The 57,671-nt window shown below is 73.1% G+C and carries 42 protein-coding genes and 1 pseudogene (1 of these 43 running past the window's edge); 18 read left to right on the plus strand and 25 right to left on the minus strand.

Annotated elements, in window-relative coordinates; translation table 11 throughout:
* The 4 genes from ACZ6C1_RS08655 to ACZ6C1_RS08670 form a co-directional block, all read right to left on the minus strand.
* The coding region (locus tag ACZ6C1_RS08655; RefSeq protein ID WP_469239113.1) for a beta-ketoacyl synthase N-terminal-like domain-containing protein at positions 1–980 on the minus strand (980 nt) is incomplete at its 3' end.
* A gap of 93 nt (positions 981–1,073) precedes the next feature.
* Complete coding sequence (locus ACZ6C1_RS08660; RefSeq protein ID WP_469239116.1) at positions 1,074–10,697, minus strand: type I polyketide synthase; 9,624 nt, start codon at positions 10,695–10,697, stop codon at positions 1,074–1,076.
* Between the two features lie 545 nt (positions 10,698–11,242).
* A complete protein-coding gene (locus tag ACZ6C1_RS08665; protein WP_469239118.1) occupies positions 11,243–11,662 on the minus strand; it encodes a hypothetical protein in 420 nt (139 codons plus the stop codon).
* Between the two features lie 128 nt (positions 11,663–11,790).
* Entirely contained in the window at positions 11,791–12,492 is a 702-nt protein-coding gene (locus ACZ6C1_RS08670; protein ID WP_469239119.1) for a TetR/AcrR family transcriptional regulator, read from the minus strand.
* A 108-nt stretch (positions 12,493–12,600) separates the two neighbouring features.
* Here ACZ6C1_RS08670 and ACZ6C1_RS08675 point away from each other — a divergent pair, with 108 nt between their 5' ends.
* The 4 genes from ACZ6C1_RS08675 (at position 12,601) to ACZ6C1_RS08690 (ending at position 17,301) form a co-directional block, all read left to right on the plus strand.
* Complete coding sequence (locus ACZ6C1_RS08675; RefSeq protein WP_469239120.1) at positions 12,601–13,113, plus strand: hypothetical protein; 513 nt, start codon at positions 12,601–12,603, stop codon at positions 13,111–13,113.
* A gap of 259 nt (positions 13,114–13,372) precedes the next feature.
* Entirely contained in the window at positions 13,373–14,176 is an 804-nt protein-coding gene (locus ACZ6C1_RS08680) for an ABC transporter ATP-binding protein (protein ID WP_469239121.1), read from the plus strand.
* 57 nt (positions 14,177–14,233) lie between these two features.
* On the plus strand, positions 14,234–15,229 hold the full coding sequence (locus tag ACZ6C1_RS08685; protein WP_469239122.1) for an ABC transporter substrate-binding protein: 996 nt from the start codon (positions 14,234–14,236) through the stop codon (positions 15,227–15,229).
* Entirely contained in the window at positions 15,229–17,301 is a 2,073-nt protein-coding gene (locus tag ACZ6C1_RS08690; protein WP_469239124.1) for an iron ABC transporter permease, read from the plus strand. Before ACZ6C1_RS08685 ends, ACZ6C1_RS08690 begins: the two co-directional genes overlap by 1 nt.
* A 10-nt stretch (positions 17,302–17,311) precedes the next feature.
* Here the strand turns inward: ACZ6C1_RS08690 and ACZ6C1_RS08695 are convergent, their stop codons facing one another.
* Positions 17,312–18,766 carry an MFS transporter gene (locus tag ACZ6C1_RS08695; RefSeq protein ID WP_469239125.1) on the minus strand — a complete coding sequence of 485 codons (1,455 nt, stop codon included), beginning with the start codon at positions 18,764–18,766 and terminating at the stop codon, positions 17,312–17,314.
* A 263-nt stretch (positions 18,767–19,029) separates the two neighbouring features.
* Between ACZ6C1_RS08695 and ACZ6C1_RS08700 the strand changes: the two genes are divergently transcribed.
* From ACZ6C1_RS08700 to ACZ6C1_RS08740, 9 genes are all read left to right on the plus strand, one after another.
* Positions 19,030–20,856 (plus strand): IucA/IucC family protein, encoded by a 1,827-nt coding sequence (locus tag ACZ6C1_RS08700; protein ID WP_469239126.1) that lies wholly within the window; start codon positions 19,030–19,032, stop codon positions 20,854–20,856.
* Positions 20,853–22,391, plus strand: a complete 1,539-nt coding sequence (locus tag ACZ6C1_RS08705) for a pyridoxal phosphate-dependent decarboxylase family protein (RefSeq protein WP_469239127.1) — start codon at positions 20,853–20,855, stop codon at positions 22,389–22,391. Before ACZ6C1_RS08700 ends, ACZ6C1_RS08705 begins: the two co-directional genes overlap by 4 nt.
* The gene (locus tag ACZ6C1_RS08710) at positions 22,388–24,175 is read left to right on the plus strand and encodes an IucA/IucC family protein (protein ID WP_469239128.1); all 1,788 of its coding nucleotides are present in this window, start codon (positions 22,388–22,390) and stop codon (positions 24,173–24,175) included. The genes ACZ6C1_RS08705 and ACZ6C1_RS08710 overlap by 4 nt, the downstream gene beginning before the upstream one ends.
* Positions 24,172–24,756: a GNAT family N-acetyltransferase gene (locus ACZ6C1_RS08715; protein ID WP_469239129.1), complete on the plus strand. Its 585-nt coding sequence runs from the start codon at positions 24,172–24,174 to the stop codon at positions 24,754–24,756. Before ACZ6C1_RS08710 ends, ACZ6C1_RS08715 begins: the two co-directional genes overlap by 4 nt.
* A complete protein-coding gene (locus ACZ6C1_RS08720) occupies positions 24,753–26,078 on the plus strand; it encodes a lysine N(6)-hydroxylase/L-ornithine N(5)-oxygenase family protein (RefSeq protein WP_469239130.1) in 1,326 nt (441 codons plus the stop codon). The genes ACZ6C1_RS08715 and ACZ6C1_RS08720 overlap by 4 nt, the downstream gene beginning before the upstream one ends.
* Positions 26,079–26,257: 179 nt before the next feature.
* Positions 26,258–26,920, plus strand: a complete 663-nt coding sequence (locus ACZ6C1_RS08725) for a DUF6000 family protein (protein ID WP_469239132.1) — start codon at positions 26,258–26,260, stop codon at positions 26,918–26,920.
* Positions 26,917–27,318, plus strand: a complete 402-nt coding sequence (locus tag ACZ6C1_RS08730; protein WP_469239134.1) for a DUF5958 family protein — start codon at positions 26,917–26,919, stop codon at positions 27,316–27,318. Before ACZ6C1_RS08725 ends, ACZ6C1_RS08730 begins: the two co-directional genes overlap by 4 nt.
* Positions 27,319–27,588: 270 nt before the next feature.
* Positions 27,589–28,116: a GNAT family N-acetyltransferase gene (locus ACZ6C1_RS08735; protein WP_469239136.1), complete on the plus strand. Its 528-nt coding sequence runs from the start codon at positions 27,589–27,591 to the stop codon at positions 28,114–28,116.
* Positions 28,117–28,251: 135 nt separating this feature from the next.
* Positions 28,252–28,902, plus strand: coding sequence for a phosphoribosyltransferase (locus ACZ6C1_RS08740; RefSeq protein ID WP_469239138.1), 651 nt, complete (start codon positions 28,252–28,254; stop codon positions 28,900–28,902).
* A 6-nt stretch (positions 28,903–28,908) separates the two neighbouring features.
* Here the strand turns inward: ACZ6C1_RS08740 and ctaD are convergent, their stop codons facing one another.
* Positions 28,909–30,651: an aa3-type cytochrome oxidase subunit I gene (ctaD, locus tag ACZ6C1_RS08745; protein WP_469239140.1), complete on the minus strand. Its 1,743-nt coding sequence runs from the start codon at positions 30,649–30,651 to the stop codon at positions 28,909–28,911.
* 283 nt (positions 30,652–30,934) lie between these two features.
* On the opposite strand from ctaD, the gene ACZ6C1_RS08750 reads away from it, so the two are divergent.
* Complete coding sequence (locus ACZ6C1_RS08750) at positions 30,935–32,587, plus strand: IclR family transcriptional regulator domain-containing protein (RefSeq protein WP_469239142.1); 1,653 nt, start codon at positions 30,935–30,937, stop codon at positions 32,585–32,587.
* Here the strand turns inward: ACZ6C1_RS08750 and ACZ6C1_RS08755 are convergent, their stop codons facing one another.
* The 14 genes from ACZ6C1_RS08755 to ACZ6C1_RS08820 form a co-directional block, all read right to left on the minus strand.
* The gene (locus tag ACZ6C1_RS08755; RefSeq protein WP_469239144.1) at positions 32,588–33,523 is read right to left on the minus strand and encodes a glutaminase; all 936 of its coding nucleotides are present in this window, start codon (positions 33,521–33,523) and stop codon (positions 32,588–32,590) included.
* Positions 33,524–33,541: 18 nt separating this feature from the next.
* Positions 33,542–35,686 (minus strand): xanthine dehydrogenase family protein molybdopterin-binding subunit, encoded by a 2,145-nt coding sequence (locus tag ACZ6C1_RS08760; protein WP_469239146.1) that lies wholly within the window; start codon positions 35,684–35,686, stop codon positions 33,542–33,544.
* 14 nt (positions 35,687–35,700) lie between these two features.
* A complete protein-coding gene (locus tag ACZ6C1_RS08765; protein WP_469239147.1) occupies positions 35,701–36,690 on the minus strand; it encodes an FAD binding domain-containing protein in 990 nt (329 codons plus the stop codon).
* Positions 36,687–37,259, minus strand: coding sequence for a 2Fe-2S iron-sulfur cluster-binding protein (locus tag ACZ6C1_RS08770; RefSeq protein ID WP_469239149.1), 573 nt, complete (start codon positions 37,257–37,259; stop codon positions 36,687–36,689). The genes ACZ6C1_RS08765 and ACZ6C1_RS08770 overlap by 4 nt, the downstream gene beginning before the upstream one ends.
* Positions 37,259–37,738, minus strand: coding sequence for a DUF5709 domain-containing protein (locus ACZ6C1_RS08775; protein WP_469239151.1), 480 nt, complete (start codon positions 37,736–37,738; stop codon positions 37,259–37,261). The genes ACZ6C1_RS08770 and ACZ6C1_RS08775 overlap by 1 nt, the downstream gene beginning before the upstream one ends.
* A 107-nt stretch (positions 37,739–37,845) precedes the next feature.
* Complete coding sequence (locus ACZ6C1_RS08780; protein WP_469239153.1) at positions 37,846–38,019, minus strand: hypothetical protein; 174 nt, start codon at positions 38,017–38,019, stop codon at positions 37,846–37,848.
* A 24-nt stretch (positions 38,020–38,043) separates the two neighbouring features.
* Entirely contained in the window at positions 38,044–38,829 is a 786-nt protein-coding gene (locus tag ACZ6C1_RS08785; RefSeq protein WP_469239155.1) for a phosphodiesterase, read from the minus strand.
* 183 nt (positions 38,830–39,012) lie between these two features.
* Positions 39,013–40,134 carry a glutamate--cysteine ligase gene (locus ACZ6C1_RS08790; protein WP_469239157.1) on the minus strand — a complete coding sequence of 374 codons (1,122 nt, stop codon included), beginning with the start codon at positions 40,132–40,134 and terminating at the stop codon, positions 39,013–39,015.
* A 161-nt stretch (positions 40,135–40,295) separates the two neighbouring features.
* Positions 40,296–41,519 (minus strand): GNAT family N-acetyltransferase, encoded by a 1,224-nt coding sequence (locus ACZ6C1_RS08795; protein ID WP_469239159.1) that lies wholly within the window; start codon positions 41,517–41,519, stop codon positions 40,296–40,298.
* 86 nt (positions 41,520–41,605) lie between these two features.
* Positions 41,606–42,745, minus strand: coding sequence for an XdhC family protein (locus ACZ6C1_RS08800; protein ID WP_469239161.1), 1,140 nt, complete (start codon positions 42,743–42,745; stop codon positions 41,606–41,608).
* A 41-nt stretch (positions 42,746–42,786) separates the two neighbouring features.
* Complete coding sequence (locus ACZ6C1_RS08805) at positions 42,787–44,229, minus strand: NCS2 family permease (protein WP_469239163.1); 1,443 nt, start codon at positions 44,227–44,229, stop codon at positions 42,787–42,789.
* Between the two features lie 239 nt (positions 44,230–44,468).
* Positions 44,469–46,877, minus strand: coding sequence for a xanthine dehydrogenase subunit D (gene pucD, locus ACZ6C1_RS08810; RefSeq protein ID WP_469239164.1), 2,409 nt, complete (start codon positions 46,875–46,877; stop codon positions 44,469–44,471).
* A 2-nt stretch (positions 46,878–46,879) separates the two neighbouring features.
* Positions 46,880–47,494, minus strand: a complete 615-nt coding sequence (locus ACZ6C1_RS08815; protein WP_469239166.1) for a (2Fe-2S)-binding protein — start codon at positions 47,492–47,494, stop codon at positions 46,880–46,882.
* Positions 47,495–47,496: 2 nt separating this feature from the next.
* Positions 47,497–48,387, minus strand: coding sequence for an FAD binding domain-containing protein (locus ACZ6C1_RS08820; protein WP_469239168.1), 891 nt, complete (start codon positions 48,385–48,387; stop codon positions 47,497–47,499).
* 356 nt (positions 48,388–48,743) lie between these two features.
* Here ACZ6C1_RS08820 and ACZ6C1_RS08825 point away from each other — a divergent pair, with 356 nt between their 5' ends.
* Both ACZ6C1_RS08825 and ACZ6C1_RS08830 read left to right on the plus strand, forming a co-directional pair.
* Positions 48,744–50,453: a PucR family transcriptional regulator gene (locus ACZ6C1_RS08825; RefSeq protein WP_469239170.1), complete on the plus strand. Its 1,710-nt coding sequence runs from the start codon at positions 48,744–48,746 to the stop codon at positions 50,451–50,453.
* Between the two features lie 41 nt (positions 50,454–50,494).
* The gene (locus ACZ6C1_RS08830) at positions 50,495–51,397 is read left to right on the plus strand and encodes a pentapeptide repeat-containing protein (protein ID WP_469239172.1); all 903 of its coding nucleotides are present in this window, start codon (positions 50,495–50,497) and stop codon (positions 51,395–51,397) included.
* Positions 51,398–51,456: 59 nt separating this feature from the next.
* Here the strand turns inward: ACZ6C1_RS08830 and ACZ6C1_RS08835 are convergent, their stop codons facing one another.
* The 4 genes and pseudogenes from ACZ6C1_RS08835 to ACZ6C1_RS08850 form a co-directional block, all read right to left on the minus strand.
* Positions 51,457–51,903 (minus strand): lasso peptide biosynthesis B2 protein, encoded by a 447-nt coding sequence (locus tag ACZ6C1_RS08835; protein WP_469239173.1) that lies wholly within the window; start codon positions 51,901–51,903, stop codon positions 51,457–51,459.
* Positions 51,900–52,154, minus strand: coding sequence for a lasso peptide biosynthesis PqqD family chaperone (locus ACZ6C1_RS08840; protein ID WP_469239175.1), 255 nt, complete (start codon positions 52,152–52,154; stop codon positions 51,900–51,902). Before ACZ6C1_RS08840 ends, ACZ6C1_RS08835 begins: the two co-directional genes overlap by 4 nt.
* A 35-nt stretch (positions 52,155–52,189) precedes the next feature.
* Positions 52,190–54,010 (minus strand): annotated as a pseudogene (locus ACZ6C1_RS08845) (lasso peptide isopeptide bond-forming cyclase); the annotation flags it as partial.
* A 25-nt stretch (positions 54,011–54,035) separates the two neighbouring features.
* Entirely contained in the window at positions 54,036–54,146 is a 111-nt protein-coding gene (locus ACZ6C1_RS08850) for a keywimysin-related RiPP (protein ID WP_469239177.1), read from the minus strand.
* Positions 54,147–54,731: 585 nt separating this feature from the next.
* Between ACZ6C1_RS08850 and ACZ6C1_RS08855 the strand changes: the two genes are divergently transcribed.
* Both ACZ6C1_RS08855 and ACZ6C1_RS08860 read left to right on the plus strand, forming a co-directional pair.
* The gene (locus tag ACZ6C1_RS08855; RefSeq protein ID WP_469239179.1) at positions 54,732–55,493 is read left to right on the plus strand and encodes a hypothetical protein; all 762 of its coding nucleotides are present in this window, start codon (positions 54,732–54,734) and stop codon (positions 55,491–55,493) included.
* Positions 55,494–55,553: 60 nt separating this feature from the next.
* The gene (locus ACZ6C1_RS08860) at positions 55,554–56,999 is read left to right on the plus strand and encodes a hypothetical protein (protein WP_469239181.1); all 1,446 of its coding nucleotides are present in this window, start codon (positions 55,554–55,556) and stop codon (positions 56,997–56,999) included.
* Positions 57,000–57,009: 10 nt separating this feature from the next.
* Here the strand turns inward: ACZ6C1_RS08860 and ACZ6C1_RS08865 are convergent, their stop codons facing one another.
* Positions 57,010–57,671, minus strand: partial view of a WD40 repeat domain-containing protein gene (locus ACZ6C1_RS08865; protein WP_469239183.1) — the 3' portion only. The gene runs 523 nt beyond the window's last position; only the last 662 of its 1,185 coding nucleotides appear in the window; its start codon lies off the right edge, out of view; the stop codon is at positions 57,010–57,012.

Below are 57,671 nucleotides of genomic sequence, written 5' to 3' on the forward strand. Positions count from 1 at the left end.
GCGTCGGCCAGGGCGAGGCGGATGACGCGTTCCTGGGAGGGTCCGTTGGGTGCGGTCAGCCCGTTGCTGGCACCGTCCTGGTTGACGGCCGTGCCCCGGACCACCGCCAGGACCCGGTGGCCCAGACGCCGGGCGTCGGACAGCCGCTCCACGGCCAGCACACCCACACCCTCGGCCCAGCCGGTGCCGTCGGCCGCGTCCGCGAACGACTTGCACCGCCCGTCACGCGCCAGCCCCCGCTGCCGCGAGAACTCGATGAACATGCCCGGCTGCGCCATGATCGTCACTCCGCCGGTCAGCGCCAGTGAGCACTCACCCCGGCGCAGGGCCTGCACGGCGTGGTGGAGCGCGACCAGGGAGGACGAGCACGCGGTGTCCACCGTGACCGCCGGCCCCTCAAGGCCCAGGGTGTACGAGATCCGCCCGGAGGCGACGCTCGCCAGGGTGCCGGTGAGCAGCTGGCCCTCCAGTCCCCGGGGCGCCCGGTGCAAGGAGCCGTACTCCTGCGCGATCGCGCCGATGAAGACGCCGGTGTCGCTGCCGCGCAGGGTGTCCGGCGCGATCCGCGCCGACTCCAACGCCTCCCACGACACCTCCAGCAACAACCGCTGCTGAGGATCCATCGCCAACGCCTCACGCGGCGAAATACCGAAGAACCCCGCATCGAACCCCGCCGCATCCGCGAGGAAACCCCCCTCACGCACATACGACCGCCCCACCACCTCCGGATCCGGATCGAACAACCCCTCCACATCCCAGCCACGATCCGACGGGAACTCCCCCACCCCGTCCCCACCCGCCACCACCAGATCCCACAAACCCCCCGGCGACGACACACCACCAGGGAACCGACACCCCATCCCCACGATCGCCACCGGCTCGCGCCGGCTCTCCTCCAGCTCGCGCAGCCGCTCGCCGGTCTTGTGCAGGTCTACCGTCAGTCGCTTGAGGTACGCGACAAGCTTCTCGTCGTTCGCCACGGAAACGGCCCCCCTGGGCAGTGAATGCGTGCAGACTCGGCCGCCCTCTCGGGGCGTGCCGGAAGGTGTGACAGCGCGGCCCTGCGGGCCTGCTTAGGTGAACGTCCGGTCGATGAGGGCGAGGAGTTCGTCCGCCGACGCGGAATCCACCCGTGTCGCCAGGTCGTCGGTGTCGGTGGCACCGCCTGCGCCGGTGGAGCCGCCGGTACCGGTGGGATCGGAGGGCCCGGCCGGGGTACGGGCCGCGCCCACCATCCCCAGCAGGACGTGCAGCCGGTCCGCGATCCGTCGGGCGGTGCCGTCGTCGCCGACGCCGCCCCGCAGCGCCGCCTCCAGGTGGTCGAGTGCGGCGAGGCCCGGGTCCGGGACGGACGGGAGGAGCTCCGTCGCCAGGTGGGCGGCCATCTCCTGGGGTGTCGGATGGTTGAAGACCACGGCGGGTGAGAGCCGCAGCCCGGTGGCCGAGTTGAGCCGGTTGCGCAGCTCGACCGAGGTGAGGGAGTCGAATCCCAGTTCCTTGAACGACCGGCCGGAGCGGAGCACCTCTCCGGCGGCGAGCCCCGAGACCGCGGCCACGTGGGCGCACACCAGATCCAGCAGCGCCCGCTCACGTTCGCCGATGGTGAGCTCCGCCAGGCGTTCCGCGAGGGAAGGCCCTCCGGTGACCGGGGCCGAGGACGCCGCGGTCGCCCCGGACGCGGTGGTCGCCGCCGTGCGCGGGCCCGCCGCCGGGACCAGTCCGCTCAGGACCCGTGGCAGCCCGGGGCCCAGGGAGCGCAGTACCGCGCGGTCCAGCGGTGTCGGCACCAGCACGGCCTCCTCCGCCCGGAGGGCACGGTCGAACAGGGCCAGACCGTCCTCAGGGGCCAGGGGCAGCAGACCGGTCCGGGCCATCCTGGCCCGGTCGGTGCCGGTGAGCGTGCCGGCCATCCCCTCCTCGTCGGCCCACAGCCCCCAGGCCAGGGCGACCGCCGGGAGCCCGGCGGACCGCCGCCGCTGGGCGAGGGCCTCCAGGTAGGCGTTGGCCGCGGCGTAGTTGCCCTGTCCGGCACCGCCGACCACGCTCATGACCGAGGAGAACAGGACGAACGCCGTGAGTTCCCGCCCGGCGGTGAGCTCGTGCAGATTGCGGGCGGCGATCGCCTTCGGCCGCAGCACGGCGTCCAGCCGCTCGGGCGTCAGCGCGGTCACCACGCCGTCGTCGAGCACTCCGGCGGCGTGCACGACCGCGGTGAGGCGGTCCACCCCGTCCAGCAGCTTCGCGAGCTCCTCGCGGTCGGCGACGTCGCAGGCGGCCACCGTGACGGTCGCGCCGAGTGCGGTCAGCTCCTCGGCCAGTCCGGCCGCGCCGGGCGCGTCACCGCCGCGCCTGCTGACCAGCAGCAGTTGACGGGCGCCGTGGGCGGTGACGAGGTGCCGGGCCAGTCGCCGCCCGATGCCTCCCGTACCGCCGGTGATCAGCACCGTGCCGGAGGGGTCGATGGCGGGCGGTACGGTCAGCACCACCTTGCCCACGTGCCGGGCCTGGCTGACGTACCGGAAGGCCTCGCCGGCCCGGCGTACGTCCCAGGTGGTCACCGGCAGCGGGCGGAGCTCTCCCCCGGTCAGCAGTCCGAGCACCTCGGTGAGCATCGTGCCGATGCGCTCCGGCTCCACCTCCAGGAGGTCGAAGAACCGGTAGTCCACGCCCCGGTGTTCGGCGGCGACCCGGGCCGGGTCGCGCAGGTCCGTCTTGCCCATCTCGATGAAGCGGCCGCCGCGGGTCAGCAGCCGCAGTGAGGCGTCGACGAACTCGCCGGCGAGGGAGTCGAGCACCACGTCCACGCCCCTGCCGCCGGTGGCGGTGCGGAACGCGGACTCGAAGTCCAGGGTCCGCGAGGAGGCCAGCCCGCGCTCGTCGAGACCGAGCGCGCGCAGCGCCTCCCACTTGCCCGGCGAGGCCGTGCCGTACACCTCGGCGCCCAGGGCCCGGGCGAGTTGTACGGCGGCCATGCCCACCCCGCCGGCGGCGGAGTGGATGAGCACCGATTCCCCGGGCCGGACCCGGGCCAGGTCGACCAGGCCGTGGTAGGCGGTCAGGAAGACCAGCGGGACGGAGGCCGCTTCCGCGTACGTCCAGTCGTCCGGTATCACCGCGACATGCCGGTGATCGGCGACGGCCACCGGGCCGAAGGCCCCGGCGAACAGGCCCGTCACCCGGTCGCCGATCGCCAGGTGCGATACTCCGGGCCCGACCTCGGTGACCACCCCGGCGCCTTCCAGGCCGAGGGGGCCCGCTTCGCCGGGGTACAGCCCGAGGGTGTTCAGTACGTCACGGAAGTTGACGCCGGCGGCCCGTACGGAGATCCGTACCCGGCCCTCCGCGAGGGGCGCGAGTGCTTCCTCGTGCGGCACGAGGGTCAGGTTGTCGAGGGTGCCCTTCTCGGTGAACGCGAGCCGCCAGGCCGGGCTTCCGGCCGGGGGGACGAGCTCTCCGGCCGCGGTGGCCGGGACGAGCCGGGGCGTCAGCGGCACGCCGTCGCGCACGGCGAGCTGCGGCTCGGCCGCCGGCAGCGTCAGCACTCCGGCGCAGTCGGCCGGTGACTCGACGTCGAGCAGCGCGACACGGTCCGGGTGCTCGGTCTGCGCCGAGCGGGCCAGGCCCCAGAGGGCGGCGTCCGCGGGGTCGGAGACGTCGGCTCCGGCGGTGGTGGCGACCGCGCCCCGGGTGACCAGGACGAGCCGGGAGCCGGCCAGCCGCTCGTCGGCGAGGAACGCGCGCAGCAGGTCGAGGCCTTCGTGAACGGCCGATTGCCGTGCCCACATGGGGACGAACACCAGGTCGGGGGCCGGTTCGCCCGCCTCCACCGCTTCGGCCAGGGCCGCGAGGCCCGGGTAGGCGCGGCCGGTGCCGAGAGCGCCGTGGGTGCCTGGAGCGGCGTCGGTGCCGAGAGCGCCGTCGGTGCCGAGAGCGCCGTCGGTACCGAGAGCGCCGTCGGTACCGAGAGCGCCGTGGGTGCCTGGAGCCCCGTCGGTGCCGCTGAGTTCGGCGAGCCGCAGCGGTCCGCCGGCCTCGACGGTCCGCGCCGGGACCCAGTCCAGTCGGTACATCGACTCGTCGACGCGTGCCGCGCCGCCGGTGGTGGCCGTGGCCGGACGCAGGGCCAGCTCGCCCACCTCGGCGACGGGGGCGCCCCGTTCGTCGGCGAGGGTCAGCGACACGGCGCCCGTGCCGCGCGGGGACACGGTCAGGCGCACCGCCCGGGCGCCCTGCTGCCACACCGACACCTCGTTCCAGGAGAACGGCAGGACCGGCCGGCCGGTCGTGGCCAGCGCGTCGGCCACGACCGGGTGGAGCGCCGCGTCGAGCAGGGCGGGGTGCACCCCGTACGCGGCGGCGTCGTCGGCGGTCCCGGGCAGCGAGAGCTCCGCGAACAGCTCGGCGCCGCGTCGCCAGAGGGCCGTCAGGCCCTGGAAGGCCGGGCCGTACCGGTAGCCCTCACCGGCCAGGCGCGGGTACCAGCCGTCCAGCGGGACCGGCTCCGCGCCGGGCGGCGGCCACGCGCCGGGAGCGTGGGCGGCCGGGGCGGTCCGCTCCCGGAGCGTGCCCTTGGCGTGCCGCGTCCAGGGCCGGTCACCGCCGTCGGGACGGGCGTGCACGGTCAGCGCCCGGCGGCCGTCGTCACCGGGTGCGGCCACCGTCACCTGGAGCTGTACCGCGCCGTGTTCGGGCAGCGGCAGGGGGGCGGTGAGCGTCAGTTCCTCGACGGCCGGGCAGCCGGTCCGCTCTCCGGCGCAGCGGGCGAGTTCGACGAACGCCGTGCCGGGGAGCAGGACCCCGTCGAGTACGTCGTGGTCGGCGAGCCAGCCGGGGGACGTTCGCGAGACCCGCCCGGTGAGGACCACCTCGGAGGACCCGGCCAGGTCGACGGCCGCCCCGAGCAGCGGATGCCCGGGGTCGCCGAGCCCGAGGCGGGACACCTCGCCGCCGGCGGGGGCGCCTGACAGCCAGAGCCGCCTGCGCCGGAACGGGTACGTCGGCAGCTCGACCGGACGGCCGCCGGGGAAGACGGCGGTCCAGTCCAGGGCCGCGCCGCGTACGTGTGCCCCGGCCAGCGCCGCCGCCAGGGTGCGTTCCTCGGGCCGGCCGCGCCTGAGCACCGGCAGGAACGCCACGGCGTCGTCGTCGAGGCATTCCTGGCCGAGTGCGGACAGGACGCCGTCGGGGCCGAGCTCGACGAAGGTCCGTACGCCCCGCGCGTGCAGGGTGTCGAGGCCGTCGGCGAGCCGGACCGCCCGCCGGACCTGCAGGGCCCAGTACTCCGGGGTGGGTTCGACCGGCCGGCCGGTCACCGTGGACACCATGGTGATCCGGGGCGCGGTGTGCTTCAGGTCCGCGGCGATGTCCGCGAACCGGTCGAGCATGGCGTCCATCCGGTGCGAGTGGAAGGCGTGGCTGACGGTCAGCCGCCGGACCTTGCGGCCCGTGCGGGCGAACCGGTCCGCGACACCGGCCACGGCCTCGGTGTCGCCGGAGATCACGACGGCGGCCGGGCCGTTGACGGCCGCGAGGCTCACCTCGTGCTCACGGCCCGCCAGCAGGGGGGCCACCTCGGCCTCGGAGGCCTGGATGGCGGTCATCGCGCCGCCTTCGGGCAGGGCCTGCATGAGTGCGGCCCGTGCCGCGACAAGCCGGCAGGCGTCGGGCAGGTCCAGCACGCCCGCGACGTGCGCGGCGGCCAGCTCGCCGATCGAGTGCCCGAGCACATGGCCGGGTGTGAGGCCGCGGTGCTCCAGGAGGCGGAAGGCGGCGACTTCGAGCGCGAACAGGGCGCTCTGGGTGTGGAGGGTCCGGTTCAGCGCTTCGGCGTCGCCGAACATCACCTCCCGCACCGAGCGGTCCAGGTGCGTGTCGAGGACGTCCGTGACGGCGTCCATCGCCGCCGCGAAGACGGGCTCCGTCTCGTACAGCTCCCGTCCCATGCCGAGGCGTTGACTGCCCTGGCCGGTGAACAGGAAGGCCAGTCCGTCCTTGGGCCGGATCCGGCCGACGACCAGCGCCGGGTCCGACTCCCCACGGGCCAGCGCGGTCAGCGCCCGGACGGCTTCCTGGCGGTCCGCGCCCAGCACGACCGCGCGGTGGTCCAGGGCTGCCCGGGTGGTGGCGAGCGAGAAGCCGAGGTCCCGGGTGCGGGCGCCGGTGGTGCCGGACCGGGGCTGCCCGTCGCCGAGGGTCTCGAGCAGCGCCGCCGCCTGGGCCCGCAGCGCCGGTTCGGTCCGGCCCGACAGCGTCCAGAACGGTGCGTCCTGCTCGTCCCCCCGCTCGGCCGGGGGTGCTTCCCCGGCCGGGGGCCCGTCCTCGGGCGGGGGCGCCGGCTCGGTGGGGGGTGCTTCCTCCAGGACCACGTGGGCGTTGGTGCCGCTGATGCCGAAGGAGGAGACCGCGGCCCGCCTCGGCCGTGGGCCGCGCGGCCAGGGCCGTGCCTCGGTCAGCAGGGCCACCGCGCCGTCGGACCAGTCGACGTGCGGGGACGGTTCGGTGACGTGCAGGGTGCGGGGCAGTGCGTCGTTCCGCAGCGCCATGACCATCTTGATGACGCCGCCGACGCCGGCCGCGGCCTGCGCGTGCCCGATGTTCGACTTCAGCGAGCCGAGCCGGAGCGGTTCACCGTCCCGGTCGCGGCCGTACGTGGCCAGCAGGGCACCGGCTTCGATGGGGTCGCCCAGCACCGTGCCGGTGCCGTGCGCCTCGACCGCGTCCACCTCCTGGGGCCGGATTCCGGCGTCGGCGAGCGCCGCCCGGATGACCCCGCGTTGCGCGGCGCCGTTCGGTGCGGTCAGGCCGTTGGACGCGCCGTCGTTGTTGACGGCGCTGCCGATGAGCGTGGCGAGCACCCGGTGTCCGTTGCGCCGTGCGTCCGAGAGGCGCTCCAGCAGCAGGACGCCGACGCCCTCCGACCACGCGGTCCCGTCGGCCGTGGCGGAGAAGGGTTTGCACCGCCCGTCGCGGGCGAGGCCGCTCTGGCGGGAGAACTCCACGAACATGCCCGGTGTGGACATCACCGCCACGCCGCCGGCCAGGGCCAGTTCGCATCCGCCGGTCCGCAGCTCGCGGGCGGCGAGGTGGAGGGCGACCAGTGAGGAGGAGCACGCGGTGTCCACGGTGACGGCCGGGCCGCGCAGTCCGAGTGCGTAGGAGATCCGGCCCGAGATCACGCTGGAGGTGGTGCCGGTCAGCCCGAAGCCGGCGGCCCCGGTTCCGGCCTGGTGCAGCCGGGGGCCGTAGTCGCTGGGCATCGCGCCGGCGAACACCCCGGTCCGGCTCTCACGGAGCGCGGTGGGGGCGAGGCCGGCACGCTCGACGGCCTCCCATGACGTCTCCAGGAGCAGACGCTGCTGAGGGTCCATGGCGAGCGCTTCCCGGGGCGAGATCCCGAACAGCTCGGCGTCGAAGTCGCCGGCGCCCGCGAGGAAGCCGCCGTGGCGGACGTACGAACTGCCCGGCCGTTCCCCGGCCGGGTCGTACAGCGCGTCGAGGTCCCAGCCGCGGTCGGCGGGGAAGGGCGAGATCGCGTCCCGTCCCTGGCTGACCAGTTCCCACAGGCCTTCGGGCGAGGACACCCCGCCCGGGAACCGGCACGCCATACCGATGATCGCGATCGGTTCGTCGTGCTGTCCGGTCACGGTGGTGACCGCGGGCGCGGGCTCCGGGGTGACGAGTGCCTCGGCCAGGCGCGCCGGGCTGGGGTGCTCGTACACGGCGGCGGTCGGCAGGCGCAGCCCGGTCGCCGCGACCAGCCGGTTGCGCAGCTCCACGGACATCAGCGAGTCGAACCCCAGGTCCTTGAAGGACAGGTGGGGTGTGACCTCGGTGGGTGAGTCGCTGCCGAGGACGACGGCGGTGTGGGCGAGGACGAGCTCCAGCGCGGCCGCCCCGGTCGGAGTCCCGGCCGGCGCGTCCGACGGTACGTCCGGCACGGTGCGGTGCCCGGCCTGGTGGTCCGGTTCCCGGCCGGTGTCCGTCCGCGCGGCCGGGGAGGCCGTGGCGCGGCGCTGTCCGTCGATCCAGTGCCGTCGCCGCTGGAAGGCGTACGTGGGGAGGTCGGCGCGGTCCCGGCCGGAGGGCAGTACCGCCGCCCAGTCCACGTCGGCGCCGTGGCAGAAGGCCTCGCCGACGGCGAGCAGGAAGCGCGCCGGGCCTCCTTCGTCGCGGCGGAGGGTGCCCAGGGCGGCCGCGTTGGGCACGCCCGCGGCCTCCGCGGTCTGCTGCACCCCGAAGGCCAGCACCGGGTGCGGGCTGATCTCGATGAACAGTTCGTGCCCCTGGGCGAGCAGGGCCGAGACGGCGGGGTCGAACTGGACGGGTTCCCTCAGGTTGCGGAACCAGTAGTGGGCGTCCAGCTCCTCGCCGGGCAGTGCGCCCGCGGTCACCGTGGAGTGGAAGGGCACATGGCCGGTGCGGGGTGCGATGCCGTCCAGGGCGGAGACGAGTTCGTCGCGGACCACGTCCACGTGTGCGCTGTGCGAGGCGTAGTCGATGGGGACGCGGCGGGTCCGGACGCCGTCGCCGTACTCGGCCACCAGGGCGTCGAGGGCTTCCGGGTCCCCCGCCACCACGGTCGTCGCGGGCGAGTTGACGGCGGCGACGCTCAGCCCCGGCCGTCGGGCGATGTCCTGCCGGACGCGCTCCACGGGCAGGGCGACGGCGAGCAGACCTCCCCGGCCGGCGAGCCGGCGCATGATCCGGCCGCGTACGGCGATCAGGCGGGCGGCGTCGGCCAGGGTCAGCGCGCCGCTCACGGTGGCCGCGGCGATCTCGCCCTGCGAGTGCCCGACGACGGCGGCCGGTTCGACGCCCACGGAGCGCCACAGGCCGGCGAGGGCGACCATCACGGCCCACAGCGCGGGCTGCACGATATCGTCGCTGTCCAGGCACGGGGCGGAGGGGTGGCGCCGCAGCACGTCGGCCACGGACCAGTCCAGGTGCGGTCGCAGTTCGCGGTCGCAGTCGTCGATCCACCGGGCGAAGACGGGTGAGGAGTCCAGGAGTTCAGCGGCCATGCCCGCCCACTGGGAGCCCTGGCCGGGGAAGACGAACACGGCCGGGCGCGCGTGCCCGGTGTGCGTGCCGGTGACGATGCCGGGGGCGGTGCCGCCGTCGGCGACGGCGGCCAGGGCGGTGGACAGCCCGGCCGGGTCGTCGCCCACCAGGACCGCCCGCTGGGCGAAGGCGGTCCGGTCGTGGGCCAGCGCCCGGGCCACCGCGGTGACGCCGGACTCCGGGTGGGTGGCGAGGTGTTCGCGCAGCCGGGACGCCTGGGCGCGGAGGGCCGTTTCGTCACGGCCGGAGAGGAGCCAGGGAACGGGGACGGAAGGGGTGTCCGTTTCCTCTGGGGCGGTGTCGGACTCGGTTTCGGCGGTGTGGGGCTCGGCCCACTCGGAGAGAATCAGGTGGCAATTGGTGCCTCCCATGCCCAGGGAGGTCACTCCGGCGATCAGGGGTTGATCGGGCCGGGGCCAGGGGCCGGAACCGGTGCGGATCTCCAGGCCTGATTCGTCCAGTCGTATGGATGGGTTCGGCGTAGCGAAATTAAGGCTCGGCACCAGTTCACGCTTACTGATGCACAGAATGGTTTTGATCAGTCCGGCGATGCCGGCCGCGCCTTCCAAATGGCCGATGTTGGTTTTTACCGAGCCGATGAGGAGGGGGCTTTTCGCTGTCCGGGATTCGCCGTACACCGTGCCGAGCGCGTGGGCCTCGACGGGGTCGCCGACTTTGGTGCCCGTGCCGTGCGCCTCCACGTATTGCACGTCGTCCGGGGTGATGCCGGTCCGGCGTAACGCCTCGCGCAGTACGCGCTGGTGGGCTTCGCCGTTCGGGGTGGGGAGCGTGACGCCGGCGCCGTCATTGTTGACGGCGCCGCCCCGGACGACGCAGAGAATGCGGTCGCCGTCGGCGATGGCGTCGGACAGGAGTTTCAGTACCACCACACCGCCGCCTTCGCCCCGGACATAGCCGTTGGCCCGGGCGTCGAAGGCGTAACACCGGCCGTCGGGAGAAAGGCTTCCGAATGCCGTCAGGGCGTCCGTGCCGGCCGGGTCCAGGTTCAGGTTCACGCCGCCGGCCAGGGCCAGCGTGGACTCCCCGCGGCGCAGGCTCTCGACGGCCAGATGCACCGCGACCAGGGCGGACGACTGTGCGGAGTCGACCACCATGCTGGGGCCGGACAGGCCGAGGGCGTAGGAGATCCGGTTGGCGATGATGCCGCGGTGCAGCCCGGTGACCGTATGCCCGCTCAGGGCGCCGGGACCGAGTCCGCGCACGAGCGCCGCGTAGTCGTCGGCGATGGCGCCGACGAATACGCCGGTGCGGCTGCCCCGGACGCGGGACGGCACAATGGCCGACTTCTCCAGCGCCTCCCAGGCGAGTTCCAGCATGAGCCGCTGTTGCGGGTCCATGGCGGCCGCCTCGCGGGGTGAAATGCCGAAGAACGCGGCATCGAATTCCGCGACGCGCTCGAGGAACCCACCGGGTAAAGGATCACCGTTCGACCGTTGCGCGTGTTCCGCACGATCGGGCGGCGGCGCCCCGACGGCGGACTCACCACGCCGTATCAACTCCCAGAACTCCTCCGGGGTGCCGCCCCCGGGGAAACGACAGGAAAGACCGATGACGGCGATTGTCTGCGCGGGATCAGCCTTTTTCAGGCATGGCTCCGCCACAACAGGACTGATCATATGTCGAGTGCTCCCCCGTGGAGATCGAACAGTCAATCTCAGTAAGTGGCCCGACCGTAACACGCAAGAGTGACGTACTCAAAGGTAAACTACCCTGAGTGACACGGCATTTCATGGTGACTTAGGGCGAGTTACACGTGGCAGCGAATATGACGCATATGCGGGACGACCAATTCCGCTCAACGGCGGAACACCTTGGGCCCCGGTCATTGAAAAATGGATGACCCGGGTCGCCGAAAACCCCGACCCCCGGAAACGCGCTGGCCGGCCCAGCCGGACGACCGGGGCGGACGGCGACGGGCCCGCCGGAACGATTGCTTCAACGCCGGGCCCTCGGCCGGGGGTTACGGGGCCCGGGTCCGGTCATGCCCATGCCTCCCGGACTTGTCAAGCTGTGCGCAAAGCCGGACACAAGACTGACATAATCGTCACGTTGCGTAGCCGTCGATGTGCGAGCAGGGTCAAACCCGCCTCTGTACAGGGCAAAGTTGCCGCAAAGCAGACGGCCGCACGGCGACCCGCGGCGGTGACCGCGGTCACCGCCGTCACCGAGAACGGACGACGTACTCGTCCACCAGCGCCTGCAGTTCGTCGGACGAGAGGTCCAGGTCGGCCACGGCCCGGGTCATGAGGAGGATCTGTATCTGCACCACCGACTCGGCGGCCGGACCCTCCGGCCGCCGGCCCCGCAGCGCCGCCTCCACCACCGCCTCCGCCTCCGCGGGGTCGATGTCGTCCGCCCCGTCACCGAGGCCGCCGAGCGCCTGTGTCACGAAGTCGGCGATCCGCGCCGGCTCGGCGCCGTCGGGCAGCCGTCGGCCGATCACCAGCCGGAAGACCCCGTCGATCGCCCGTCCGTAACCGGCGCGGGTCGGGGACAACTCCTCCGACTGCTGGGCGAAGGTCAGGAAGTCCGACCGGAACAGCGCCCGGAGCAGGTCGATTTCAGCCTGAATAGCAGTCAACGCGGTACACCGTCCGATCCACGTGCCCAGCAGAATGAGTCGGAGACTACCCACCGGCGGCACGGGACGAGGCCGCTCCGGCAAACCCCTCCCCTTCCCCGCCCCGGAGGCTTCCCACCGCGCGGCGCTCACCCCGTCCCCGTGCCGCTCCCCTCCGCCGCCCGCCCGGTGGCCCTGGCAGCCCCGGTGGCCCTGGCAACCCCGGTAGCCCTGGCAACCCCGGGAGGCAGCCCGAGCAGACCCCGGACGGCCCGCTCGGCGATGTCGACGTCGTAGGGAGCGCGTCCGGCGAGCTGGATCCCGACCGCCTCGACGATGCCGAGGTACGCCGACGCCATCTCCGCGGGCGGTGGCCCGGGCGGGATCGCACCCCCGGCGCGTCCGGCTGCGATCAGACGGGTGCAGTCGGCTTCGAGCCGGTCGACGATCTCCGCGATCGCCCGGCCGACCGGATGGTCCTGGCCGGTGAACTCGACCCTCAGGGTCATCAGGACGTCCGCCACATCGCGGCGGCAGTAGACGGCGTGTCCGCGCGCCAGCGCCAACAGGGCGTCCACCGGGTCGGCTTCGGCGGCGGCGAGGTGTCCCACCTCGGCGTTCCAGGTCTCCTCGACCCACTCCACGACCGCCAGCGCCAGCTCTTCCTTGTTGGCGAACAGGTGGTAGAGGGCGCCACGCGTATAGCCCGCCTCACCGGCCACCCGCTCCAGCACCAGATTGGCGTACCCGTACCGGGACAGTCCCCGCGCCGCGGCCTCCAGCAGGGCCCTTCTGGTCCGGGCGCGCCGGTCCGCCTGCGTCGGGCGGCCCCGCTCCGGTCTCCCCGCCATCCTCGCCTCCTACGTCATCATCCCCGGAACATACATACATGCGCGAATGTATGTATGTACTCTAGCGTCGTGCCGCCACGCGGACCGACCCCAACGGGAGGGCGACCCATGAATTTCGAGCCACGCGACCCGGACCAGAGGGCGGCCTCCGTGCCCGCTGTCCACCGGGAACAGCCGGTCCCCGAGCGGATGCGCGCTCTCGTCACCATGACGGACCCCGGTTACGCCGACGTCTTCACCATGACCGGCGGCGTTCGGGGGAGGTCTCCGGAGCAGTGGGCGAGGGCGCTGTTCGAGGAGGTCGCGGGCCGCTCGGGGCAGTTCGTCTGGCGGGTTCTCCTCGGCCTGCGGCTCCAGCCGTCACCGGACCGGGTGGCCGGCTGGGAAATCGCCGCCCGCGGCGGCGACTGGCTGGTGCTCGAGGCCCGTTCGTGGTTCATGACCGGGAACCTCGTCGTCCTGGCCGATGACGAGCGCGTGTCGCTCGGCACGTTCGTCCGGTACGACCGCCCTGTGGCGGCGCGCATATGGCCCCCGCTGGCGAGGAAGCACCGCCGGTTCGCCCCCGACCTGCTGCGCGACGCGCACAGCGCGCTGCGGGCTCCGGCGGCAGCTGGGTGACCACCGGGTCGCCCGCGCTCATCGGCGAGGGTGGCCCTGCTGACCACGGGTCAGAAGCCATCCGTCGGCCGGTGCCACTACCCCCTCAAGTGACCTGCGACAAAAGTGGCTTGAGTGTGCGCGAGGGGGGCGCGGGGTAGTGCACCAGATCTCGACATGGTCACAAGCCGGACGACCTCCACAGCATTTCTAAGGTGTGGCTTACCTAAGTTGTAGGGTGGCGCCGTCGGACCGGCAACGGGGAAGGAACGTGGTGTGCATGGGCGACGTCCGCCTGATGGCGAAGGACCTGGAGGTGGGGCACGGCGGTCGCCCGGTGCTCACACAGGTGGACCTGTCGCTGCGGGCAGGGGCGATCACCGTGCTCGTCGGCCCCAACGGCTGTGGAAAGTCCACCCTCTTGCGTACGGTGGCGGGCCTTCTGCCCCCGCTCGGCGGTGAGATACGCATCGACGAGGCCCCTCTCGGGTCCTTCTCCCGTCGCGTCCTGTCCCAGCGGCTGGCTTTCCTGCCGCAAACGTCGCAGGCACCGGCCGGAGTGACGGTCCGTGAGCTCGTGCGGCACGGGAGGTACGCCCACCGCGGCGCCCTCGCCCGGCACACGAGCGAGGACACGGAGGCGATCGACTGGGCACTCGACGTCACGGACGCGGCCCCCCTCGTCGAGCGGCGCCTCGACGAGCTGTCGGGCGGTGAGCGCCAACGCGCCTGGCTGGCCATGGTGTTGGCGCAGCGCGCCGGCGTCCTCCTGCTGGACGAGCCCACCACGTACCTCGACATGCGTCACCAGTTCGAGGTGCTCGACGTCGTACGGCGCCTCGCCCGGGAGCACCACATCGCCGTCGGTGTGGTGCTGCACGACCTGATGCAGGCCGCGGCCTACGCCGACGACGTCGTGGTGGTCGCCGACGGCGGGATCGCCGCCGCGGGCGCGGCCGACGAGGTCCTCACCCCGGAGGTCATCGAGCGGGCCTTCGGGCTGCGCGTGAACGTCGTACGCGATCCGGCCACCGGCTACCTCGCCTGCTTCCCCCAGCGGTCCCAGGCTCCCGCCGCGTCCTGAAACCCGAGGGCCGACGGCGGTCCGCCCGCATCACCAGCACACAAGGAGAGATTCACCATGCAGAGAATGCTGCGCGCCCTCGCGACGGGCGGTACCGCTGTGGCCCTGATACTGACCGTCGCGAGCTGCGGGTCCGGCACGGTCGGTGAGGCGACGGACGGCAAGACCGGTGGGGACAAGGCCACCAGCGGCAAGATCAGCGTCGACACCGCCCAGGGCAAGGTCAGCCTGGACAAGCCCGCGGCCAAGGTCGTGGCGCTGGAGTGGACGTACACCGAGGAACTGATCGCGCTCGGTGTCACCCCGGCGGGCAACGCCGACAACAAGGGCTACAGCACCTGGATCACCGCCAAGGGCGCGGGCCTGCCGGACAAGGTCACCGACGTGGGCGACCGCAACGAGCCGAGCCTGGAGAAGATCCGCGCCCTCCAGCCCGACCTCATCGTGATCGACAACGACCGGTCGAAGGCCAACCTGAAGCAGCTCCAGGCCATCGCGCCCGTGCTGTCGTTCACGTACACCACCAAGCCGCAGCTCGACACGATGAAGAAGAACTTCGGCGAGCTGGCGAAGGCGGTCGGCAAGGAGGACAAGGCCGCCGACGTCACCAAGCAGATCGACGCCAAGGCCGCCGACCTCAAGGGGCGGCTGGACAAGGCCGGCAAGGGCGGGCTGAAGTACGCGCTGGCGCAGGGCTTCACCGCCAACGGCACCGCCTCGATCCGCATGCTCACCGACGACGCGATCGCCCCGCAGGTGCTGAACCTGGCCGGGCTGAAGAACGGCTGGAAGGGCCAGTCCGACGCGTGGGGCATGACCACGGTCGGAGTCGAGGGCCTGACCAAGGTCGAGAAGGACGCGACCTTCCTGTACGTCGCCGCCGACAACGACAACCCGTTCACCGGTGACTTCGCGGGCAACCCGGTGTGGAAGGGCCTGGACTTCGTCAAGAACGACAAGGCCCTGCCGCTCGACCCGGGCACCTGGCTCTTCGGCGGCCCGCTGTCGGCGATGCACATCCTCGACGAGACCGGCAAGGCTCTGAAGGTCTGATGGCCCCGCAAGGACTGACGACGGCCGCACCCGCCGCCCGTCCGCTCGGCCGCCCACGAGCCGTGCTCGTGGGCGGCGGCCTGTCCCTGGTGCTGTGCCTGGTCGGCGTGGTCCACCTCGGTCTCGGCGCGTCCGGTGTGGGCATCGGCGACATCGTCGACCTGCTCCTCGGGCACGGCGACGCGCGCACCGAGGACGTGCTCCTCGGCAGCCGCCTGCCACGCACGCTGACCGGACTCGTCGTCGGCGTCGCGCTCGGTGTGTCCGGTGTGCTCGTCCAGGGCGCGACCCGCAATCCGCTGGCGGCGCCCGACACGCTGGGGGTGAACGCCGGGGCGTACTTCGCCGTCGTGCTCGTGGCCTTCACCGGGATCAGCCTCGGCCCGCTCCCGGCCGGGGGCGCGGCGTTCCTCGGCGGGCTCGTCGCGGTGGGGGTGGTGTACGTGCTGAGCCGCAGCGGGGTGATGACGCCCGGGCGGGTGCTGCTCGCCGGTGCGACCGTGGGGCTGGCGGGCACCTCGGCGGCCGAGTTCCTCCAGATGCTCGATGTGCAGGCGACCCGGGGGCTGTTCTTCTGGGGCAACGGCACCCTGATGCAGTCCGGGCTGGAACGGCCCCTGATGCTCGGTGCGGTCGTCGCCGTCGGCGCGGTGCTCGCGCCGTTCCTGGCCCGTCCGCTGGACCTGCTGGCGCTGGGGGACGAGACGGCCGAGGCCATGGGTGTCCGGGTGGAACGCGTCCGGCCGGCCGCCTTCCTCGTCGCCGTGCTGCTGTCCGCCGCTGCGGTGTCGCTCGCCGGGCCGATCGGCTTCGTCGGGCTCATCGGACCGGTCATCGTGCGTCAGTTGGGCATCCGCAAGCACGCGCTGCTCATCCCGATGGCGGCGTTGCTGGCGTCCGCGCTGGTCCTCGGCGCGGACGCGGCGGCGCAGCTGATCGTGACGCCGTCCGCCACCCAGCCCGCGGAGATCCCGGTCGGTGTGGTGACGGCGCTGATCGGCGGGCCGGTGTTCATGGCGCTGGCCCGCCGGGTGAGCACCGGCGACGCCGACACGGGGGCGGCCGTCGTGGTGTCCGACCAGCGGCGCGCCCCCACCTACGTGGTCGCGCTGGGCGGTGGTCTGGTCGCCCTGGTGGTGGCGATCGCCGTCTCGCTGCGTGTAGGGGACGTCGAGATCGGCTGGGGCCAGCTCGGAGCGGCGCTGTTCGGTTCCGCGGAGCAGATCACCGAAGCGGTGGTGGACTACCGGCTGCCGCGCGTCCTGGTGGCCGCGCTGGCCGGGGCGTGCCTGGCGGTCGCGGGGGCGGCGGTCCAGGCGGTGGTCCGCAACCCGCTGGCCGAGCCGGGGCTCGTGGGCGTGACCGGCGGGGCGTCGCTCGGCGCGATCGCGGTCATCGTCGCCGTGCCGTCGGCCCCGCTGGTGGCCCTGCCTGCGGCGGCGGGGGTCGGCGGCGTCGCGATGCTCGCCCTCGTGGTGCTGGTCGCGCGGGGGAGCGGCAAGGACGGGCGGACCGGGCTGGACCCGACACGGGTGGTGCTGGTGGGGCTGGGTGCCGCCGCCACCTCGATGGCTCTGGTCAACATCATGGTGGTCAGCGTCCAGATGAACGTCTCCTCCGCGCTGGGCTGGCTGGCGGGCAGCACGTACGCCCGTGACTTCTCGGCCCTGGGCTGGCTCGCCCTGCCCGCGCTGGTCGCGGTGGTCCTGGTGATCGCGGCGCGGCCGGTGAACCTGCTCTCCCTCGGTGACGAACTGCCGCGCGCCCTCGGGCTGGAGCTGGGCCGTGCCCGGCTGCTGGTCCTCGGCGCGGGCGCGGTGCTGGCGGCGGGTACGGCGGCGGCGGTGGGCGCGGTGGGGTTCGTCGGGCTGGTCGCTCCGCATCTGGCCCGGCGGATCGTCGGCAACGACACGGCCCGGATGGTGCCGATGGCCGCCGTTCTGGGTGCGGTGCTGGTGGTGTCCTCGGACGCTCTGGGCCGCTGGCTGCTGGCCCCGACCGAGATCCCGGTGGGCATTGTCACGGCGCTGCTCGGCGCTCCCTACCTGGTGTGGCTGCTGCGGCGGTTGTGACCGAGGTGGGTCAGGAGGGTTGAGCGATACGGGACCGGGGGCGCTTCGCGGTGTCGTCGACGGCCTCCGCCTCGGGTCTGAGCGTGCGTGCGGTCAGCACGCCGAGCAGGCAGACGAGTGCGGAGGCCAGGCACACGGCGGTGAACGCGCTGGAGAAGGCGGCACCGGCGAGCGGCCGGAGCGCGGGGTCGAGCAGCTCGAACCGTCCGGTCTCGACGGCTTCGCGCACCGGACCGGTGACCTCCCGGCCGGTACCGAGCCCGTCGCTGAGCCGGGCGGAGAAGACCGCTCCGAAGACGGCGACGCCGGTCGCCGTGCCGAGCGGATAACAGGCGTTGGTCAGCCCGGACGCCATGCCGGCCCGGTCGGCGGGCGCGGCGCCCACCGCGATGCCCATCAGCGGCGGGAAGATGACGGCGCCTCCGACTCCGAGGAGCGCCAGCGCGGCCACCGTGACCGCCTGGGCACCGCCCGCGCCGGCGGCGGCCAGGCCGATCAGTCCCAGTCCCTGTGCCGCGAAGCCGCCGGCGACCAGCAGGTCGGGCGGGAACACCCGCTGGAGCCGGGCGACGAAGAGCCCGGCCACCAGCAGACCGCCCGTCAGCGGCAGCAGGCGCAGCCCGACCTCCAGCGGGGAGTAGGCGTGGGTGCCCTGGAGCCAGAGTGTGACGAAGGCGAGTACGCCGAGGCTGGACAGCCGGGCGAGGAAGCCCAGGACGGCGGCTCCGGAGAAGGCCCGGATCCGCAGGAGGGTCATGTCGAGCAGCCCGTCACCACGGCGCTGGCTGGCGACGAGGGCGACGGCGAGGACGACACCGGCGGTGGCCGAGACCAGCACCTCCGGTGCCGCCCATCCGGCTTCGGGGCCGGTGACCAGCGGGTAGTGCAGCGCCAGGAGCGCCCCCACGCCGAGCGCGGCGCCCAGCGGGTCCAGCCGGCGCCGGGTGTCGCGCGGCGCCGCCGACTCGGGCATGCGGGTGAGGGCGCCGACCACCACGAGCACGCCGATGGGGACGTTGACCAGGAAGATCCAGCGCCAGCCGAGTACCTGGACGAAGAGACCTCCGAGGATGGGCCCGAGCGCCCCGGCCGCCGAGGCGATGGCGGCGAAGGCGGCTATCGCGGCCTGGCGGCGGACGCCTTCGTACACGGTGGCCATCAGGGCGAGGGTCGGCGCGAACACCATGGCCCCGCCGAGCCCTTGCGCGGCGCGGGCGGCGATGAGGGTGCCGGCGTCGGGTGCCAGGCCGCAGGCGGCCGACGCGAGGGTGAACAGGGCCATCCCGGTGGTGAACACGGCCCGGCGCCCTATGCGGTCGGAGAGGGCGCCCGCGGTGAGCAGCAGTGCGCCGAACGCCAGCGAGTAGGCCGACACCGTCCACTGGACCCTGCCGAGCCCCGCCTCCATGTCCCGGGCGATGTCGTACAGGGCGACGTTCACCACGGTCACGTCCACGGTCATCATCACACCACCGGCGCTGACCAGAGCGAACGTCCATCGCGGGGTGAATCGTGGAACGGGTGGGCGGGAAGGCACCGCTGATCACCTCCGGGGTAAGGGAGAGGGCCGGCCGGACCGACACTCCGACTGACGCGCAGTCAGTCACCAAGTGGGTTTTCACGACCGGAAGTTGACCTTGCTCATTAGGTAAGCCTAACCTAATCTGGCCTCGCTCGGACGTCCAGGCGTTCGAGCGCACCGATCCGGACAGACATCGGAGCCGCCTGATGCCCACCCCCACCGACCATCCCGTGCCCGCGCTGCCCGAAGTGACTCCCGCGGCATGGCGGGAGGCCAATCGACGCCTGCTCGCCAAAGCGATGGGTGAGTGGTGTTTCGAGGACATGCTCAAAGCGGTCGAGACCGGTGACGGCGACTACCGCGTCGACCTCGACTGCGGCACCACGTACGCGTTCCGTGCCACGCCCGGCGCCTTCGGCTGGCTCCGGGTGGATCCGGCGTCGATCACCCGGACCGCGACCAGCATGCTCGGCAACTCCCTCGCCCAACCCGCCTGGGACGCCCAGCAGTTCCTCATGGAAGCGGCATCGACGCTCGGCAGCGACCCGTCCACCATCGCCACGTACTTCACCGAACTGTCCGCCACCCTGGCCGTCGACGCCGCCCGCATCACCCACGGCGGTGAGACCGTGGCCGAGCTGCGCGCCCTGGACCACACCGAGCTGGAGTGCCGCATGACCGGGCACAACCTCCTCGTCGCCAACAAGGGCCGCATCGGCTTCTCCGCCACCGACGTACGCCGGTACGCGCCCGAGTCCGCGCAGTCGCTGAGACTCCAATGGGTGGCCGTGCACCGCGGCCTCGCCGAGTTCCGGGGCACCTCCGAGCTGTCCGAGAACGACATCCGGGCACGCGAGCTGGACGACGAGACCCGCGCCCGGTTCACCGGCGTCCTCCAGGAGGCCGGTGTCGACCCCGAGGGCTACGTCTGGATGCCGGTGCACCCCTGGCAGTGGGACCACGCCGTGCAGATCCTGCACGCCGCCGACGTGGCGCAGCGCCGCATCGTCCCGCTGGGCGAGAGCACCGACGCGTACCTGCCGGGCCAGTCCATCCGGACGATGGCCAACGTCACCACCCCCGAGCGGTACGACGTCAAACTGCCGCTGAAAATACTCAACACCCTGGTCTGGCGCGGGATCCCACCGCACTGCACCATGGGCGCGCCCGTCGTCACCCAGTGGCTGCGCGGGCTCGTGGAGCGCGACGCGTTCCTGACCGGGGAATGCCGCACGGTGTTCCTCGGCGAGGTCGCTTCGGTGACCGTCCGGCACCCCTACCTCACCACGCTGGAGGACACCCCCTACCAGCACCTGGAGACGCTCGGCTGCATCTGGCGCGACTCGGTCTCGGCACGCAAGGACCCCGGCGAGCGGGTGCGGACCTTCGCCTCGCTCCTCCACGTCGACAACAACGGGGACGCGTTCGTCGCCGAACTCGTCCGCGCCTCCGGGCTCGACCCGCAGGAGTGGCTGCGGCGCCTCTTCGACACCCTGCTCGTACCGATCATGCACGTGCTGTACCGGTACGGCGTCACCTTCAACCCGCACGGACAGAACACGCTGATCGGGTACGACGAGAACGACGTTCCGGCCCGCCTCTACCTGAAGGACTTCGTGGACGACGTGTGCGTGTCGTTCACCGACGTGCCCGAGCGGGGCCCGGAGCCCGACGGACACGACCACGTGCTGCCCCGCAAACACCCGTCGGTCATCAAGCAGCACGTCGTCGACCAGGTCTTCGTCGGTCACTTCCGCTACCTCGCGCCGCTGTGCGCCGAGCAGCTCGGCGTACCGGAGAAGACGTTCTGGCGCCTGGTCCGGCAGACGATCCTCGACTTCCAGCGGCGGTTCCCCGAGCTGTCGGAACGGTTCGCCGAGTACGACCTGCTCGCCCCCGAGATCCCCCGCTACGGACTGAACCGCGACCGGATCGTCGTCACCCGGTACACCGACCGCGCGCTGCGGCACGCGCTGTACCCGAACGGGACGCACCCCAACCCGCTGGCCGAGCACCGAGGAGACAGCGCGTGACACCGCTGACCGAGACACGACCCGCGCTGTCCCCCTTCCCCCCGGCCCTGCTCGCCGGGTCCCACGACGGGCTCGCCGAGGTCCTCGCCACCCTCACCGAGGTGGTCGACACCGCGTCGACCGCCCGCCGTCCGGACGGGCCCGTCCCGGCGGGCTCCCCCGCCGACGTCCTCGCCGCGGCCTCCCGGGCGCTGGGGCCCGCCGAACTCCCCGCCGAGGGGCTCGGCACCAAGGCCGCGCTCCAGCTCCTGACGACGGTGCTGGTCGAGCACGGCATCGACCTGTCCCACCCCCGGGCCGCCGCCCACCTCCAGCCCCCGTCGCTGGCGGTCGCGGTCGCGGCCGACGCCCTGGCGAGCGCCGGTAACGCCTCGCTGGACACCTACGACTCCGGTGCCTCCGCCCTCGCCGTCGAACGCTGGCTCATCGGCGCACTGATCCGCCTGGCCGGGCTCGGGGAGCGCGCCGACGGCGTCCTCACCCCCGGTGGGTCCCTGTCCAACCTGATGGGTCTGCTGCTCGCCCGGGACGCGGCCGCGCTGCGGCGGGGCGTCGACGCCCGCGAACAGGGGGTCACGGCGCTGCGGGGCCCGGTGGTGTTCTGCTCCGAGCTGGCCCACTTCTCCACCCACCGCGGCTGCGCGGCCCTCGGGCTGGGCGAGGCCGCCGTGCACCCCGTGCCGGTCGACGAGCAGCGCCGTATGCGGCCCGACGCGCTGGCCGCCGCCCTGGAGTCGCTCGGACCGGACAGCACGCCGATCGCGGTCGTCGCCACCGCCGGGACCACGGACTTCGGCTCCGTCGACCCGCTCCCGGAGATCGCCGGGATCGCCGCCGGGCACGGCATGTGGATGCACGTCGATGCCGCCTACGGGTTCGGCGCGCTGTTCTCCGAGCGGCTGGCCGGCCGCCTGGCGGGACTCGAGCTGGCCGACTCCGTCACGCTCGACCTCCACAAGATCGGCTGGCAGCCCGCCGCGACCAGTGTCCTGCTGGTCTCCGACACGAACGCGTTCACCTGCCTGGACCGGGAGGTCGCCTACCTCAACCCCGTCGACGACTCCGAGGCCGGGTACGACGGGCTCCTCGGCCGCAGCCTCCAGACCACCCGCCGCCCCGACGCGGTGAAGGCCGCCGCCACGCTGCTGGCCTACGGCCGCACCGGCATGGGCCGGATGGTCGACGCGTGCCACGACCTCGCCCGCCACGCCGAGCGGCGCGTCCTCGCCGAGCCCGAGCTGGAACTGGTCGCCCCCGCCGGGCTGACCACGGTGGTGTTCCGCTACCGCTCCGACGACCCGGAGGTCTCCGACGAGCTCAACGGGGCCCTGCGCCGACGGCTGCTGGAGTCCGGCACCGCCCTCATCGGGCGGACCGAGGCCACGACGGACGGCCCGGGCTCGCCCGAGCGGGTGTGCCTGAAGTTCACCCTGCTCAACCCCACCGCCACCACCGACGACATCGACGGCCTCGTGGACACCGTCCTCGCCGCCGGCCGCACCTGTGAACGACTCATCGAGGAGGGCGCCGCATGAGCACCACCACCACGGCGGCAACCACCACCCGCACGGACCCGCTGCACGCGCCGGACGCCCGCGGCGCCGCCGAGCACGCCCACATCGAGGCGCTGCTCAGGTGCTGGCTGCGGGAGACCGGCACGCCGGTCACGCCCGGCCCGCTCCGGGTCGAACTGCCCACCACCGGGCTCGCCCTCGTCACCGAGGTCACCCACTGCTCCCCCACCGGCTGGCACCGGTTCGCCCCCGCCCGCCTGGAGGGCCCCGGCGGCCCGCTCGGTCCGGCCGCCGACCCGGTGACGGCGGTCGCGCTGCTGTCCACCGAGGCGGCGGTACGCGGCGGCAACCGCCCCGGCGGGGTACCGGCCGGTGAGGTCGCCGACCTGGTGGAGCGCACCGCCGAGTCCGTACGCCGGGTCGCCACGTTCATCGCGGACCGGCGCGAACACCCACAGCCGCCGCCCGGCGTGGACGGCTTCCTCGACGCCGAACAGGCGTTGTTGCTGGGCCACTTGAACCACCCGGCGCCCAAGAGCCGTGACGGCATCTCGGACCACGAGGCCGCCGCGTTCTCGCCCGAACTGCGCGGCTCCTTCCGGCTGCACTGGTTCGCCGCCGACGAGTCGGTCGTCTCGCACGACGCCGTCGAGCAGGCGCCCTCCCTGGCGGGCCGGGACACCGTGGCCCTCCTGGCCGACCTGGCCGGACGGCGCCTGGACGACGGGCGGGTGCTGGTCCCCGCACACCCCTGGCAGGCGCGGGACCTGCTGCACCGCCCCCGCGTCAAGGCGCTGGTCGCCTCCGGGGCGCTCAAGCCGCTCGGTGAGCTGGGGCCGAAGTGGTGGCCCACGTCCAGCGTGCGGACCGTGTACCGGCCCGACGCCGACGTGATGCTGAAACTCTCCCTCGGGCTGCGGCTGACCAACTCCCGCCGCGAGTCGACCCGTACGGAGCTGCGCCGCGGACTGGAGATCAACCGGCTCCTCGACGCCGGATACGCGCGGAGCACCTTCCTGGCCCACCCGGGCTTCGCCATCACCCGTGACCCCGCCTGGCTCGCGGTGGACGAACCGGGCCGCCCGGAAGGACCCGACGTGACGGGTCTCGACGTCGCCGTGCGCGAGGTCCCGGACGGCATCGCCGACCTGCGCTGCCTGGTGGGGCTGGTCGCCCCGCGCCCCGGGCTCGGCCGCAGCGCGCTGGGCGAACTGGTCGCCGCACAAGGGCCCGGCGCGGCCGAGCAGTGGACGGCCGACTACACCGACCACGTCCTCGTGCCCATGCTGCACCTGTACGCCGCCACCGGCATCGGCCTGGAGGCCCACCAGCAGAACACCCTCGTCCGCCTCGACGCCCAGGGCCGCGTCACCGGCTCCACCTTCCGCGACAACCAGGGCTACTACCTGGCCACTTCGTACCTGCCCGGGCTGCTGGAGCGGCTCGGCACCGGCTCCTCCACGCTCGCCGTGGTCGACGACGCCCTCGTCGACGACCGCCTCTCGTACTACCTGCTGCGCAACCAGGCGCTGTCGGTGATCGGCTGCCTCGCCGTGGACGGGCTGGCGGACGAACGGGAGCTGCTCGCCGTGCTCGCCGGCCGGCTGCGGGCGGCACTGCCCGCGCTCGCCGGGGCCGGGCCGGACGGCGACCGGCTGGCGCGGCGATGGCTGGAGGCCGGCACCCTGCCGTGCAAGGGCAATCTGCTGACCCGGCTGCACGGCATCGACGAGGTCCTCGCCCCGCTGGACGCCCAGTCCGTCTACCTCGACGCCCCGAACCCGCTCCTGGAGGCCTCCGTATGACCTCGGCACAGCCGGCCGCACTCACCGTCCCGGGCCCCCCGCTGCCCTTACTGCCTGCCCCCTGGACGGCCCGGGTGGCGCGGGCCGAGGGCGCCGACCTGGACGTGGTGCACGCCTGGATGCAGTCGGCGCACATCGACGCCTTCTGGCACCAGGCGTGGCCGCGGACACGCTGGTACGAGGAGATCGCCGGGCACCTCGCGGGCGATGCGATCCTGCCGGTGCTCATCGACCTGGACGGCTCACCGTTCGCGTACGTCGAGGTGTACCGGGTGGTCCGGGACCGGCTCGCCGGCCACTACCCCGAGCTCCCGCACGACCTGGGCGTCCACATCGCCATCGGCGAGGTGGGCCGTACCGGGCAGGGCCTGGGCCGCTCCCTGTTGCGCGCCCTCGCGGAGGGCCTGCTGGCCGCCGATCCGCGGTGCACCCGGGTGGTCGCGGAGCCCGATGTGGCCAACGCGCCCTCGCTCAGGGCGTTCGAGGCGGCGGGCTTCCGCCCCGCCGGAAAGGTCACCTTCCCCGACAAGACCGCCGCGCTGCTGGTCCGCCCGCGCCGCGAGGAGGACATGCCCCGATGACCGGAACGATCCCCACCAGCGAGCACGACGTGGTGGCCATCGGCTGCGGCCCGTTCAACCTGGGCCTGGCCGCGCTGGCCTCGACCGTCGACGACGTCGACCTGGTCGTCCTGGAGGAGCGGCCCGACCTCACCTGGCACCGGGGGATGATGTTCGCCGACGCCTCGATGCAGGTGAACTTCCTCGCCGACCTCGTCACCCTCGTGGCCCCCTGGCACCCCCTGTCGTTCCTGGCGTACCTGCACGACATGGACCGGCTGTACACGTTCACCGTGCGGGAGAACTTCTTCCCCTCACGCCGCGAGTACGAGGACTACCTGCGCTGGGCGGCGGCGAGACTGCCGTCGGTGCGCTTCTCGCACCGGGCGGAGGAGGTGCGGTGGGACGCGGAGGACGAGCGCTTCACCGTGGACGCGGTACGCGGCGACGGCACACGGCTGCGGCTGCGCTCCCGTCACCTGGTGCTGGGCATCGGTACGGCTCCGTACGTCCCGGACGCCCTGGCGGGGCTGCCGGCGGACAAGCTGCTGCACACGTCCGAGTACCTCTACCGGGCGTCGGACGTGGCGGCCGCGCAGAAGGTCACGGTCGTCGGCTCGGGCCAGTCGGGAGCCGAGGTCGCGGTGGACCTGCTCGGACGGAACATCGAGGGCGGGCCGGCGGTGAGCTGGCTGACCCGCACCTCGTCGTTCGCCCCGCTCGACTACACCAGGATGAACCTCGAGCTGACGACCCCGGCGTACATGCGGTACTTCCACTCCCTGCCCGAGGAGGTGCGTGACCGCCTGGTGAAGGAGCAGTGGCAGTTCTACAAGGGCATCTCCACCGACACCCTGGACGAGATCCACGAGCTGCTCTACCGGCGCCAGTTGGAGCCCGGGCCGGCCGAGGTGGAGCTGCGCTTCGGCATCACGGTCGAGTCGGCGGCCGTCGACGCGGCCTCGGACCGCGCTGTGCTGACGTGCCGTCACCGCGACACGGGCGAGCTCTTCGAGCACACCACCGACCTGGTCGTGGCGGCGACGGGCTACCGCAACCGGACGCCCGACTTCCTGAAGCCGGTCGACGACCTGCTGCTGCGGGACGGCCGAGGTCGCCCACGGGTGCGGCTGGACCACTCGGTCGAGCTCGCCGACGGCGTCAGCGGGCGCGTCTTCGTGGCCAACGCCGAGATCCACAGCCACGGCGTCTCCGCCCCGAACCTGGACATCGGCGCGGTGCGCAACGCCACGATCCTCAACGCGGTCACCGGCCGGGAGACCTACCGCCTGCCGAAGCGCTCCGCGTTCACCCGCTTCGACGTGCCGAGGCGCGTGTCCTGAGCGCCGGAGCCCACGGAACCGGCTCCGGCGCTCGACCCATGATTCCGGTCCGCGGGCGGTTCGCGGGCGTGTCGTCCGGGGAGCGACCACGGGTCCCGTTCGGTCACCCGCCGTCACCCGGAACGCGGCCCTGGCAGCCGCCTGACGGACCGGACATCCCGGAGGCAAACCTGTGGCACATGCGTCTCGCCCTGGGCCAGGATGCGCCTGTGCGTGATATCCGGAGCGATCCCGAGTTGCAGCGTTTGGTTCGGCGGTTCGTCACGCCTGGTCGGCGATACCTCCGGTTGGGTGGGAGCCTTCAGCGGCTGAGTCCGGCCGAGCGCTCCGCGTTTGTGCGGGATCTGGCGCAGGCTGCCCACGAGATCACTCCCACGGAACTCGGCGTCCTCTTCGAAGGTGGCTGGCGCGAGCGCAAGACGGCCGCCTGGCTGGTCGCAGTGACCCGCAGAACCGAGTTCCGCGACCTCATCGGCCAGCTCCTGCTGGCCAGTCAGGGTCCGTACGCGGGCGTGGCGTACTGCGTCGCCCTTGCCAGGTTCGGCACCGCAGCGGATGCCGAGCTGCTCAGCGCCTACCTTGATCACTACTTGTCGCGTCCCGACCTGGACTACGACCAGGCCATCGCCCTGGGGACGCTCCTGTATCTCGATGACGTGCTCGGCTGCGAGTCCGCGTCGCGGTTCCTCGCCCCGGGCGGTCCCTGGGACCGGTGGCTCGAAGCCCGGGCCGTGGCGGCCCTCGACCCGCAGGACTGCCGACGGGCTGTCTGGCAGGCTTGCGCCTTCGCCGACGAGACCGCTGAGGCCTTCACCCCTCCGGACAGCGGGATCCGACCATGACCAAGCGAGACATCATCCTCAACGAACTCGCCCAAGGCCTGCGCCCGATGTCTCAGGGCGTCGAGTGGTTCGACACCCTCGGCCAGGAGGAGCAGTCCGAGGTACTCCTGTTCCTGCGCCATCACTGCGTACAGGCCCGCGCCGTCACCGAAGACGGACCGGAGAGCATCCGCCGTGCCGGGCTGCGTTCGACGCACACGCCTGCGGTTCTGATCACCCGCGGCCCGATCGATCAGCAACTGGGGAAGATCGCCGGCCTTACCCCCGTCGATGAACGCCGTAAGGCGTTCCGGCTGCTGGTCGCGGTGCTCGCGGTCGCGGACGAGCGGCGCCGCGACCGCTTCTGCTCCGGCGGATGCGGTCACTGGTGGCACCGGCTGCCCGCCGCCGGAAGATGACGACGCCTTTCGGGGAGGAACAGACCGCTGACGAGTGGTCCGGATCGGCGGCTCGCCGACGAGGAGGCCGGGCAAGGCGAAAACCGATGGGAGACGGCGTCCCGACCGACAGGCCCTCCTTGTAAGATCATCGATCAACCGGCTCCGACGAGGGAGGTTGATGAATATGGCCCGCCAGGCGCTTCATCAGCATGCCCACGTCCGGGTCGGCGTACGGCGACAGCCGGCGGGAACGCCACCCGGTCACCTCACCATGACCAGGAGTGTCGCGTGTCTGCTTTCCCCACCGGTTCCCCCACCGGTTCCTTCCCCATCGATCTGATCACCGACCGTCTCGTGCTGCGGACGTGGCCGGCCGGTGACCTCACCGCCGTGCTCGACGGCACCCGCCTCCCCCACTGGGCGGAGGACTTCCCCGCCGAGGGCGACCGCGTCATCGCCGGCTTCATCGGCGAGCGTCCCGGGAGCCTCGGCGTGTACGGCCAGCGCCTGATCATCGAGCGGGCCGGCGGCCTGGTCGTCGGCTCCATCGGCCTGTTCTGGCCGCCGAACGACGGTGTACTGGAGGTCGGTTACGGCGTCGTCGCCTCCCGGCGGGGCCGGGGCTACGCCTCGGAGGCCACCCGGGCGCTGGTGGCGCACGCCCTGACCGCTCCGGGCGTGCACACGGTGTGCGCGACGGTCGAGCCGGCGAACCGGGCGTCGGTCCGAGTCCTGGAGAAGGCGGGCCTGGAGCGCTGGAGCGAGGACGGGACGACGGCCCGCTTCCGCGTCAGGGCCGGCACTTCCAGGGCGTAATTCCGGCGGCCGGACCCCACGCCGGGACCGGACGTCCGCCTCCACGTACGGGTGTGTGCGCCGGTCGGGGGGCGGGGTACTCGGCGTGGGGGCCGGCCGGGGTCCCCGTGCACGTGACGGAAGCGAGGCAGCACGATGCGTTTCCAGGACCGCAGGGAGGCGGGCCGTGAACTGGCCGCCCGTCTTGTCGAGCGGCAGCGGCAGGGACGGCTGGACGACCCCGTCGTACTGGCGCTGCCGCGTGGGGGCGTGCCCGTGGCGGACGAGATCGCCGGGGCGCTGCACGCGCCGCTGGACGTCCTCGTCGTCCGCAAGATCGGCGCGCCCTACAACCCGGAGGTCGGGATCGGTGCGCTCGTCGGGGACCAGCCGCCGATCTACGACGAGCGGGCGCTCGCGGTGCTCGATCTCACGCCCGCGCGGCTGAGCGTCCGGGTCGAGGCGGAGCGGGCGGAGCTGCGCCGCCGGGAGGAGCTGTACCGTGGCGGCCGGCCGGCGCCGGTGCTCGGTGGGCGGACCGTCGTGGTCGTCGACGACGGTCTGGCGACGGGTGTGACCGCCCGGGCCGCGCTGCGTGCCGTGCGGGCCGCCGCCCCGGCTCATCTGCTGCTGGCCGTACCGGTGTGTTCCGGGCAGGCGGTCTCGGCCCTGCGCGGGGAGGCGGACGAGATCGTGTACCTGTACCAGCCGCCGCACTTCGAGGCCGTGGGGCAGTGGTACGACGACTTCGCCCAGCTCACCGACGACGAGGTGGTGCGGACGCTGAGCGCCGCGCACGGTGGCTGACGGCTCTCAGGCGTGGCCCTCGCCCCGCTCGTCGGGGCGGCCGGGCGGTGACGCGACGCCGCGGCCGGGTTCGACGACGTCCCGGCGGCCGCCGGTGTCCGCCTTCTGGAGGTCGGCGATGGCGGGGTGGTGCAGGTCGAAGGCGGGTGACTCGGAGCGGATGCGGGGCAGCGTCGTGAAGTTGTGGCGGGGCGGCGGGCAGGAGGTGGCCCACTCCAGGGAACGGCCGTAGCCCCATGGGTCGTCGACGTCGACGCGCTTGCCGTGCCGGGCGGTCTTCCAGACGTTGTAGAGGAACGGCAGGGTCGACAGGCCGAGCAGGAACGAGCCGAGTGACGACAGGGTGTTCAGGGCGGTGAATCCGTCGACGGCGAGGTAGTCGGCGTACCTGCGGGGCATGCCTTCGGCGCCCAGCCAGTGCTGGACGAGGAAGGTCAGGTGGAAGCCGACGAGCAGGGTCCAGAAGTGGATCTTCCCGAGGCGCTCGTCGAGCATGGTGCCGGTCATCTTGGGCCACCAGAAGTGGAATCCGGCGAACATCGCGAAGACGATGGTGCCGAAGAGTACGTAGTGGAAGTGGCCGACGACGAAGTACGAGTCGGTGACGTGGAAGTCCATCGGGGGCGAGGCCAGGATGACGCCGGTCAGGCCGCCGAAGAGGAAGGTGACGAGGAATCCGACGGCCCACAGCATCGGGGTCTCGAAGGTGAGGGAGCCTCTCCACAGCGTGCCGATCCAGTTGAAGAACTTCACACCGGTGGGCACGGCGATGAGAAAACTCAGGAGGGAGAAGAACGGCAGGAGCACCGCGCCGGTGGCGAACATGTGGTGCGCCCACACCACGACGGACAGGCCGGTGATGGCGATGGTGGCGCCGATCAGTCCGATGTAGCCGAACAGCGGCTTGCGGGAGAAGACGGGGAGGATTTCGGTCACCACTCCGAAGAACGGCAGCGCCAGGATGTACACCTCGGGGTGGCCGAAGAACCAGAAGAGGTGCTGCCACAGGAGGGCTCCGCCGTTGGCGCCGTCGAAGACGTGGGAGCCGAAGCGGCGGTCGGACTCCAGGCAGAGGAGCGCGGCGGCGAGCACCGGGAAGGCCAGCAGCACCAGAACGGAGGTGAGCAGGACGTTCCAGGTGAAGACGGGCATGCGGAACATCGTCATACCGGGTGCGCGCATACCGATGATGGTGGTGATGAAGTTGACCGCGCCGAGGATCGTGCCGAATCCGGAGAGCGCGAGCCCCATGATCCACATGTCGGCGCCGATGCTCGGGGTGCGTTCGAGCCGGTTGAGGGGCGCGTAGGCCGTCCAGCCGTAGTCGGCGCTTCCGTCGGGGGTCAGCAGGCCGGCGACGACGATGAGGCCGCCGAAGAGGAACAGCCAGTACGAGAACATGTTGAGCCGTGGGAAAGCCACGTCCGGGGAGCCGATCTGCAAGGGCATGACGGCGTTGGCGAAGCCCGCGAAGGTGGGCGTGGCGAACAGCAGCAGCATCACGGTGCCGTGCAGCGTGAACGCCTGGTTGTACTGCTCGGCGGAGATCAACTGGAGGCCCGGACGGGCGAGTTCGGCGCGCATCAGCATGGCGAGCGCGCCGGCGAAGAGGAAGAACGCGAACGACGTGACCAGGTAGAGGTGTCCGATCTTCTTGTGATCCGTCGTGGTCAGCCATTCGACCACGACGCGGCCGCGGCCGCGTCCCGCCACCGGTACCGGGGCGACCGGCTCCGTCGTTGTCACCATACGAATCCTCGTCATCGCACACGCACGGGCAGGACGCGCGGCAAAGTGCCCCCTTACCGCCCTCCGGAACGCTACGCAGTCACGCCCCGGCGCCGCCCGCTTTGCACCCGTACAGCGCTGCATACGTCACCCGTATTGGCCATTGCCGACCGGACTCCCCCCGACGGGTGGTTCGCACAGTGAAGTAACCTTCACACATGGGCGGGGTGAGTGCGCGCCGGTGCCGCACGCCGTCACGCCCGAGTTCCTCGCCGACCGACGGAGACCGACCGACGGAGACCCGATGCCTGCCCCCACTTCCGTGGACACGCCTCCCGAGGCCGTCGCCCCCCTGATGCGGGGCATCACCGTCCTGCGCGCGCTCACCGACGCCGCCGGGACGCTCAGCCCGAGCGAGCTGGAGCGGGCCACCGGCCTCGCCCGCGCCACCGTCGACCGGGTCACCGCCACGCTCGCGCGCATGGGGTACGTCCGCCTCGACGGCCGTGACGTCACCCTCGCCCCGCGCCTGATGGAGCTTGGCAACGCCTACCTGGCCGCGATCCGCCTCCCCGACCTGCTCGGCGCCCGCGCCGAGCACCTCGCCGACGAGCTGGACGAGTCGGTGTCCCTCGCGGTCCCCGACCGGGACGGCATCCGCTTCATCCACCAGGCGACCCGGCGCCGCGCCATGTCCCTCAGCTTCCGTATCGGCGACCTGCTGCCCGCCGAACGCACCGGCCCGGGGCCGCTGTTCGCCGCCCACTGGACGCAGCCGGAGTGGACGCGGTGGCACCGGCGCCGCACCGCCGACCCTGACGGCCGGGGCTTCCCCGCCGTACCGCCGCCGGCCCGGCCGTACGGCGAGGGGTTCGAGCGGCTGGCCGCCGAGGCGCGGGAGCGTGGCTGGGCGCTCGACGACCAGGGCATCGAGCCGGGCCTGGTCTCCCTCGCCGTACCGGTCCACGCGCCCGACGGGCGGGTGGCGTGCGCCGTGAGCGTGGTGAGCCACACCAGCCGCCACAGCGCGGCGTCGCTGCGGGACGCGGCGCTGCCCCGGCTGCGCGCGGCCGCCGACGACATGGAACGGGACCTGAGCGAGGCCCGGCCGCCCGCCCCGGCCGCCGCGCCCGACGGGCCGGCGGCCCGGACGGCCGCGTCCAAGCGGGAACTGGGCCGCGGCTTCATCGAGTCGCTGGCCCGGGGGCTCACCGTGCTGCCGGCGTTCGGCGAGGGGCGGGACGCCCTGACGCTCACCGCGGTCGCGGAGGCGACGGGCCTGGCCCGCGCCACCGCGCGGCGCGCACTGATCACATGGGAGCACCTCGGGTACGTCACGGCGCACGAGCGGACGTTCCGGCTCACCCCGCGCGTCCTGGACCTCGGGTATCCCCCGCTGTCCCGTGTCACCCTGTCGGCCATCGCGGCGCCCCACCTGGCGGCACTGGCCACGCGGGTGCACGACTCGGCGTCGCTGGCGGTGCTGGCGGGCAACGACATCCAGTACACCGCCCGCGTCGCGACCAGCCGCATCATGAGCGTCAACATCACCGTAGGGACGCGCTTCCCCGCCTACGCGACCTCGATGGGCCGGGTGATGCTGGCCGCGCTGTCACCGCGGGAGCGCGCCGAGCGGCTGGCCCGCACCGGGCTTCTCCCGCTCACCCCGCACACCGTCACCGACCCCGACCGGCTCGCCGGGATCCTGGAGTCGGTCGCGCGTTCCGGGTACGCCCTGGTCGACGAGGAACTGGAGGAGGGGCTGCGCTCCCTCGCCGTACCGGTCCGCGACCGCGCCGGAACGGTGGTCGCGGCGGTCAACGTCGCCATGCACCGTGTCCGCCGCACCGCCGCGCAGTGCGTGGACGAGCTGCTGCCGGAGCTGCGGTCGGCGGCCGACCGCATCGAGGCGGACCTGGCGGTCGCGGGCCGCTTCGCCCGGATCGCCGTGGGGTGATCAGAACACCGAGAGTCCGGTGAGCGTCGTGAAGCGGTCCAGGGCGGCCACTCCGGCCACCGAGTTGCCGCGCCGGTCCAGGCCCGGGCTCCATACGCACAGGGTGCAGCGGCCGGGGACGACGGCGATGATGCCGCCGCCGACGCCGCTCTTGCCGGGCAGGCCGACGCGGTAGGCGAAGTCGCCCGCCGCGTCGTACGTCCCGCACGTCAGCATCACCGCGTTGATCTGTTTGGCCTGGCTGCGGGTGAGCAGCGTGGAGCCGTCGGCCCGTATGCCGTGCCGGGCGAGGAAACCGGCGGCCAGGGCCAGGTCGGCGCAGGACGCCTCCACCGAGCACTGGCGGAAGTACTGGTCGAGCAGGGCGGGCACCGGGCTGGTGATGTTGCCGTACGAGGCCATGAAGTGGGCGAGGGCGGCGTTGCGATCGCCGTGGGCGGTCTCGGAGGCGGCGACCTTCTCGTCGAAGGCCAGGGCGGGGTTGCCGCTCTCGGCACGGAGGAAGTCCAGCAGGCTGCCGGAGGCGTCGCCGGTCAGGGCCTGGAGGCGGTCGGTGACGACGAGGGCGCCCGCGTTGATGAACGGGTTGCGGGGGATGCCGTTCTCGTACTCGAGCTGCACCAGCGAGTTGAACGGGTTGCCGGACGGCTCGCGCCCGACGCCCTCCCACAGCGCTTCGCCGTCCATCGCCAGGACGAGGGCGAGGGTGAAGACCTTGGTGATGGACTGGGCCGAGAACGGCTGCTGCCAGTCCCCCACCCCGTACACGGTGCCGTCCAGCTCGGCGACGGCCATGCCGAAGCGGTTGGGGTCGGCCTCGGCGAGCAGGGGGATGTAGTCGGCGGGGCGGCCGCGGCCGGGGGTGGCGGCGATGTCGGCGGCGATGCGGTCGAGCACGGGACGGAAGTCCGTGACGGGCTGGGAGGACGGCGGCACGGTCACCCACCCTACGGGCTACGACAGGGCCGTCAGCACCCGGTCGGGGGTCAGCGGCAGCTCCCTGAAGCGGACACCGGTGGCGTGGTGGAGGGCGTTGCCGATGGCGGCCGGGGTGCCGACGATGCCGATCTCGCCGATGCCCTTGCTGCCCATCGGGTTGAGGTGGGGATCGTCCTCGTCGACCCAGTGGGCGTCGATGTCCGGCACGTCGGCATTGCTCGGTACGTGGTACGAGGCGAGGTCCCGCTCGGCGAAGTCGCCGAAGGCCGGGTCCAGGGTGCTGTGCTCGGTCAGGGCCATGCCCAGGCCCATGGTCATGGCGCCGATGAACTGGGAGCGGGCGGTGCGCGGGTTGAGAATCCGCCCGGCGGCGTACACGCCGAGCAGCCGCCGCACCCGTACCTCTCCGGTGCCGGTGTCGACCTGGACCTCCGCGAAGTGGGCGCCGAAGGCGTGCCGGGCGAAGGGCGGCGTCCGCTGGGCCTCCTCGGTGGTGTCGGCGGAGGCGGACAGGCCCTCGACGGGCAGTGGACCCACGTGTCCGGCCAGCCGCTCGGCCAGGCGGACGGACGCCTGATGCACGGCCCAGCCCCAGGAGGCGGTGCCGGACGAGCCGCCCGCGAGGGGAGCGCGCGGGAGGCGGGTGCTGCCGATGCCGATGGTCACGGAGCCGAGGGCGACACCCAGCGTGTCGGCGGCGATCTGGGCGAGGACGGTCCGGGCGCCGGTGCCGATGTCGGTGGCGTTGACGCGTACCTCATAACCGCCGTCGTGGAGCGCGGTGACGGTGGCCGTGGACGGGGAGACCAGCACGGGGTAGGTGGCGGCGGCGACTCCGGTGCCGGTGAGGAAGTGGCCCTCGCGGCGCACGGCGGGGCGCGGGTCGCGGTCGGACCAGCCGAAGCGGCGGGCGCCCTCGCGGAGGCAGGCGACGAGGTTGCGGCTGCTGAAGGGCAGGCCGCTGTCCGGTTCGGTGGCGGGCTCGTTGCGTACGCGCAGCTCGACGGGGTCGATGCCGAGGGTGCCGGCGAGTTCGTCCATCGCCGACTCCAGCGCGTACATGCCGCTCGCCTCGCCCGGGGCGCGCATCCAGGAAGGGCTCGGGACGTCGAGGGGGACGACATGGTGGTCGGTGAGGCTGTGCGGCGAGGCGTACATGACGCGGGCGGGGACGCCGGCCTGTTCGACGAACTCCTTGACGCGTGAGGTCTGGGTGGTGACCTCGTGGCAGACGCTGATGAGGGTGCCGTCCGGCTCGGCGCCGAGCCGGACGCGCTGGATGGTCGGCGCGCGGTGCCCGACGACGGCCGCGAGGTGGCCCCGGGGCAGGGCGAGTTTCACGGGGCGGCCGGTGTGGCGGGCGGCCATCGCGGCGAGCACGACGTGCGGGCGGGGTGTGCCCTTGGCGCCGAACCCGCCGCCGACGTGCTCGGAGACCACCGTGACCCGGTCCTTGGGGAGGCGGAAGAGGGCGGCGAGGACGGCGCGCACCGGATTCGCGCCCTGGCTGGAGTCGTACACCGTCAGGTGGGCCCCGGCGCCTTCGCCGTCCCACCGGGCGTAGGCGGCGTGCGGCTCCATCGGGTGGTTGTGCAGTGGTGGGAGCCGGTACGTGGCGTCCACGCGTACGGGCGCGGCGGCGAAGGCCGCCTCGGCGTCACCGCGCTCGCGGCGGGCGGGCTCGCCGCCGTTGGCGGTGTCGGGGCGGTAGGCGCCGGGGGCGTCCTCGGTGAGGGTGACGTCGTGCGGTTCGCCGGCGTAGGTGACGCGGACGGCCGCCGCCGCGGCCCGGGCGTCCTCCAGCGTCTCCGCCACGGCGAGGGCGACGTACCAGCCGCGGTGCGGCACGGCGTCGTTCTGCAGTACGGCCAGCGTCGGGTCGTCGGCCTCACCGAGGCGGGGTGCCGTGTCCGGGGTGAGGACGGCGAGGGTGCCCGGGAGGGCGAGGGCGGCGGCCGTGTCGACGGCGGTGACCCGGCCCCGGGCGATGGTCGCGGGGACGGGCCAGGCGTAGGCGCAGTCGGGCGGGGTGTGGGCCAGCTCGGTGGCGTAGTGGGCGGCTCCGGTCACCTTGTCGCGCCCTTCGAGGCGCTCGGCGGCGGCGCCCAGGGCGGGGGCGGGCGCGGGCGGGATACGGGTCCGGGTCCGGGTGGAGTGCATCGTGGTCTTCCGGTTCAGGGGCGGGCGGCCAGTTCGGTCAGGACGCGGCAGGCCAGGTTGTGGGCGAGCGGCACCTTGAAGGCGTTGTCCCGCAGCGGTTGCGCCAGTCCGAGTTCGGCGTCCACCGCGTGGGTGATGTGGTGCTCGGTGGGTGCGGTGCCGAGCAGCGCGGTCTCGGTGAGCCGGGCCCGCCACGGCCGGTGGGCGAGGCCGCCGAACGCCAGGCCCACGTGGCGTACGGTCCCGTCCTCGGCCACGTCGAGGACGGCGGCGACGGAGGCGAGGGCGAAGGCGTACGAGGCGCGGTCGCGGGCCTTGCGGTACGCGGACGGCAGGCCCGCAGCGGTGGACGGCACGACGACCGCGGTGATCAGCTCGCCGGGCCGGATCACGGTGTCCCGCTCCGGGTGGTCGCCGGGCAGCCGGTGGAACTCGGTCACCGGCACGGTCCGTTCGCCGTCCGGGCCGTGCAGCTCGACGGTGGCGTCGAGGGCGGAGAGGGCCACGGCCATGTCGGAGGGGTGCGTGGCGATGCAGTGCGGGGAGTGGCCGAGCACGGCGTGGTCGCGGTGGATCCCGTCGCGGGCGCCGCAGCCGGTGCCGGGCTCGCGCTTGTTGCAGGGCTTGGCGGTGTCCTGGAAGTAGGGGCACCGGGTTCGCTGGAGCAGGTTGCCGCCGGTGGTGGCGATGTTGCGGAGCTGGCCGGACGCCCCGGCGAGCAGTGCCTCCGACAGGACGGGATACCGGTCGCGTACGAGGGGGTGGGCGGCGAGGTCGCTGTTGCGTACGGTCGCGCCGATGCGCAGGCCCCCGTCGGGCAGTTCCTCGACGGTGTCGAGTGGCAGGCGGCTGACGTCGACGAGGACGTCGGGGGTCTCGACCCCGTGCTTCATCAGGTCGACGAGGTTGGTGCCGCCGGCGAGGTAGCGGGCGCCGGGGCGGGCCGCGTGGGCGGCGGCGGCCTCCTCGACGCTTGCGGCGCGTACGTAGGCGTAGGGCTTCACCGGGTCACGTCCTCCACGGCGGCGACGACGTTCGGGTAGGCACCGCAGCGGCAGAGGTTGCCGCTCAGCCGTTCGCGGATCTCGGCGGGCGTGAGTTCCACGGGGCCCTGGCCGGACGGCCGGGCGGGGTCGGTGACGTGGGAGGGGTGCCCGGCGGCGGCCTCGGCGAACACACCGACGGCCGAACAGAGCTGGCCGGGGGTGCAGTAGCCGCACTGGAAGGCGTCCCGGTCGAGGAATGCCTGCTGGAGGGGGTGCAGCTCACCGCCCGCCGCCAGGCCCTCCACGGTGATGACCTCGGCTCCGTCCTGGGCGACAGCGAGGAGCAGGCAGCTGTTGGCGCGCCGCCCGTCCACGAGCACGGTGCACGCCCCGCACTGCCCGTGGTCGCAGCCCTTCTTGGCCCCGGTCAGGCCGAGACGCTCACGCAGGACGTCCAGCAGGGTGGTCCGGTGGTCGACGGTGAGATCGTGGGACTCCCCGTTCACCCGGAGGGCGATGCGCGACCGGGTGTCGGCGGCGTGGCGGGGGTGCGGGGGCGGCTCCGGTGGCTGGTGCGCGGCGCTCATCAGAGGGTCTCGTCGGCCTCGTCGGGCACCGTGTGCATGGCGGCCTCCTCGGCGGACGCCGCGGCTCCGGCGATTCCGACGTCCCGGGCGACGACGTCCTTCTCGTCGTCCGTCCGCACCCCTTCGTCGGGGGCGACGAGCCGGCCGGAGCGGTCACGGCCGACCTGGTCGTCGATGGGCTCGCCGTCGCCGCCCGGGAGGTCGCCGATGCCGTTGGAGTCGTCGGGCTCCCCCAGGGCCGGGTCGGGCACCTCCTCGGCGAGCCGCTGGTCGAGGGTCTCGCCCTCGTGCTGCTCACGTGCCGTGGTGCCGACGTGGTTGACGGCGAGCGGCCGTTCGGGTGGGGACCACCCTTCGTCGTAGGGGTCGGCCTCCCGGTCGGAGAGGGTGTCCTCGGGGTCGAGGATGCCGTCATCCTCCCGGCCTTCGGCGTCGTCCGGCTGGTAGACGTTGTCGCCCATCGCGTCTTCGGTTCCCATGGCGTGGCTCCCGTGTGCTGCTCCTGCTCTCGTATGCCTGATCGCGTATCCAGCCTGGATCAGGTCACACATCCCGGCATTCCGGGCGGTTCGGCACCGGGCGGCGGTCAGGGCTGTTCCGGCTGGTCCGCCCCGAAGGCGGCCAGGTCCCAGGCCAGGACCCGCTCGGCCTCCTGGTGGGTGCGTTCGGCGAGCCTTCTCGCCTCGTCGAGCACGTCTCCGTGCTCCTCGACGAGCTGGTCGTATATCGGCGAGCCGGGCAGGGTGTGGCGCGGGAACACGGGTTACTCCTGGGGCGCGGGTGACTACGGGGCGCCGGGGCGGTCCCGGCGCCCCGGCACCTTCCCACGGACCGGCGATTCATGCGGAACCATAGGTACCGCTTGGCGGCCGTGGCGGGATCCGCTGTAGGCGGCGGCGCGCAGGCCGTGCAGCCGGTGGGTGGGGCGCAGCCCGGGAAGGCTGTGGAGGTACGGGTCGTAGGTGGGCGTCGCGGCTTCCGGATACGGCTCCGGGGTCTCGGCGGTCAGGACCGCGAAAGTCCGCCAGGGTTCGTCGGGTGCGGCGGCGCGCAGCTCGAGGCGGATGGGGCCGCGGTCCAGTGCCCGGCGCAGCGCGACCGGTTCACCGCGCACCCGGCGGCGGCCGACGCGTGCGTGGCGGGTCCTGGCAGGGACGGCCAGGATCACCCGGTCCCGGTCGCCCACCCGGTACGCCAGGAGAGTGGAGTACGGCCCGGCCAGGGCGTCGCGCCGGGGGCGGGGCACATGGCGGCCCAGCCGGCCCGTGCCGCTGGAGGTCAGCAGCAGGTCCAGCGGGACGCCCGGCCCTCCCGCGTCCTCGACGCACACCGCCAGGCCCAGGCCGTCCGGCCACCGCGGCGGCAGCCCCGCCGCCCGCGACCACCGGACGGTCACCTCGTACCGGCCCGGCCGGTCGAGCAGCGGCACGCCCAACGGTGCGGCGTCGCCGCCGGCGCCGGGCACGTCCAGCACGCCCGTACAGGTCAGGCCCTGCGGGTGGAGGGCGGGGGCGGAGCGCCGCCGGGCGAGACGGCGCGCGATGTCGAAGGCCCGCTTCTCGATCGCCACACCGGCTCCCTTCGCCTGTAGGGGATCCACGGGTACCCACGGGTACGGCGTTCCAGGCGAGGGGCCGCGAACATGAGGCCCGGACGCGAGGAACCACGAACGGCGGGGCGCGCACCATCGGCCGGGCGGCCCGGACGCGAGGAACCACGAACGGCGGGGCGCGCACCGTCGGCCGGGCGGCCGTCACGGGTAGGGGACGTCCTCGGCGTACCGCCCCTCCTGGGTGCGGCGCACACAGCCGGCGACGACCTCGCTCAGGCTCCCGGTGCGGCGCAGCAGCATGCGCTGGACGCGGGCGCCGTTTCCGCCACTGAGCAGTTCGGCGAGGCTCTGGCGGGCGTGGGCCAGGTCGCCGTTCTCGTCGAGGGCCTGCTCGACATGGCCGAGCAGGGCGTACACGACCCGGTCGGCGGGGGCGGGGCGCATGGTGAGCGGGTGGATCAGCTCGTCGTCCAGGCCGGAGCGGCCGGCCCGCCAGGCCGCGGCGCGCAGCAGGCCGACGCCGTGACGGGCAGGTGGTTCACCCTCGCGCCACTCACGGGCCGCGGTGTCCACCAGGCCACGGGTCAGGGTGGCGAGGAGGGTGGTGGTGGACGCGTCGAGACATACGTCGGCGGCGCGGACCTCGACGGTCGGATAGTGACGGGAGAGCCGGGCGTCGAAGTAGATCATGCCCTCGTCGCGGAGGACCCCGGTGCCGATCAGGTCGCGCACCTGCTGGTGGTAACGGCGCGCCGATCCGAAGACCTCCACGGGGCCGGCCGAGGGCCAGCGGCCCCACACCCGGCTGCGGTAGCTGTTGTATCCGCTGTCGTGGCCCTGCCAGAACGGGGAGTTGGCACTCAGTGCGAGCAGGACCGACAGCCACGGCCGGATCCGGTCCAGGACACCGACGCCCTCCTCGTCGGACTCCACCGACACATGGACGTGGCAGCCGCAGGTGAGCTGTTCCAGGGCCGTGAGGCCGAAGTGTTCCTGAATCCAGCGGTACCGCTTGCCCTCGGTGAGGGCCGGGCCGGCGGGCAGCGGAGATGTGGCGAGCGCCACCACCGCCGCCCCGGCCTGCGCCGCGTGCCGTGCGGCCTCGGCGCGCCAGCGTTCTATCTCCGCGCCCAGCTCCTTCATGCCGGTCTGCGGGTGCGTGGCGAACTCAAGCTGCTGGCCCTGCAGCTCCTTGGTGAAGGCGTGGGTCCTGCCCCGGCTCTCCCTGGCCGCGACGGCCAGCACCGCGGTGGACAGGGCGCGCGGCTCACCCGTCCGCGGGTCCACCAGGAGGAGTTCCTCTTCCACTCCGACAGTGCGCAACGGAAACCACCTTTCCGATCGCATCCAGCGGGGACTGCGCGGGACGCACCATCATCCCGGCTGTGCGGGCTCCGCGCACCGGTCCGCCGGGCCTGCGCCGGGGATGTGGCGAGTTCCCGACGCCCTCGGCTTGAACCGCTCCGCGGGCACTGCTCGGGGGGTCAGAACTCGTCACCCGTGTTCGGCAGCAGGTCCGTGCGCAGGGCCGCGTCCAGCCGGGCCGCGGCGCCCTCGGTGTGTTCCGCCACGAGGCCCGCGCGGACCAGCTGCCGCACCTCCGTGCCGCCCAGGTAGCAGGCCGCCAGGTCCCGGACGTCGAAGGTGAGGTCGGGGGCGTCGCGGGTCGGCTCGTACGAGCAGGGGTGCGGGCCGGCGGTGAGGCGGAAGCGGCCGGTGTTGGCCGCGATGCGCTCGTCGCGGACCTCCAGGACGACGTCGACGGGCGCGGTCCAGGCGCGGCCGGTGAGCGCCGCCCGGACGTCGACCAGCCGGACCCACAGGCCGGGGTAGCGGCCCGTGATCCGTACCTGGTCGCGGTCGGCGGCGAACAGCGTCAGCGGGTCGTCCGGCGGGCGGCCCCAGGCGCGGACCGTGCCGGTGAGGTCGATGGAGGCCACGTACCGCCACAGGGCGGCGGCCGCGGCGGCGTCGTCCGCCTCCAGCTCGTCGACCCGGACCACGCCGGGTGTGCCGGTGTCGTCGTTGCCGGGCTTGGTGCGGTAGACGGCGTATCCGGCGATGTGCTGATCGTCATCGCCGAGGGCGACGATCCGGGGCGGGGACAGTTCGTCGTCCTCCTCGTCCTCCTCCACCAGCCACTCGCCGCTCCAGCGCTCCGCGTCGCGGGCGATCCGGCCGGCGCGGGCGGCGCGGGTGGCGTCGAGGTACGGCCCGACGACCGCGGGGGCGTCCGCCGGGTCGATCAACCGCAGGGGCCGCTCGTCGGGCGCGATGCGCAGCGCGAGCGGGCGACGCGAGTCGATCTCGACGCTCTGGCCCTCCGTGGCGGGGCCGAAGCCGAAGCGGCCGTAGATGGCGTCCTCGGACGCCCAGAGCGCGGCCAGCGGCCGGCCCAGCCGTGCGGCGCGCCGGAACAGCTCGGCGATCATCGCCGAGAGCACACCGCGCCGGCGGTGGGTGGGCGCGACGGAGACGAACGTGAGCCCGGGGCAGGGCAGTTCGCCGCCGGGTACGGAGAGGGAGAAGCGGTGGGCGGCGACGAATCCGACCAGGGTGTCGCCGTCGTAGGCGCCGATGCGCTCGCACTGCAGCACCAGCTCGCGGTGGTGCTTGCGCTTCTCCTCGTCCGGGTTGTCGTGGAAGACCAGGTACACGAGCTCCATGGCCCGGTCCACATGGGCCTCGGGCACATCACGGATGTCCATGAGCCGGACTCTAGTCGCCGGATAACGGACAGGTCACGGGGGTTTTCCGCCGCCTTGGCCGGGGGCTTCCCCCCGCGGTGAGGGGCTCAGGCCACCGAGCCGATGCGCCCCGCGGGGGCGGCGTCGGGGCCGTCGTGGTGGATGGGGGTGTGGGCGCCGGTCAGGGACACCCCGCTGCCGCCGCGGCGGCCCGCGACGATCTCCGCGCCGATCGACAGGGCGGTCTCCTCGGGGGTGCGCGCGCCGAGGTCGAGGCCGATCGGGGAGCGCAGCCGGGCCAGTTCGAGTTCCGTGACGCCGACCTCGCGGAGGCGCTTGTTGCGGTCCTCGTGGGTGCGTCGGGAGCCCATCGCGCCGATGTACGCGACGGGAAGCTTGAGGGCCAGTTCGAGCAGGGGGACGTCGAACTTGGCGTCGTGGGTGAGGACGCACAGCACGGTGCGGCCGTCCACGTCGGTGCCGGCCAGGTACTCGTGCGGCCACTGGACGACCACCTCGTCCGCCTCGGGGAAGCGGGCGGGCGTCGCGAAGACGGGGCGGGCGTCGCAGACGGTGACGTGGTAGCCGAGGAACTTGCCGATCCGTACCAGGGCCGCCGCGAAGTCGATCGCCCCGAAGACGATCATGCGGGGGGCGGGCACGCTGGACTCGACCAGCAGGGTGAGCGGCTGCCCGCAGCGCGAGCCGTCCTCGCCGATGGTCACCGTGCCGGTGCGTCCGGCGTCGAGCATGGCGCGGGCCTCGCCCGCCGCGGTGCGGTCCAGCTCGGGGTGGCCGCCCAGGCCGCCCTCGTAGGAGCCGTCGGGCCGGACGAGGAGGGCGCGGCCCATGAGCTCGGCCGGGCCGTCGGTGATCCGGGCCAGAGCCGCCGCCTCCCCTCCGGCGGCGGCCCCGAGCGCGGCGGGGAAGACCCCGCCGCGGACCGGGGTGACGAGGATGTCGATGACGCCGCCGCAGGTCAGGCCGACCGCGAAGGCGTCCTCGTCGCTGTAGCCGAAGCGCTCCAGGACGGTGTCGCCGTCCCGCAGCGCCTGTTGGCACAGGTCGTACACGGCCCCCTCGACACATCCGCCGGAGACCGACCCGATCGCCGTGCCCTCGCTGTCGACGGCGAGTGCGGCGCCCGGTTGCCGGGGCGCGCTGCCACCGACCGCCACGACGGTGGCGACGGCGAAGTCACGTCCCTGCTCGACCCACCGGTGAAGCTCCTCGGCGATGTCCAGCATGTCGGCCTCCTTACAGATGGCGGATGTGTGAGGGGGTCCCGTCAGTGCGCGGTACCCGTGGCGAAGTAGAAGATGAACACCGCGGAGAGCACCCACATCAGGACGCTCGGCTCCCGCCACTTGCCCTGCGCCGCCTTGATGGCGCAGTACGCGATGACACCCGCGCCGACACCGGTGGTGATGGTGTACGTGAACGGCATCAGCACGACCGTCAGGAAGACGGGGACGGCGACGGACCAGTCGGTCCAGTCCACGTGCCGGGCGTTCTGCAGCATCATGGCGCCGATGACGACCAGGGCGGCGGACGCCACCTGGCCGGGTACGAGCTGGGTGACCGGGGTGAAGAACAGGCACGCGGCGAAGAACAGGCCGGTGACCGAGGCCGACAGGCCCGTACGCGCGCCCTCGCCGACGCCCGTGGCGGACTCGATGAAGACGGTCTGACCGGAGGCTCCGGAGACACCGCCGATCGCGCCGCCGGCGCCGTCGATGAACAGTGCCTTGCTCAGGCCGGGCATACGGCCCTGGGCGTCGGCGAGTTTGGCCTCCTGGCCCACGGCGATGATCGTCGCCATGGCGTCGAAGAAGCCGGCCAGCACCAGGGTGAAGACGATCATCGAGACCGTGGTGTAGCCGAGGTCCTCCCAGCCGCCGAACTCGACCATGCCGAGGAGCGAGAAGTCCGGCATGGAGACGGGGCTGCCGTGCAGGATCGGCGCCGTACCGCCCCACGCCGATTCCTTGATCAGGCCGGTGGCGGTGGCGGTGACCGAGATGACGGTGCCGACGACGATGCCGATCAGGATCGCGCCGGGGATCTTGCGCGCCTGGAGCATGAAGATCAGCAACAGGGTGAAGCAGAAGAGCGCCACCGGCCAGCCGCTGAGCGAACCGCCGACCCCGAGGGTGACGGGGCCGCCGACCTCGCTCGGGCCGACGAAGCCGGCCTTGACGAAGCCGATGATCGCGATGAAGAGGCCGATGCCCATCGTGATGCCGTGCTTCAGCGCCAGCGGGATGGCGTTCATGATGATCTCGCGGACACCGGTGACCACCAGGAGGCAGATCACGGCGCCGTAGATGACACACATGCCCATGGCCTGCGGCCAGGTCATGTCCGGGGCGACCTGCGTGGAGATGACGCCCGCGACACTCAGGCCCGCCGCGAGGGCGAGCGGGACCTTACCGATGAAACCCATCGCCAGAGTGGTGACCGCTGCGGCGAGAGCGGTGGCGGTGATGAGGGCCGGCTGGCTGAGCTTGTCTCCGGCCGCGTCCGCGCCACTGAGCAGCAGCGGGTTGAGCAGGAGGATGTACGCCATGGCCATGAAGGTCGTGACGCCGCCGCGCACTTCCTGCGCGACCGTGGATCCTCTGTGAGTTATGTGAAAGTACCGGTCGAGCCAAGACCGTCCGGCGGGGACGCGGGAACCGGGTCCCGCGTCTTCGGCGACGGTCTTCGGCTCCACTGACGACTGGGTCATGGTGCCTACTCCCAAGGTTCAAAGGGGCACCCGCATGCCCGGGGGCAAAGACTGCGGGATTTGGGATGCTGCGTGGGCTGCACGACCCGGGGGACGGCCCGAGACGAACGGGGTGATGCGTGTGGAGCGGTACTGCGGTGGGGGGATGGGGGGTGTGTGGGGACGAGTGGGGGGATGCTCCGGGCGGTGCGAGCGGTGGAAGTGTGACGTTCCCGGGAGGCGCGCACCGCCCGGAGGGCTTACAGGGTGCCGGTGAGGTGCTCGGGGCGTACCGGCGTCTTGTTGAGCTCCAGACCCGTCGCGTTCCGGATCGCCGCGAGGACGGCCGGGGTGGACGACAGGGTCGGGGCCTCTCCTATGCCGCGCAGGCCGTAGGGCGCGTGGTCATCGGCGAGTTCGAGCACGTCGACCGGGATGGTCGGGGTGTCGAGGATGGTGGGGATCAGGTAGTCCGTGAAGGAGGGGTTGCGCACCTTCGCGGTCTTCGGGTCGACGATGATCTCCTCCATGACCGCCACGCCCAGGCCCTGGGTGGTACCACCCTGGATCTGGCCGATGACGGACAGCGGGTTGAGGGCCTTGCCGACGTCCTGGGCGCAGGCCAGTTCGATGACCTTGACCAGACCGAGTTCGGTGTCCACCTCGACGACCGCGCGGTGTGCGGCGAACGAGTACTGGACGTGGCCGTTGCCCTGGCCGGTGCGCAGGTCGAAGGCCTCGGTGGGGCGGTGGCGCCACTCGGCCTCGATCTCGACGACCTCGTCCTCCAGGACGTCCACCAGGTCGGCGAGGACCTCGCCGCCGTCGGTGACGACCTTGCCGGCCTCGAGCAGCAGCTCGGCGGTGGCCCAGGCGGGGTGGTACGTGCCGAGCTTGCGGCGGCCGATCTCCAGGACCTTCTCGCGGACGAGCTCACAGGAGTTCTTGACCGCGCCGCCGGTGACGTAGGTCTGGCGGGAGGCGGAGGTGGAGCCGGCCGAGCCGACCTGCGTGTCGGCCGGGTTGATCGTCACCTGGGTGACGCCCAGCTCGGTGCGGGCGATCTGCGCGTGGACGGTGATACCGCCCTGGCCGACCTCCGCCATCGCGGTGTGGACGGTCGCGACCGCCTCACCGTTGATGACCTCCATGCGCACCTTGGCGGTGGAGTAGTCGTCGAAGCCCTCGGAGAAGCCGACGTTCTTGATGCCGACCGCGTAGCCGACGCCTCGTACGACGCCTTCGCCGTGCGTGGTGTTGGACAGACCGCCCGGCAGCGCGCGGACGTCGGCGCCCTCGGTGGACTCCCACTGGCGCTCGGGCGGCAGCGGGCGGGCCTTGATACGGCGCAGCAGCTCGGCGACCGGGGCGGGCGAGTCGACCGGCTGGCCGGTCGGCATCAGGGTGCCCTGCTCCATGGCGTTGAGCTGGCGGAACTCCACCGGGTCCATGCCGAGCTTCTTGGCGAGCTTGTCCATCTGGGCCTCGTACGCGAAGCACGCCTGGACCGCGCCGAAGCCGCGCATGGCGCCGCAGGGCGGGTTGTTGGTGTAGAGCGCCACGGCCTCGATGTCGACGTCGTCGATCACGTACGGGCCGACGGCGAGCGAGGAGGCGTTGCCGACGACGGCCGGGGAGGCCGAGGCGTAGGCGCCGCCGTCCAGCACGATCCGGCACTTCATGTGCGTGATCTTGCCGTCCTTGGTGGCGCCGTGCTCGTACCAGAGCTTCGCCGGGTGACGGTGCACATGGCCGAAGAAGGACTCGAACCGGTTGTAAACGATCTTGACCGGCTTGCCGGTGCGGAGCGCGAGCAGGCAGGCGTGGATCTGCATCGACAGGTCCTCGCGGCCGCCGAAGGCCCCGCCGACGCCGGAGAGCGTCATCCGGACCTTCTCCTCGGGCAGGCCGAGGACGGGGGCGATCTGGCGGAGGTCCGAGTGCAGCCACTGGGTGGCCACGTACAGGTCGACGCCGCCGTCCTCGGCGGGGACGGCGAGGCCGGACTCCGGGCCGAGGAAGGCCTGGTCCTGCATGCCGAAGACGTACTCGCCGGAGACGATGACGTCGGCCTTCTTGGCGGCCTCGTCGGCGTTGCCGCGGATGATCGGCTGACGGTGCACGATGTTCGGGTGCGGGACGTGACCGGCGTGGTGGTCGTCGCGGCCCGGGTGCAGCAGCGGTGCGTCGGGGGCGGTCGCGGAGGCCTCGTCGGTGACGACGGGCAGCTCCTTGTATTCGACCTTGATCTTGGCGGCCGCGCGTCGGGCGGTCTCGGGGTGGTCGGCGGCGACCAGGGCCACCGGCTCGCCGTGGTGGCGTACCCGGCCGTTGGCGAGGACCGGGGTGTCCTGGATCTCCAGGCCGTAGTTCTTCACCTCGGTGGGCAGGTCCTCGTAGGTGAGGACGGCGTACACACCGGCCTGGGCGAGGGCCTCGGAGGTGTCGATGGAGACGATCTCGGCGTGCGCGACCGTGGAGCGGAGGATCTGGCCCCACAGCATGTCCTCGTGCCACATGTCCGAGGAGTAGGCGAACTCACCGGTGACCTTGAGGGTGCCGTCGGGGCGGAGCGTCGACTCGCCGATGCCGCCCTTGGTCTGCGAGCCCTGGGTGACCTTGGTGGGGGTGCCGGCGGGAGCGGCGGCGACTCGGGTGTTCTGCGACATGGTCAGACCGCGCCTTCCTGGATCCCCTGACGTTCCTGACGGGCGGCCGCGAGGCGGACGGCGTCCAGGATCTTCTCGTAACCGGTGCAGCGGCAGAGGTTGCCGGAGAGCGCCTCGCGGATGTCCTCGTCGGACGGGGAGGGGTTGCGCTCCAGCATCTCGTCGGCCGCGACCAGGAGGCCGGGGGTGCAGAAGCCGCACTGCACGGCGCCCGCGTCGATGAAGGCCTGCTGGATCGGGGAGAGCTCGGTGCCCTCACCGGTCTGGGAGTCGGTGCCCTTCGCGGACCAGCCCTGGGCTTCCTGGAGGGACGTACCGGAGGAACCGCACGCGCCGGTGCCGCACGCGCCGCTGTGCTCGGCACGCTGCTTGGCGTAGTCGGCGAGGCCCTCGACGGTGACGACCTCGCGGCCCTCGACCTGGCCGGCGGCCACGAGGCAGGAACAGACCGGTACGCCGTCCAGGCGGACCGTGCAGGAGCCGCACTCGCCCTGCTCGCAGGCGTTCTTCGAGCCGGGCAGGCCCAGGCGCTCACGCAGGACGTAGAGGAGGGACTCGCCCTCCCAGACGTCGTCGGCTTCCTGCGGACGTCCGTTGACCGTGAAATTCACGCGCATCGTTATGCAGCTCCTTCAAGGGTGCGGCCGGTGCCGCGGTACTGCTCCCAGGTCCAGCCGAGCGTGCGGCGGGCCATGATGCCGACCGCGTGGCGGCGGTACTTGGCGGTGCCCCGCACGTCGTCGATCGGGTTGCAGGCCCCGGAGGCGAGCTCCGCGAACTGCTTGGCGATCGAGGGAGTGATGATCTTGCCGCTCTCCCAGAACCCGCCCTCTTCGAGCGCGGCGTTCAGGAAGGCCTCGGCCTCCTTCGCCCGTACGGGCGTGGGGGCGGCCGAGCCGATGCCGGTCCGAACGGTCCGGGTCTCCGGGTGCAGCGCCAGACCGAACGCGCACACCGCGATCACCATCGCGTTCCGGGTACCCACCTTGGAGTACTGCTGCGGCCCGTCGGCCTTCTTGATGTGGACGGTCTTGATGAGCTCGTCCGGCTGCAGCGCGTTGCGCTTCACGCCCGTGTAGAACTCGTCGATCGGGATGAAGCGGGAGCCGCGCACCGACTCCACCTCCACCTCGGCACCGGCCGCCAGCAGGGCGGGGTGCGCGTCGCCGGCCGGGGACGCCGTGCCCAGGTTGCCGCCGACACCGCCGCGGTTGCGGATCTGCGGCGAGGCCACGGTGTGGGAGGCGAGCGCCAGGCCGGGCAGCTCGGCCCGCAGGTGCTCCATGATCTGGGTGTACGGGACGGAGGCGCCCAGCCGGACGTTCTCCTCGCCGACCTCCCACTCGCGGAGCAGCTCGATGCGGTTCAGGTCCAGCAGGTACTCCGGCCGCCGGTGGTCGAAGTTGATCTCGACCATGACATCGGTGCCACCCGCGATGGGCACAGCCGTGGGGTGCTCGGCCTTCGCGGCGAGCGCCTCCTCCCAGCTAGCGGGGCGAAGGAAGTCCATGAGTGGCTCTCTTCTACGTGATCCGGTGATCACTGGTCCGGCGGTAGGTGATCGTGGAGATCGACTTGTTCCGGGTTCCGCGTGATCAGTTGGTTCGCTGGGGCTCGGGGGACGGCCGGCCCACGTCTTCGTCTTCATGTTCATGTGCTGTTAACGCGTTGTGGCCCAAGTACACCCAGCGGTGCTCCGCCCGGTGCAGTCACCGAAACCATGAAGGAGTTGGCTGGCCGCCCTCTCCGTCTTGTAGATTCGAACGAAAGGCGAGGAGCAGTAACCTCTCCGTTTCCCCCCGGAAACGGTGGCCACAGCTCACCGGCAACAACGAGACACCCACGAGACAGATCGGCGGCGATCACATGCGGCTGCGCGCACTGCTGGAAACCGATGCGCTGGGGCTGCGGCTGCTCGGCGGCGAGGACGAGCTGGACCGCACGGTCCGCGGCGTGATGACGACGGACCTGCGGGACCCCAGCAGGTACCTCTCCGGCGGCGAGCTGGTGCTCACCGGCCTCGCCTGGCGGCGGGACTCGGCGGACTCCGAGCCCTTCGTCCGGATCCTGGCCAGCGCCGGGGTGGCGGGCCTGGCGGCCGGCGAGGCGGAGCTGGGTGCGATCCCGGACGATCTCGTGCAGGCGTGTTTGCGCCACCGGCTCCCGCTGTTCGCAGTAAACGAATCCGTTGCTTTCGCAACTATCACCGAGCATGTTGTTCGACAGGTGTCCGGCGAACGCGCCGGTGATCTGGCGGCTGTGGTGGATCGCCACAGGAGGCTGATGACTTCCGGCCCCGCGGGCGGCGGTCCGGAGGTGGTCCTCGACCTGCTCGGCTCCGACCTGGACCTTCGCGCCTGGGTGCTGTCACCGACCGGGCGTCAGATCGCCGGCGCGGGCACGCCGTTGCCCACCGAGATCGGCGCCGTGCTGGCCGGTGAGCACCTGTCCGCCACGCGCACCGGGCGGCGCGGACCGCACCGGGCGGTCGCCCGTGGAACGACGTACTCGCTCTTCCCGATCCGGAACACCGGACGCGGCGCCGCCCCCGCCGCGCGGGACGTGCGGGAGACCGTGCTGTCCGACTGGCTGCTGGCCGTCGAGGCGGACGCCGGTGACTGGCCGGCGGCCCGGCTGGACCTGCTCCAGGGCGTCACCCAGCTGATCGCCGTGGAGCGGGACCGGCGGGACGCGGCACGCACGGTACGGCGCCGGCTGGCCCAGGAGGTCCTGGAGCTGGTGCAGACGGGCGCCGCCCCCGCCGAGATCGCCGCACGGCTGCGGGTGGCCGCGCCGGTGCTGCTGCCGGGGCTGGGGACAGCGCCGCACTGGCAGGTCGTGGTGGCGCGGGTCGAGTGGGGCGAGGGCGGTACCGGCGCGCCGGGCATCGAGGCCGGGCCGGTCGCCCAGTCGCTGCTGGAGGAGATCCTGGTCGACCCCGCCACGGCCGGCCCCGACCCGGCCGACCGGATCGCGGTCGCCCACACCGGGGACGAGGCGATCGCCCTCGTACCACTGCCGGCGGTGTCCGGTCCGCCGGAGCCGGAGGAGGACGAGGCGGGCCCCTCCATCGACGGCGGTGGACTGCACGCGGACGCCCTGCTCTCCTCCGTGCGCGGCCCCCTGTCGGCGGGCCTCGCCGACGACGGGCGCCTCACCCTGGGCGTGAGCGCCGCCGTGCACTCGGCCGAGGGGCTGCGCGGCGCCCTGGAGGAGGCGCGGCACGCCCGGCGCGTGGCGGCGGCGCGGCCGGGGCGGGTGTGCGCGGCGGGGCACCACGAGCTGGCGTCGCACGTGCTGCTGCTGCCGTTCGTGCCGGACGACGTGCGGCGGGCATTCACGGCGCGGCTGCTGGACCCACTGCGCGACTACGACCGCCGGCACCGGGCGGAGCTGATCCCGACACTGGAGGCGTTCCTGGACTGCGACGGCTCCTGGACCCGCTGCGCCGGCCGGCTGCACCTGCATGTGAACACGCTCCGGTACCGGGTGGGCCGGATCGAGCAGCTGACGGGGCGTGACCTGTCACGGCTGGAGGACAAGCTGGACTTCTTCCTCGCCCTGCGCATGTCCTGACGGGACGTCGAAACCCTCAACAGAAAGCGGAACACCACGTGATGTCCGGACGAGCGGACACCCGGCCGGGCGCCTTGCCGCCGCGGACCGACGCGCAGCCCGACCCGCGGACCGACGCGCGGACCGACGCACAGGCCGACCCCCTGCGCGGCGACTGCGCCAACTGCTTCGGCCTGTGCTGCGTCGCGCTGCCCTTCGCCGCCTCGGCGGACTTCGCCGTCGACAAGCCCGCCGGCACACCGTGCGCCAACCTGGCCACCGACTTCCGGTGCGGCATCCATGAACGGCTGCGCGACCGCGGCTTCGCCGGCTGCACGGTGTACGACTGCTTCGGCGCCGGCCAGAAGGTCTCCCAGGTCACCTTCGCCGGCCGGGACTGGCGGCAGGACCCGGACACGGCACGCCGGATGTTCGCCGCCTTCCCCGTCGTACGTCACCTGCACGAACTGCTCGCGTACCTGACCGAGGCGCTGACGCTGCGACCGGCGCGCTCCCTGCACGGCGAGGTACGCCGCGTCCTCGGCGAGACCGAGCGGCTCACGCTCCTCTCCCCCGAGGAACTGGCCGCGCTGGACGTGGCGGCCCACCGTGCCGTCGTGGGCGACCTGCTGGCGCGCACGAGCGAGCTGGCCCGGTCGGGCGTACCCGGCTCCCGCGGCCGGAAGAAGAACCGCCGTGGCGCCGACCTCATGGGCGCCCGCCTCACGGGAGCCGACCTGCGCGGCGCGAGCCTTCGCGGGGCGTACCTCATCGCCGCCGACCTCACCGGCGCCGACCTGCGCGAGGCCGACCTCCTCGGCGCCGACCTCCGCGACGCGCGGCTCGCGGGCGCCGACCTCACCGGCGCGATGTTCCTCACCCAGCCGCAGCTCAACGGCGCGAAGGGCGACGCCCGGACGGTCCTGCCCGCTCGGCTCACGCGCCCGGCCCACTGGGCGGCCTAGCCGGCCGGCCACGCACCACGGCCGCCCCGGTCACCGCCGCGCGCCAACCGCCGTCCGCGTCACCGCCCCTCGTCACCACCGCCCGCTGCCACGGGACCCACGGCGAGCAGGGGTGTGAAGTAGTCGGCGGGCATCGGCTCGCCGACCGGGCGGCCTTCCGCCTCGATCCAGGCGTGGGCGTTGAACGGGGGCACCACGCTCACCCCGGTGCACCACGTGGGCCAGGTGCCCGTCAGCCGGCACAGCAGCGCGGCGCCCAGCGAGCGGGGCAGGCAGCCGCGCGGACCGGCGCACCGCAGGCTCACCGCGCACAGGGCGTCGCGGGCCGCCCGCGCCCGGGCGGCGGTGGCGGGCCGTGCGCCGCGCCGGACCACCTCCAGCACGGCGCGGATGCGGCGCGGCGGCAGCAGCGACAGCAGGACGGCCGGGACCAGGACCAGCCGGGCGGCGAGCCGCCGGGTGAAGGGCACGCCGACGGGGATCTCCAGGGCGCTGGGCGTGGTCATGCGGCCAGCCCCGAGGTGCGCAGTTCGGCCACCAGCGCGGTGACGTCCTCCTCGGCCGTCGCCCGGTCGATGTCGCACGTGTCGACGAGCGCGTCGGCGGCGGCCGCCTCGTCGCCGCCGTCCATCAGCACGCGGACGATCAGCGTCCCGGTGGGGTTCAGCTCCCAGTACTGCCCGCTGCGTTGGTCCAGGAGGACGGTGCCGTACCGCGTTTCCGTGGTGCAGACGTCGGCGCCGAAGCGCAGGCCCATGGTGACTTTCCTTCCGTCGGGTGCGCCGTCCGGCGCGCGAGGGCGCGCAGCCAGACCTCGCAGGCGATCGTCGAGTAGAGGATGGCGTCGCGCAGCCCCGGTGCGGACGGCCGCCGGGCGAGCCGGCGCAGCGCCTCGCCGTCCACCAGGCCGAGCCGTTCGAGGTGGGAGTCCTCCCACAGCGCCATCAGGTCGGCGCGGTGCTGTCGCAGTCCGTCGGCGGCGTCCATGGAGGCGGCGGCCTTGTTGGCGCGCCGCAGGCACACGTCCGGCACGATGCCGCGCATGGCGGCGGTGAGCAGGGATTTGTACGCCCAGGGGGTGACGCGTTCCTCGGGGCGGACGGCGAGGCAGGCCTCGATCACCCGGTCGTCGAGGAACGGCGAGGCCATGGGTACCCCGGCCCGGGCGGCCATCCGGTCCCACTGCCGGATGACGCGGGTGCAGGAGCGGATCTGCTCCAGGTCGGCGTGCAGGCCCCGGTCCGGGTGCAGCGGTACGGCGGATTCGGCCGCCTCCCGCAGCATGCGCCGCGCCGTCCGGGCCGCCTCGGGTGTCACCCAGTCGAAGAGGCGGGGTGGTACGCCCCAGCCGAGGCCGGTGGTGACCGAGTCGGGGAGCGGGTCGTCCAGGTGGTGGCCGGCGTCGGCGAGCCAGGCCTGGTACGGCCGGGAGTCGGCCAGTGCCCGGAGGGTCCCGCCGAGCGGCCATTGCCACAGGGCCCGGAAACCGCGCAGTTGCCGGCGGGCCAACAGCGGTCGCCTGCGGGCGAGTCGGTGGTAGTACGCCTCGGAACACCACGCCACGTGGTCGCCGCCGATGCCCGTCAGGTGCAGCCGGCTGCCCCGCTCGGCCATGGCGGGCAGATGGTGCAGGACCCGTGAGCGGTCCATGACGCCGATCGTGGGTTCGTCCAGCAGGTCGTCGATCGACAGCAGACCGGTGTAGACGAGCGGGGAGGCGTCGGCGTCCCAGACCACGTGGTCGACGTCCGGCAGGAACCGGGCGGCCCGTTCGGCCCACTGGAGGTCGGTGTCGGCGGGGTCGCGCCCGGGCCAGGTGCTGGCCACCACCCGGGCGGGTGAGCGGTCGGCCAGGAAGCAGATGGTGGTCGAGTCCAGCCCGCCGGACAGGTCGCAACTGACCACACCTCCGTCCCCGGTGCAGGAGCCGACGGCCTCGGTGAGGACTTCGCGGACCCGTGGGGCGCCGGCGGTGAGCGTCCGGACCGGCTCCGGCGGCGTCCACCAGCGCGAGTGGCGCACGGTGTGCCCGTCCGGCGCGACCACGAGCGCGTCCTCCGGCGGTACGGCGGTGACGCCACGCCACATCGACGCCTCACCGAGCGGGTGGGGCACGGGCCACAGGAGCCGTGCGGCGAGCTGCTCCTCGTCCGGGGCGAGGTCCAGCGCGGCGGCGAGCACGTCGGCGCGGGTGGCGGCCACCGTCACGTCGTCGAACCGCGCGTGGAAGACCAGCCGGAGGCCGGACGCGGTGCCCTGCGTCCTGAGCCGCCCGTCGAGCGTGGCCATCAGGTGGAAGCTGCCGGGGAGCGTACGGGCGAGCGCGTCGAGCTGGGCGAGGTCGCGCAGCCGCGAGGCGTGGTGGCGCAGCGCGTCCGGGTCGACGGTGCTGCGGCCGACGAGGGCGAGCGCGGCGGAGCCCGCCCGGGCGGTCACCATCTCCTCGTCGCACCAGTGGCCCACGAGCCAGGGGCGCCCCGAGGGGTGCGGAAGCGTGCGCGTACCGGGGCGGGCGAAGAACCGGGCCACGGCGGCCGCGTCGTCGCGGTCGGGAAAGACCGCGACGTGCGCGTCGCCGGGGCCCGGGCCCGCACTTTCGTGCGTTTCAGTCATGAGACCGTTTGATCGCCGTCGGCCGTCAGTTCTTGCTGAGGATGAGGCGGTCGTTTCCGGAGAAGCGCAGCATTCCGGTCCTCTGACGGAACGACCCCAGGCGGACGAGCGTCGGCGCCTCGTAGGCCTTCTTCATGACGTCTCCTTCTGCTCGGTGCACCACCCGCCCCGTAATGGCGGGTGGCCGTGCTTCGGAAGGTAGACGCGGGCCGGGGGGACACCGCAACCGTTGATCGGTTGCTCATACCGTATGAGTTTCCGTCCCTTTCCAGTCGGATGCGGAGCTGACTGCTCCGCGACCGGAAGGACCGGCCGCCGGCCACGGCGTGGCGCCCGGCCGCGAGTAGACGTTTCCATCTGCACCTTTCGTGCCGTGCGACGGCCACCCGCCATGACGGCCGCACATCCGGGGCACGTCGGCGCCCGGCGCGAGACCGGTTTTGCGCACGCCCGCCTCGTCACTCATCCCGGTACGACGTGCGCCGCCCTGAACCGCCCCTCGCGGACGGCCCGTTCCTCCCGAGGACCCTTCACTCGTTCGTGTGGAACGACGACAACCGCCGCAAGCCGCCCCCGGCGCCGCACGGCGGGCCGCACCGCACTCGGTGATTGTGAATGAATTCACCTGACCCTCTTGGCCGGGCGTCCGTTCCATGCTGAGATTCTTCGGACTCAACAGCTCGATGGCGTGCTCGGGGAGGGCAATGTGGCGCATACCGCCATGTCTGGTTCCGGAACGACCGCAAGCGACGATCCCCTCCAGACCGCGGTATGGCGGCTGCGCTCGCGCGGCTGTTGGACCGACGCGGCCGCCCTCCTCGTACCCGCCGCGGCGGACCCCGCCGTCGCCCTCCAGCGCGCGTCCCTGCTGATCGAGCGGTGCCTGTACACCGAGCAGGGCTGGGCCGAGGCGGAGGACGCCCTGCGCGTGGCGGAGGCGATCGCCCAGAGCGACGACGAGCGCGGCGGGGCGGCCTGCGAACGCGGCTACCTCGCCTACGCGTCGACCCTGCTCGGCGTACGGGACCGGGCCGACGAGGCGCGGGCCGCGCTCGGCCGGGCGGCGGCGCTCATCGGCCCCTCCGCCCCCGGCCGGCCGCTGCTCGACCTCCGGCGCGGCCTGATCGCCCAGAACCTCGGCGACTCCCCGCAGGCCGCCCGCGCCGCCTACCGCCGCGCCCACGCGGGCGCCACCACCCAGGGCGACGCCCTGCTGCTCTCCTCCACCTGGCGACACCTGGCCGGACTCGCTCTCGCGGAAGGGGAGTTGGCGGAGGCCCGGCACGGCTTCACCGAGTCGTTGCGGCTGCGCGAGGAGCTCGGCTACCTGGTCGGTACGGCTCCGGCGCTGGTGTCCCTCGCCGACACCGAGGCGGAACCGGAGGCCACGCGGCTGCGCGCGGAGGCGCGGCGGTTGTTCCAGCTGCTCGGCGGGGTACCGACGTGGCTGGCGGCGCGGCTGGCGCCGACGGCGGCGGCCTGAGCGGGGCGCCGGCAGGCGTGGTCAAGGCGTTGTCACAGGGCTCTGCCATCATCGGGTGCCATGAGCGAAACCACCCTTGACCAGGCACACTCGGCGATATCCGCCCTCCGTGCACGGGGACTCGACGTCCTCGACGGCATTCCCGACACCGAGCTCGACCGGTGGCCGGTCACCGTGCCCGAGGCGGTCCGCGTCGTCCTGCGCGAGATCGGCGGGGTACAGGTGGGCGACACCCGGTACGAGTTCGGGCGGGAGGGCTTGGCGAGCGGGCAGTGGTGCGTCGGACGGTTCCCCGGCGACGGGGCGTCCCTGGTCGTCGGTGTGGGCGGCCCGGACTGGGGTCCCGTGCTGCGGTCCGAGGGCTGGGGCGAGGAGACGGAGTTCGTGGTCGAGGCCCCGTCGTTCCTCTCCTGGCTCCTCGGCCTCGGGACGGAGCGAACCGCTCCCGAAGCGTCCGTCGCGGCCGTCCCGTCGATCGAGGCCGCCGAGGAAGGGGACGCGGAGCTCGCGGAGTTGGTCGCCCGGGGCGACTCGCTGACCGACGTCGTCGACCTGCGGGCGCTGCCGGGGTATCCGTGCCGGGTGGTGTGGGAGCCGTACCACTCCCTGGATGACGAGACCGCCGACACCGGCAGCAGCGAGGTGGAGTGGGACCTGGTCGGCGGTGGCCGGGCGCTGCTGCTGCGCAGCCTCCCCAGCGGGGACTTCCTGGACCGTCCGGTGCGGCGCCACCGTGTGCCGGCGGACGCGGCGCACCTGGCCGTCACCGAACTGCGCGCCCTGGCCTCCGCGCATCCGGAGCTGGTGACCCTCGACGAGGGCTGCACCGACGCCGAGATGGACGGCTGGCCGGTGCCCGTCCCGGACGACGTCCGGACCGTGCTGCGCGACATCGGCGGCGTACGGATGGCGGGTCTTCCGCCGCTGCGCTTCCTGCCGGGCGCGCCGGAGCACCGGGTGGATCCCGAGGTGCACCGCATGATGGGCGGTGACGGTACGTACTGGCCGGTCGCCCGTGTCCAGTACCCCCACTCCGCGGCGCTCGCCCAGGTCCGTGTCGACCCGGACACCGGTGAATGGGGGTATGTCGTCTCCATCCCCAGTGACCTGGACGGGCTCTCCGAGGATCCCGAACTGTCGCTGCTCGCCGAGTCGTTGCCGCACCTCCTGCTGACCGTCGCCCGCACCGCCCGCGAAGCCGCCGCCTCGGGGGACTTCGCCTCCCGTGTCCGGGCCTCGACCGACTGGTTCATGCCCAACACGGGTGAGCCCTGGACACGTCCCGTCCCCGTCGAGGAGTGGGCCGGCAGCACCGACCCCCTGCGCGCCGCGCTGACGGGTCTGCCGCCCGGTACTCACGTCGCCGATCTGCGCGACTCCCCCATCCCCACCGACCTCTGCTTCCACCGCTCCACGAAGTGGTTCTACGAGGCTGATTCCCTGGACCGCCTGCACTTCACGGCGGCCGGCCGACTGGTCGCGGCGATACCGAAGAAGGGTGGGTGAGGCGGGTCCCCTAGGAGGTGGGGTGCGGGCGGCGGCGCCCCGGCGGGTCACCGAGCGGGGACAGCCGGAGCACCGCGTCGTCCAGCCCCACCGCCAGGGAGCCGGCCGTCACGGCCACGGCGCGGACACGAGGGCCGGGGCGGAAGGCCACGGCCCCGCCCGTGGCGAGGTGGTGGAGCTCGACCAGACCGTCCGCCCAGGCGACCGCGAGGGACCGGCCCGCGGCGTGCAGGGCGACCACCGGACACGGGCGGCGCGTCACCGCGGCCCGGACGGGGGCGCGGCCGGGGCGCCAGGCGCGTACCGTGCCGTCCGTTCCACCGCTGTACACCGTGCATGGCGTGGTCGCCGTGTACGCCGTGGATGGCGTGGTCGCCGTGGCCGCCGGGGGAGTCCTCGTCGTCGCCGTCAGCGCGGTGACGCGGCCGGGGTGCAGTGCCGCCTGCTCCACACCGTGCAGGCTGAACGCGTGGACCGTGCCCATCCGGTCGCCGGTCAGCACCGTCCCGCCCACTGCCGCGAGGGCGGTGGCGGGATGGCGCGCGAGGGTCGCCGCCACCGCCTCGGTCAGCCTGGTGGCCGGTCCGCCCCGGTGGTGCAGGCGGCCTCGTTCGTCCAGTGCCGTCTGCGTGCCGTCCGGGAGGCACGCGACCGCCAGGACGCGGTCCTCCC

Source organism: Streptomyces sp. NPDC041796 (assembly GCF_055590785.1).

Bases quoted from the DNA above. Each gene is read 5' to 3' on its own strand.
- ACZ6C1_RS08855 (WP_469239179.1), top strand. From the start codon at position 54,732: ATGTCTGGTTCCGGAACGACCGCAAGCGACGATCCCCTCCAGACCGCG.
- ACZ6C1_RS08685 (WP_469239122.1), top strand. From the start codon at position 14,234: ATGCAGAGAATGCTGCGCGCCCTCGCGACGGGCGGTACCGCTGTGGCC.
- ACZ6C1_RS08795 (WP_469239159.1), bottom strand. From the start codon at position 41,519: ATGGACATCCGTGATGTGCCCGAGGCCCATGTGGACCGGGCCATGGAG.
- ACZ6C1_RS08700 (WP_469239126.1), top strand. From the start codon at position 19,030: ATGCCCACCCCCACCGACCATCCCGTGCCCGCGCTGCCCGAAGTGACT.
- ACZ6C1_RS08815 (WP_469239166.1), bottom strand. From the start codon at position 47,494: ATGCGCGTGAATTTCACGGTCAACGGACGTCCGCAGGAAGCCGACGAC.
- ACZ6C1_RS08695 (WP_469239125.1), bottom strand. From the start codon at position 18,766: ATGATGACCGTGGACGTGACCGTGGTGAACGTCGCCCTGTACGACATC.
- ACZ6C1_RS08820 (WP_469239168.1), bottom strand. From the start codon at position 48,387: ATGGACTTCCTTCGCCCCGCTAGCTGGGAGGAGGCGCTCGCCGCGAAG.
- ACZ6C1_RS08800 (WP_469239161.1), bottom strand. From the start codon at position 42,745: ATGCTGGACATCGCCGAGGAGCTTCACCGGTGGGTCGAGCAGGGACGT.
- ACZ6C1_RS08860 (WP_469239181.1), top strand. From the start codon at position 55,554: ATGAGCGAAACCACCCTTGACCAGGCACACTCGGCGATATCCGCCCTC.
- pucD (WP_469239164.1), bottom strand. From the start codon at position 46,877: ATGTCGCAGAACACCCGAGTCGCCGCCGCTCCCGCCGGCACCCCCACC.
- ACZ6C1_RS08720 (WP_469239130.1), top strand. From the start codon at position 24,753: ATGACCGGAACGATCCCCACCAGCGAGCACGACGTGGTGGCCATCGGC.
- ACZ6C1_RS08730 (WP_469239134.1), top strand. From the start codon at position 26,917: ATGACCAAGCGAGACATCATCCTCAACGAACTCGCCCAAGGCCTGCGC.
- ACZ6C1_RS08750 (WP_469239142.1), top strand. From the start codon at position 30,935: ATGCCTGCCCCCACTTCCGTGGACACGCCTCCCGAGGCCGTCGCCCCC.
- ACZ6C1_RS08760 (WP_469239146.1), bottom strand. From the start codon at position 35,686: ATGCACTCCACCCGGACCCGGACCCGTATCCCGCCCGCGCCCGCCCCC.
- ACZ6C1_RS08680 (WP_469239121.1), top strand. From the start codon at position 13,373: ATGGGCGACGTCCGCCTGATGGCGAAGGACCTGGAGGTGGGGCACGGC.
- ACZ6C1_RS08690 (WP_469239124.1), top strand. From the start codon at position 15,229: ATGGCCCCGCAAGGACTGACGACGGCCGCACCCGCCGCCCGTCCGCTC.
- ACZ6C1_RS08660 (WP_469239116.1), bottom strand. From the start codon at position 10,697: ATGATCAGTCCTGTTGTGGCGGAGCCATGCCTGAAAAAGGCTGATCCC.
- ACZ6C1_RS08770 (WP_469239149.1), bottom strand. From the start codon at position 37,259: ATGAGCGCCGCGCACCAGCCACCGGAGCCGCCCCCGCACCCCCGCCAC.
- ACZ6C1_RS08725 (WP_469239132.1), top strand. From the start codon at position 26,258: ATGCGTCTCGCCCTGGGCCAGGATGCGCCTGTGCGTGATATCCGGAGC.
- ACZ6C1_RS08775 (WP_469239151.1), bottom strand. From the start codon at position 37,738: ATGGGAACCGAAGACGCGATGGGCGACAACGTCTACCAGCCGGACGAC.
- ACZ6C1_RS08710 (WP_469239128.1), top strand. From the start codon at position 22,388: ATGAGCACCACCACCACGGCGGCAACCACCACCCGCACGGACCCGCTG.
- ctaD (WP_469239140.1), bottom strand. From the start codon at position 30,651: ATGGTGACAACGACGGAGCCGGTCGCCCCGGTACCGGTGGCGGGACGC.
- ACZ6C1_RS08825 (WP_469239170.1), top strand. From the start codon at position 48,744: ATGCGGCTGCGCGCACTGCTGGAAACCGATGCGCTGGGGCTGCGGCTG.
- ACZ6C1_RS08850 (WP_469239177.1), bottom strand. From the start codon at position 54,146: ATGAAGAAGGCCTACGAGGCGCCGACGCTCGTCCGCCTGGGGTCGTTC.
- ACZ6C1_RS08670 (WP_469239119.1), bottom strand. From the start codon at position 12,492: ATGGCGGGGAGACCGGAGCGGGGCCGCCCGACGCAGGCGGACCGGCGC.
- ACZ6C1_RS08805 (WP_469239163.1), bottom strand. From the start codon at position 44,229: ATGACCCAGTCGTCAGTGGAGCCGAAGACCGTCGCCGAAGACGCGGGA.
- ACZ6C1_RS08740 (WP_469239138.1), top strand. From the start codon at position 28,252: ATGCGTTTCCAGGACCGCAGGGAGGCGGGCCGTGAACTGGCCGCCCGT.
- ACZ6C1_RS08715 (WP_469239129.1), top strand. From the start codon at position 24,172: ATGACCTCGGCACAGCCGGCCGCACTCACCGTCCCGGGCCCCCCGCTG.
- ACZ6C1_RS08835 (WP_469239173.1), bottom strand. From the start codon at position 51,903: ATGACCACGCCCAGCGCCCTGGAGATCCCCGTCGGCGTGCCCTTCACC.
- ACZ6C1_RS08830 (WP_469239172.1), top strand. From the start codon at position 50,495: ATGTCCGGACGAGCGGACACCCGGCCGGGCGCCTTGCCGCCGCGGACC.
- ACZ6C1_RS08675 (WP_469239120.1), top strand. From the start codon at position 12,601: ATGAATTTCGAGCCACGCGACCCGGACCAGAGGGCGGCCTCCGTGCCC.
- ACZ6C1_RS08840 (WP_469239175.1), bottom strand. From the start codon at position 52,154: ATGGGCCTGCGCTTCGGCGCCGACGTCTGCACCACGGAAACGCGGTAC.